Here is a 56,889-nt window from a genome sequence, read left to right as displayed (position 1 = left end):
CGGCCGTCAGGTCGGCGGCGCGGCCCTGATGGGCGTCGGGGGCACGATCGCTCTCGGCTGCTCGATCGGCCAGGGGGTGAGCGCGATGTCGGTGCTGGCCTTTTCCGCCCCGGTCACGCTCGCCTCGATCGTGGTCGGCGGGCTGATCGGCCTGCGCCAGCTCATCCACGGCTTCCAGCCCGAATAAGTTGCCTCAGAGCCGGTCCCACAGGGTCGGCTCATCCCCCATCACCTGCCCGAACCGGTTCTCCCGGTGCCAGCGCAGGTTTTCAGGGTGCGGGCGGTTACGCGGGTCTATCGGGTGCAATAATTTCCCATCTGGACGAATGAGCCTATCAACGACATCGGCAGGCACCTTATTGCGTGACACGAGAATGGTCTCGCAATCTTCCGCGATGGAAATAAGACCGCGGTCGAACATCCAGTGCAGCGTGCCCGACAATGCGAGCCCGTTTCGAACCGAGTCACTGCCCTTTTGATCGACTGGCCTTATATGCGCGGCCTGCACTTCGGGGCGCCCGCCGCCATTGCGCAGGCGCAAACCGGAAATGGCACAACGGTAATCATACGCTTCGCGAACCTTCCGCCGGAAGGCGACGTCCCGATAGGGCCTCCGCGTGAGCCTTTCCAGCACCGGACGTTCAAAGGTCATCGGCTCTTCGATCAGTCCGGGATTTGCCGTCTCGTAGCGCATCGCCTCCAGCCGCTCGAGATCCTGTGGCAGACCGAGATCGACAATCCGCGCAAACTCGTCCTCCGGGAGGCGCCGAACCGCCAACTGCACGGCACCACCCCTCTTCGCGCTGCCATCGCTTTCGCTTAACGCCCGTTCGAGCAGGCGCCCGCCTCCCATGCGCGGCACCTCGCTGTCGAAGGGAAGGTACGTGCCGGGAGAGATGAGCGCGAGGAACCTCCCCTCGACGCCCGGTTTGGGAATGACGCTGTCGATCTTGGCGACAGCGAAATATCCCCGTGGCCCGGCTTTGACAGGCTCGTAATAGACGATCCAGTCTCCGACAGCCTCCTGCATCGCACGCAGATAATTTCGCGGGAAGTCATAGACGACATCCGGCTCGTCCTCATAGATCGAGTCTGCCTTGTGCAAGAGAACGAGCTTCACCATGACGCCAGGAAATCGCGTCTCAGGCCAAATGCAATGAATTTGTTTGGGATATCGGCGATTGGTTTTCGCAATCGCACGCCTGGCGCGATCATGGCCACCCGACGGACGGTAAAGAGAAACCGCCCGCGCGAGGTCGTCGCGCGGGCGGTCATCAGGTCAGTTTTCCAGACCGTTCAGGTCTTGAAGATCCGGTAGATCGCCGGGATCACCAGCACCGTCAGCAGGGTCGAGCTGAGCAGGCCGAACAGGAGCGAGATCGCGAGACCCTGGAAGATCGGATCGGCGAGGATGACCACCGCCCCGATCATCGCCGCGATCGCGGTGAGCAGGATCGGCTTGAAGCGGATGGCGCCGGCCTCGATCAGCACCTCGATCTTGTCCTTGCCCTCATGCGCCCCGTGCCGGATGAAGTCCACCAGCAGGATCGAGTTGCGCACGATGATCCCCGCCAGGGCGATGAAACCGATCATCGAAGTGGCCGAGAACGGCGCGTGGAAGATCCAGTGCCCCAGCATGATGCCGAGGAAGGTCAGCGGCACCGGCGTCAGGATCACCAGCGGCAGCCGGAACGAGCCGAACTGCGCCACAACGAGGATGTAGATCCCCAGAAGCGCCACCCCGAAGGCCGCCCCCATGTCGCGGAAGGTGACCCAGGTCACTTCCCATTCGCCGTCCCACAGGAGCGTCACATGGCTCTCGTCCTGCGGCTGGCCATGCAGCGACACGACGGGCTTCTCGCCCTGCGGCCAGTCCATCTTGTTGATGATGTCGTCGACCGCGAGCATCCCGTAGAGCGGCGCCTCGAACTTGCCGGCGAGCTCTGCGGTCACCATCTCCGCCTCGCGCCCGTTATGACGGAAGATCGGATAGGACGCCTTCTCCTTGTTGACGCTCACCACGTCGCCGAGCTCGACGACGCCGCGCGCGCCCGGCAGGACATTGGCCGGGATCGGCGTCGAGAGCGTGCTCTCGTTCATCACCTTGTTGCTCTTCGAGCGCTCCATCACGATCGGGATCGGCGCACGCTCCTTGCCGCGATGGGAATACCCCACCGTGGTCGTGCCGTTGAGCATGCCGAGCGTATCCCAGACATCGCCCTCCTGCACCGAGTAGAATTCGAGATCGTCCGAATTCACCGTCACCCGCAGCTTGTCGGGCTGGATGCCGAAGGAATTGTCTACGTCGACAATATAGGGCACCTCCTTGAAGGCCTCCTCGATCTTGCGGGCCGCGTCGCGCTGCATCTCCGGCGTCGGGCCGTAGATCTCGGCCAGGAGCGTCGAGATCACCGGCGGGCCGGGGGGCGGCTCGACCGTCTTCAGGCTCGCGCCTTCGGGCAGCTTGATCTGCTTGATCTTGTCGCGGATCTCGAGCGCGATCTGGTGGCTCGTGCGGTCGCGCTCGCCCTTCGGCAGAAGCTGGAGCTCGACATCGCCCTGATTGGGCTGCGCGCGCAGGTAGTAGTGGCGCACCAGACCGTTGAAGTTGAAGGGCGCGGCCGTGCCCGCATGGGTCTGCGCCGAGATCACCTCGGGCATCTTGGTCACGATATCCGCGACCTGCTGGGCCACCGCATCCGTCCCCTCGACCGAGGTTCCGGCGGGCATGTCGATCACCACCGAGAGCTCCGACTTGTTGTCGAAGGGCAGCAGCTTCACGGTGACATGCTTGGTGTAGAGAAGCCCGAGCGAGCCGAAGGAAAGAATGGTCACGATGAGCAGGAAGAGCCCCGAGCGCCCCTTCGTCTTCAGGATCGGGCGGGCGACCCGGCTGTAGATCTTGCCGAGCCGGCCGCCGGAATGCTCGCCGCCATAGGCGTCGTCATCCGCATGGTGCCCGGTCATCGGCGCCTTGCCCGCGACCTTCACCATCAGCCAGGGCGTGATGATCACGGCCACGAAGAAGGAGAAGATCATCGCGGCCGAAGCCACCGCCGGGATCGGCGACATGTAGGGGCCCATGAGCCCCGAGACGAAGAGCATCGGCAGAAGCGCCGCCACCACCGTGAGGGTCGCGACGATGGTGGGGTTGCCTACCTCCGCCACGGCCTCGATCGCCTTGGTGATGCGTGACCCCGGGGTCTTCATCGCCCAGTGCCGCGCGATGTTCTCGATCACCACGATCGCGTCGTCGACCAGGATACCGATCGCGAAGATCAGCGCGAAGAGCGACACCCGGTTGAGCGTGTAACCCATGACATAGGCGGCAAAGAGCGTCAGCAGGATCGTCACCGGAATGACCACCGCCACCACGATCGATTCCCGCCAGCCGATCGCGACCAGAACGAGGCCGATGATCGACACGGTCGCAAGGCCGAGGTGGAAGAGCAGCTCGTTCGCCTTCTCGTTCGCCGTCTCGCCATAGTCGCGGGTGACCTTCACCTCGACATCCTCGGGGATGAGCGACCCGTGCAACTCGTGCACGCGGTGCAGGATCTGCTCGGCGACGACGACGGCGTTCGAGCCTGCGCGCTTGGCGATCGCAAGGGTCACGGCGGGCGTGCGCACGACCTTGCCATCCGCGTTGCGCTCGACATTCGAGACGATGTGGTCGGCGGCATCGGGCACATAGGAGACCTTCGCGACATCGGCCACATAGACGGGGCGGTTGTCGCGCGTGGTCAGCAAGAGCCCCGCGATCTGCGCGGGCGCCACCAGCGTCTCGCCGGCTGCGAGGCTGATCTGCTGACCCTCGTGACGGATATTTCCGGTATCGAAGGCGCGGTTGGCCTGGGTCACCTTGTTCGCGAGCTGTTGCAGCGTGACGCCGTAGAGCGCGAGCTTGTCCGGCTCTGGCTCGATGCGGATCTCGTTGCGCGCCTCGCCCACGACATAGGTCAGGCCCACATTCTCGATCTTCGTGACCTCGGTCTGCAATTCGCGCGCGACACGGGTCAGCTCGTCACTGTCGATCTGCGCGCCGTTCTTGCCGGTGAGCGTGAGAGACACGATTGCGACATCGTCGATCCCGCGGCCCACGATCACCGGATCGGGGATACCCTTGGGCATCTTGTCCATGTTCGCGCGCACCTTCTCGTGCACGCGCAGGATCGCGGCATCCGAGGAGGTGCCGACCTTGAAGCGCGCCATCACCAGCGCGTAATCGTCCTGGGTCCGGGAATAGACGTGCTCGACTTCGTTGATGCCCTGCACGATGGTTTCCATCGGCTCGGTCACCAGCTTCATCGCGTCCTGCGCCTTCAGCCCCGGCGCCTGGATATGGATATCCACCATCGGCACCGAGATCTGCGGCTCTTCCTCACGCGGCAGCGAGATCAGCGCGACGAGGCCCACCGCCACGGCGGCGAGGACCATCAGCGGCGTGAGCGCCGAACGGATGAAGGCGCGGGTCAGCCCCCCCGCGATGCCGAGCTTGCCGTGGATCTCGTCATCCTCCGGCGTCTCGGGCCTGTGCTCGGTCTTATTGCTCATTGGGCACCACCACATCGCCGGGGGTCAGCCCCGTGAGAATTTCGACCATGTCCTGTCCGTCGCGGCTGACATGCACGCCGGGAACGACGGTGCGCTCATAGACGCCGCCATCTTCCTTCACGCGGACGAAATCGAGCCCGCTCCGGGTCAGGATATAGCTCGCCGGCACGAGGATCGCCTTGCGCTCGCTCATCGGCAGTTTCACCAGCAGGCGCGCCGCCACGAAGCGCGAATCGAGATCGGGAACCTCGACATCGGCCTGTACCCGGCCGCCTTCGATGAGCGGGTAGATCTTGGCGAGCTTGCCTTCGATCTCCTGGCCCTCAGGGCCGGTGATCATGATCGTGTCGCCGGTCTTGAGCGTGTCGGCATGGCGCTCGGGGACCGAAAGACGCAGGAAGAACCCGCCGCCCCCGATCGAGGCGATCGTCTCGCCGCCCATCACCACGGCATCCTTGGTAACCGGGACCGACACGACCTTGCCGTCGATCGGCGCGGTGACGGTGCCGAAATCCTGCTGCTGCACATAGACCTTGCGCTGCGCCTTCTGCGCCGCGATCTGGCCTTCGTAGACGTTGACCTGGGTCTGGAGCTGATCGACGTTCTGCGTGGTCGAGACGCCGCGTGCCATCAGTTCCTGGCCGCGCTTCAGTTCGGTCTTGGCGTTTTCCAGCTGCGCTTCAAGCGCGGCGATCTGCGCATCGACCGCGCCGATCTGGTACTCGATCGTCTGGTCGACGATCTTGCCGATCTGCTCGCCCGCCTTCACCTCGTCGCCTTCGGTCACGTCCAGCTCGGTGATCGTGCCGGAGATGCGCGCGCGTGCGGCAATGGTGTTCTTCGCCTCGACCTGGCCATAGACCGATTTCCAATCGGTCACGGCCTGCGGCTCGATCGTGATCGCGCCCTCCTGAGCCAGGGCGGCTCCGGGCAGGATCAGCGCGGCGAATGCCAGCGTGAGGAGTTTGAGTCTCATCTCGGGTTCCCTTCCCTCGGGGACGCAATTCCGACCCCGGTTATATTCGTGTTCTTGAATATGTGCGCTTATCGCAAATTTCAACCACAGCGCAAGCAGCCTGACCTTGACCTGTGTCATGGCTGCATCGCCGAGGGGCTTTTCGCTCCCAGCTTCATACGCTAAAGCCGGTCCCGCAACAGTCTTGGAGAGGTGAGATGCACGATATCCGCGCAATCCGCGAAAACCCTGCCGAATTCGACGCGCAACTCGCGCGGCGCGGGCTCTCGCCCCTCTCGCCCGAGATCCTGCGGATCGACGAGGCGCGCCGGGCGGCGATCCATGCGGCCGAGACCGCGAAAGCCGACCAGAACGCGGCCTCCAAGCAGGTGGGCGCGGCGAAAGCCAAGGGAGACGAGGCCGAATTCGAACGTCTTCGCGCGCTGGTGGGCGAGAAGAAGACCGAAGTCGCGCAGATGCAGGCCGAGGCGGCCGAGCTCGACGCCCGGCTGCGCGATCTGCTGATGACGGTCCCGAACCTGCCGCTCGCCGAGGTGCCCGATGGCGCGGACGAGGATGACAATGTCGAGATCCACCGCCGCGGCACCCCGCGGGACTTCTCCTTCACGCCGAAGGAGCATTACGAACTGCCCGCGGTCGGGGCTCAGATGGATTTCGAGACCGCGGCCAAACTCTCGGGGTCGCGCTTCGTCGTGCTCAAGGGCGGTGTCGCACGGGTGCACCGCGCGCTGGCGCAGTTCATGCTCGATCTGCATGTCGACGAACACGGGCTGAGCGAGAATATCACCCCGGTTCTGGTACGCGACGAGGCGATGCTCGGCACCGGCCAGCTGCCGAAATTCGCCGAGGACAGCTATCAGACCACCAATGGCTGGTGGCTGATCCCGACCGCCGAGGTGACGCTCACCAACTATGCGGGCGGCGAGACGATGGACGCTTCGGCCCTGCCGATGCGGATGTGCGCCCATACCAACTGTTTCCGCTCCGAGGCGGGCTCGGCAGGCAAGGACACGGCCGGCATGCTGCGCCAGCACCAGTTCGAGAAGGTCGAGATGGTCACGCTCTGCACGCCCGAGACCGCGCTCGACGAACATGAGCGGATGACCAAATGCGCCGAGGCCGTGCTCGAGAAACTCGGCCTGCCCTATCGTCGCATCGTGCTGTGCACCGGCGACATGGGCTTCGGCGCGCAGAAGACCTACGATCTCGAGGTCTGGCTGCCGGGCCAGGACAGCTACCGCGAGATTTCCTCGGTCTCGACCTGCGGCACCTTCCAGGCGCGGCGGATGAACGGGCGCTACAAGCCCGCCGATGGCGGCAAGCCCGAATTCCTCGCGACGCTCAACGGCTCGGGCCTCGCGGTCGGCCGCTGCCTGATCGCCGTGCTCGAGAACGGCCAGGAAGAGGACGGCTCCGTCACCCTGCCCGAGGTCCTGCATCCCTATCTGGGCGGCAAGACCCGCCTGGTGGACGGCCAGCTCGTCTGACCACTTGCAAGAATGACAAAGGGCCCCGCATCGGGGCCCTTTTCTTTCGAGATCAGAAGGCCTTATTCGCCCTTCTTCGCGTCCCGCGCCTTCTTCGCGCCTTCCTTGCGCGCGGCGTGCTTCTTCGCATCCACATGCTTCTTCAGGCGCGACGGGATCGACTTCTTGCGATCCTTGTAGGGGTTCGTCTTGCCCTGATCGCGCATGTAGAGCCGGATCGGGGTGCCGGGCATGTCGAAGCTCTCGCGCAAACCGTTGACCAGGTAACGCTCGTAGCTCTCGGGGATCTTGTCGGTATGGGTCGATTTGACCACGAAGGCCGGCGGACGGGTCTTCGCCTGCGTGATGTAGCGCAGCTTGATGCGGCGGCCGCCCGGAGCGGGTGGCGGATGCGCCTCGGTCATCGCGATGAGCCAGCGGTTGAGCTTGGCGGTCGGCACACGGCGGTTCCAGACCTCATGCGCCTTGAGGATCGCGGCATGCAGACGGTCCAGCCCCTTTCCGGTCTTGGCGGAAACGGTCACGAGCGGGGCGCCCTTGAGCTGCGGCAGCAGGCGTTCGAACGCCTCGCGCAGCTCCTTCAGTTTCTCGGGCTTGCCCTCCTCGAGATCCCATTTGTTCGCCGCCACGACGACGGCACGGCCCTCGGTCTCTGCGAAATCCGCGATCCGCAGATCCTGCGTCTCGAAGGGGATGTTCACGTCGAGCAGGACGACGACCACCTCGGCGAAGCGCACCGCGCGCAGCCCGTCGGCGACGCTCAGCTTCTCGACCTTGTCGGTGACCTTCGCCTTCTTGCGCATCCCCGCGGTGTCCCAGATCCGCATCGGCGTTCCCATGAACTCCGTCGTGACCGAGATCGCATCGCGCGTGATCCCGGCCTCCGGCCCTGTAAGCAGACGGTCCTCGTTGAGGATCTTGTTGATCAGCGTCGACTTGCCCGCATTCGGGCGCCCGATCACCGCAAGCTGAAGCGGTTTGGCCGCGGTGGGCGGTTGGTAGGCGGGAATGTCGCCTTCCTCGAGCTCGTCCTCGATCGTGACATCGGTCTCGGGCAGCGCGGCGACGTTCTTCGCCTCGAATTCATCGGCCAGCGGCACGAGCGTGGTGTAGAGATCGTCGAGCCCCTCGCCATGTTCCGCGGAAATCCGCAGCGGCTCGCCCAGCCCCAGCGACCACGCTTCCAGCGCGCCGGCATCGCCCGCCGCCCCTTCCGCCTTGTTCGCGGCGAGGATCACATGCGCGTTCTTCTTGCGCAGGATATCGGCGAAGATCTCGTCGGCGGGGGTCACGCCGACCCGTGCGTCGATCAGGAAGAGGCAGATATCGGCCTCTTCCACCGCGCGTTCGGTCAGGCGGCGCATCCGGCCCTGCAGGCTGTCATCCTCGGCCAGTTCCAGGCCGGCCGAGTCGATCACGATGAAGCGCAGATCGCCCAGACGCGCGTCGCCCTCGCGCAAATCGCGCGTGACGCCGGGCATGTTGTCCACAAGCGCGAGGCGCTTGCCGACGAGCCGGTTGAACAGCGTTGACTTGCCGACATTCGGGCGGCCGACAATGGCCAGGGTAAAGCTCATCTTGCCCTCCTTGGGCGGATAGGAGCAGCCCCCTTACACCTTTCGGGCGTCACTGAAAAGCGTGCAGTTTCCCGTCTCCGCCCACGACATAGAGCGTCCGGCCGGCCACGACCGGGTCCGTCGACGCCCCGCCGGGGATCTGCGCCTGGCCGATCAGGCTGCCATCGACGGGGCTGAAGATCCGCAACACACCGTCGGAGGACGCGACGAAAAGCTTGCCGCCCGCGAGCACCGGACCGTAGCTGGCGACGATGTTGCGCTGCCGCTTGGGCTTGTCCTTGGTGTAATAGGGCAGATCCTTCGCCCAGATCTGCTGGCCGGTCCTGACGTCGAGCCGCACGATCTGGCCTGAATCGGAGGTCAGGAAGATCGAGCCGCCCGCGACCTGGACCGGGCTGTTGGCGCCCATGTCCGAGGTCCAGATCCGCTCGCCGGAATTGACGTCGAAGGCGGCGAGCTTGCCTGCCGAGGAGCCGGCATAGACCGTATCGCCCACCACCACGGGATCGCCGGTCAGATCGACGATCGAGGCATAGGCGACGCCCGGACGCGCGCCCGGCACCTTCGATTGCCACAGCTGCATCCCGCTCTGGCGCAGCACACCCGCAAGGAAGCCCGAGGGGAAGGGGAAGATCACCATGCGGTCGGTGACGACCGGGGCCGAGACGCCGGTCATGCCCGAATTCGAGGGCGCGCCCGGCACCTGCCAGATCACCTTGCCGTCCGAGGCGCGGATCGCCCAAGCCGAGCTGTCGCGCGCCACGACATAGACCGTGCCGTCGCGCACGGTCGGCGCGCCGCCGATCCCGGCGTCGAAATACTGCCGCCACTTGATCGCACCGGTGGCCGCGTCGATCGCGACGAGCTCGGCGAAATCGGAGGTGACGTAGACGGTGCCGTTGGCATAGGCCACGCCGCCGCCCGAGGCATCGGCCGCGCGGTCGCCCGGCGGGGTGATGTCGGTCTGCCAGACCCGGCCGCCATTCGTCGCGGTGGCGGTCACGCGCGCCTGGCTGTCGAGCGTGTAGACCCGGCCAGCGCCGACGATCGGATCGGCGGTGATCCGGTAGCGCCGCGCATTGCCTGCGCCGATATCTGCCGACCAGACGAGCCGGTTGCCCGACCCGATCGCCGCGTTGAAGAGACTATGCGTGGCCGAGCCCGCGCGCTGCGGCCATTCGGCATTGGCGACCACACCGGGCAAGCTGATCGGCAAGGCCTGATCGGCAGGCGCGGCTTCGGGTGCGAGCCCCTCTTCGGCGAGCATCGCCGCCCGGGGCGAAAGCCGCTCTCCGGGCAGGATCGTCTCCCTCTGGGAGCAGCCCGCAACGGCCGCCACCAGACCCAGCGCGCAGATAGCCTTGCTCAGTTTCACGCCACATCCCCCACGGTTCGCCGCCCCTGCCCTGCGCCTCGCGCGCATGGGAAAGGCGATCCGGTTCAAACTCTTACTGCTGCGGCGCCTGACCGGTCTGGCCCGGCACGCTCGGCAGTTCGCCACCAAGCGCCACAATCAACTCTGTCGCGCGCTGTTGCAAGCCCGGCGTGAGCCCCGCATCTTCGAGGATCTGCTTCGCCATGGCGAGCGCCCCGTCGCGGTCGCCTTTCGCGAGGCTCGCCACCGCCTGCTGCTCCATCGCGAGAAGGCGATAGGGAGCGCCGGGCTGGGCCAGCTCCTGAAGGGTCGCGTCACGCTTGGCCGCATCCATCTTGTCGCCCGCCGCGATCACCGCCTTGAGCTTCGCGAGATCGGAGATCGAGCGCGGCAGACCGGTCTGGGCGCCCACGGCCTCGAATTGCTTGAGCGCCTCTTCGTCCTTGCCCGCCTCGAGCTCGGCATCGCCGCGCATCAGGGCAAGAACCGCCGTGCGGCCGGGCCCTTCGGGCGTGATCTTGGCCAGCTCGGCGTCGGTATCCTTGGCGTCGATCGCCGCCATGACCTGATCGCCGAAGGCACGCGCGGTATTTTGCGCCTGCTCTTTCTGCCAGGCATTCCAGGCGGTCCCGCCGACGATCGCGAGGATGACCACGCCGCCGATCCAGCCCCACTTCTTGAAAGCGGCAAAGAGCTTGTCCTGACGGACGGCCTCGGTGACTTCTTCGATGAAACTGTCGGTCTCGCTCACGCGCGCCTCTTCTCTTCTGGTGTCGGCCTCTCTTACACGCCCCACCCGGCGCTGCCAAGGCCCGCGCAAGACCGGAGATCGCCGCTTCGTCGGCTTGAGATCACGCAGCACTCTCATTAAGTTGAACCCAGCGGTTCAGACCAGCGTATCGAGACGCGGACCGTCCCTCACGCCAAGGAGCCTGCCGATGCGCCCGATCCCGATCCTCAACGCGCTGCTCGTCCTCGTGGCGCTCTACCTGCTCGTCTTCGAGCGCGACAGGCTGATGGGATATCTCGGCGATGGCGCCCCCGCTGCGCCCGAAGCGCAGGCCGCGGCTCCCGAAGGCGTGCAGCCGGTTCCCGTACAGGCCATCGCATCGACGGCGCGCGCGGTCGATCAGGGCGTGCTCACCCGCGGCCAGACCGAAGCGGCGCGCCGTCTCGAGGTGCGCGCAGAGACCGGCGCGAAAGTGATCTCGGACCCGATCGCCAAGGGAACGCAGGTGGAGAAGGGGCAATTGCTGTGCCGCCTCGATCCGGGCACGCGCCCCGCAGCGCTGGCGGAGGCGCAGGCGCGTCTCGACGAGGCGAAGCTCAACGCGACCGCCGCGCGCAAGCTGCAGGAGGGCGGGTATCGCTCCGACACCTCCGCCGCAGCCGCTCAGTCGGTGCTCGAGGCCGCGACCGCGGCGGTGGAGGCCGCCCAGACCGAGCTTGCCCGGCTGGAGATCACCGCGCCCTTCGCGGGCCAGCTCGAGGAAGATACCGCCGAGAATGGCGCGCTGCTTTCGGCAGGCGGGCTTTGCGCGACGCTCATCCAGCTCGATCCGATCAAGCTCGTGGGCTTCGTCCCCGAGACCGAGATCGACCGCGTGCATCGCGGCGCGGCGGTGGGGGCACGGCTCGCCACCGGGCGCGAGGTGGTCGGCCGGATCACTTTCGTCTCGCAATCGGCCGACACGGCGACCCGCACCTTCCGCGTCGAGGCGGAGGTCGCAAATGGCGATCACGCGATCCGCGAAGGCCAGACCGTCGAGATGATCGTCTCCGCCGATGGTACGAAAGCCCATTTTCTGCCCGCCTCGGCCATGACGCTGAACGATGACGGGCAGCTCGGCGTGCGCCTCGCCGTCGATGACCGCGCCCATTTCGCGCCCGTCACCTTCCTGCGCGATGCCCCCGACGGCGTCTGGCTCGCAGGGCTTCCCGAACAGGCCACCGTGATCGTCGTCGGGCAGGATTACGTCACCGAGGGGTCTCCCCTCGCGGTCACGCTCGTCGATCACGCCCCCGGTGATGTGCAGGGTGGCGCCCCCGAGGCCACGCCCGCGCCGGAGCCGGGGCAATGACCGGGATCATCGACTGGGCCGCGGCCCGGGCGCGGATGGTGATTGCCTTCGTGGTGATCTCGATCGCCGCGGGGCTGACCGCCTATCTGAGCCTGCCCAAGGAGGGCGAGCCGGATATCGAGATCCCGATGCTCTTCATCTCGGTCCCCTTCCCCGGCATCTCGGCCGCCGATTCCGAGAAGCTGCTGGTCAAGCCGATGGAGACCGAGCTCGCCGGGCTCGACGGCATCAAGAAGATGACCGGCATCGCGCAGGAGAACTATGCCGGCGTGATGCTGGAGTTCGATTTCGGCTGGGACAAGACCAAGGTCATCGCCGATGTGCGCGACGCGATGAACACCGCCGAGGGCAAATTCCCCGATGGCTTCGAGAAATACTCGATCAACGAGATCAACTTCTCCGAATTTCCGATCGTCGTCGTGACCCTGTCGGGCAAGGCGCCCGAACGCACGCTGCAACGTCTCGCGCGCGAGTTGCAAGACGAGGTCGAGGGTCTCGAACCGGTGCTGGAGGCGCAGATCGCGGGCAGCCGCGACGAGATGCTGGAAGTGGTCATCGACCCTCTCAAGCTCGAGGCCTACAACGTCACCGCGCCCGAGTTGATCAATGTCGTGCAGGCCAACAACCAGCTGATCGCGGCGGGCGTGGTCGAGACCGCCGGCGGCGCCTTCTCGGTCAAGATCCCGGCGACCTTCGAGACCGCGCAGGATATCTACAACCTCCCCGTGAAGACCAATGGCGAGCGTGTCGTGACGCTCGGGGATCTGGCCGATATCCGCCTGACCTTCGAGGACCGCACCGGCACCGCACGCTTCAACGGGGAGCCCACGGTCGCGCTGCAGGTGGTCAAGCGCAAGGGCTACAACATCATCGACACGGTCGATCTGGTGCGCCGAACCGTCTCCGAGGCGCAGGCGAACTGGCCCGAGCCGCTGCAACGCGCGGTCGATGTGGGCATCTCGCTCGATCAGTCGAAAACCGTGGGGGCGATGGTCAGCCAGCTCGAGGGCTCGGTCCTGACCGCGATCGCGCTGGTGATGATCGTGGTGCTCGCGACGCTCGGCACCCGCTCGGCGCTGCTGGTGGGCTTCGCGATCCCGACCTCGTTCCTTCTGACCTTCCTGCTTCTGGGGATCATGGGGGTCGCGATCTCGAACATCGTGATGTTCGGCCTGATCCTCGCGGTGGGGATGCTCGTCGACGGTGCGATTGTCGTCGTCGAATATGCCGACAAGCGGATCTCGGAAGGCTCCGGCCCGATGGCCGCCTATACGGAAGCCGCCCGGCGCATGTTCTGGCCGGTGGTGAGCTCCACCGCGACGACGCTCTGCGCCTTCCTTCCGATGCTGTTCTGGCCGGGCGTGCCGGGCGAGTTCATGGGAATGCTGCCAATCACGATCATCTTCGTGCTCTCGGCCTCGCTGGTCGTCGCGCTGGTCTATCTACCCGTGGTGGGCGGCGTCGCGGGCCGGATGAGCCGGCGTCTCGACATGGGGGCGGCGGTGATCAAGGGCTGGCCCTACTGGCTGCGCCTGCTCCTGGCCGTCGCCTCCGCCGGCCTGGTGTTCCTCGGCGCGATCCTCACCCTCAATCCCGATTTCTTCTCGGGCACGCATACCGCTTCGGGCAATCTCGCGGCGTCGCTCCCGGGTATCGTGCTCTTCGTGCTGGCCACGATGCTCAGCTCGATCACCTTCACCGCCGCCAAGCCGAACCGCAAACCAAAGCCCATCGAGGCCGGCTATCGCCGCCGTCCCTTCGGCCATGTGATCGCCTTCATCGCCGGAAATCCGGTGATGCCGCTGATCACCGTGGCCGTGATCGTCGGCACCGTGTTTCTGACCTTCGGCTATTACGGCAAGAACAATAACGGCACCCAGTTCTTCACCGATAGCGAGGTCGAGCAGGCGATCGTCTATATCCGGGCGCGCGGCAACCTGTCGCTGGCCGAGAAGGACGCGCTGCTGCGGGAGGCGGAGGCGAAGGTGATCGGCACGCCCGGCGTCGGGGCGGTCTTCTCCTTCGCCGGCGAAGGCGGGCTGAACCAGAACACCGGAGGGGCGAGCGCTCCGCGCGACACGATCGGTCAGGTCCAAGTCGAGATGATCCCCTGGGACGAGCGCAAGGACAACCCCGCGCTCAAGGGCGACGCGGTAATGGAGGGGATCATGGCTCGGATCGCCACCATCCCCGGCATTCGCGCCGAATATCTCGCGCAGGATCGCGGCCCCTCCTCGGGCAAGCCGATCCAGCTGCGCCTGAAGGGAGACGATTTCGACGCGCTCGATCAGGCCGTGCGCCAGGTCGAGGCACATATGGCCTCGATGCAGGGCATCACCGCGATCGAGGATACCCGCCCCCTGCCCGGGATCGACTGGGTGATCGACGTCGATGTCACCCGCGCCGGACGCTTCGGCGCGGACGTGGCGACCGTGGGCGGCATGGTGCAACTGGTGACGCGCGGGATCCTGCTCGACACCATGCGCGTGCCCTCCTCCGACGAGGAGATCGAGATCCGCGTCCGGCTGCCGCAGGAGGACCGGGTCCTCTCCACCCTCGACACGCTGAAACTGCGCACCAGCGAGGGGCTCGTGCCGCTGGCGAATTTCGTCACCCGCACGCCGCAGCCGAAACTCGGCCAGATCGACCGGATCGACCAGACCCGCTATTACGACGTGAAGGCCGGCGTCGCGGAGGGGCTGACCAAGGGGGACGGCTCCCCGATCACCGCGAACGATCGGATCGCGGCGCTGGAGGACTGGCTCGACACCGAAGCCGCTCTGCCCCCCGGCGTCAGCTACGAATGGTCGGGCGACCAGGTCGAGCAATCGGAAAGCCAGGACTTCCTGATGAAGGCCTTCGCGGGCGCGCTCGCTCTGATGTTCGTGATCCTGCTCGCGCAGTTCAACAGCTTCTACAACGCGGTGCTGGTGTTGCTCGCGGTCGTGCTGTCCACGGCCGGGGTTCTGTTGGGGATGCTGGTGATGGGCCAGCAATTCTCGATCATCATGACCGGCGTGGGGATCGTCGCGCTCGCGGGCATCGTGGTGAACAACAACATCATCCTGATCGACACCTATCAGGAATTCTCGCGCTACATGCCCCGGATCGAGGCGATCATCCGCACCGCCGAGGCCCGCCTGCGCCCAGTCCTGCTGACCACGATCACCACGATGGCGGGTCTGACGCCGATGATGTTCGGCCTGTCGCTCGATTTCCTCAACGGCGGCTATTCGATCGACAGCCCCACCGCGCTCTGGTGGAAGCAGCTCGCGACGGCGGTGGTGTTCGGGCTCGGCACCGCGACCGTGCTGACTCTGGTGCTGACGCCCGCGCTGCTGTCGATCCGGGTCTGGTTCAATACCGGCGCCTATCGCGGCACGAGGGCGCTCTCGGCGCTCATGCAGGGAACGGACAGCCGCGCGGCGCGCGATCTGGCGCTCGAACGCGCGGTGCGCAAGATGCGCGGACGCGAGGTGATCTGGGAGGATGGCGAGCCGGAGGGCGGCGTGAAGCCGCATCTGGTGCGCAAGCCGGACGCGGCGGAATAGGCAGGCGCCCTGCCCTCGAGAGACGAGGACGGCGCCTGCCCCGCGAGCGGACCCGCCCTGTCATCTGTGGTCAGCGTTTCACCTCGGTTGCCCCTCGGCGAGAGGGACGGGTGCGGCCCGGGGCTGGTCGCCCCGCGGCGAGGCGCTCGAACGTGAGGGGTCGCGCCCCTCACGCCGCGCCCTGTTCCTCGGCCTCTTCCTCTTCGGCCGACTGGCGGGCCCACATCGAAGCATAGCGTCCACGCTGCATCAGCAGATCCTCGTGACGCCCCTCCTCGACGATCTCGCCCTTCTCGAGCACGATGATACGATCCGCATCGGCGATCGTGCTCAGGCGGTGCGCGATGGTGATCACGGTGCGCCCCTTGCCCATCGCCTTGAGGCTGGTCTGGATGTCGCGCTCGGTCTGGGTGTCGAGCGCCGATGTCGCCTCGTCGAGAAGCAGGATCGGCGGGTTCTTCAGGATCGTGCGCGCGATCCCCACCCTCTGCTTCTCGCCCCCCGAGAGCTTCAGCCCGCGTTCGCCCACGGCGGTGTCATAGCCCTCGGGCAGGCTGATCACGAAGTCATGGATCTTCGCGGCCTTTGCCGCGGCGATGATCTCTTCTTCCGAGGCATCCGCGCGCCCGTAGGCGATGTTGTAGCGGATCGTGTCGTTGAACAGCACCGTATCCTGCGGCACCACGCCGATCGCGTCATGCAGGCTCTCCTGCGTCACGTCGCGCAGATCCTGCCCGTCGATCCGGATCGCGCCGCCGGTGACGTCGTAGAAGCGGAACAGGAGCCGCCCGATCGTCGACTTGCCCGACCCCGAGGGCCCGACCAGCGCCACCGTCTGGCCCGGCGGGACACGCAGCGAGATCCCTTTCAGGATCGGCCGCGTCGGGTCGTAATGGAAGGTGACATCCTCGAAGGTGACCTCGCCGCCTTTCACATTCAGAACGGGCGCGTCGGCCTTGTCCTCGATTTCGGCCTGTTGCTGGAGCAGATCGAACATTTCGCCCATATCGACGAGCGACTGACGGATTTCGCGATAGACGGTGCCGAGGAACCCGAGCGGCATGGTGATCTGGATCATGTAGGCCTGCACCATGACGAAATCGCCCACCGTCAGCTTGCCCGCCTGCACTTCCATCGCCGCCATCACCATGACCGCCACGAGCCCGATCGAGATGATCAGCGTCTGGCCGGCATTGAGTGTGGCGAGCGACTGGCCGGTCTTGACCGCCATCGCCTCGTAGCCCTTCATCGACTCGTCGTAGCGCTCGGCCTCGCGCTTCTCGGCGCCGAAATACTTGACCGTCTCGAAGTTCAGCAGGCTGTCGATCGCCTTCTGGTTCGCCGCCGTGTCGGCCTGGTTCATCGCGCGCCGGATCGAGACCCGCCACTCGGTGACCTTGAAGGTGAACTTGATATAGGCCGCGATGGTGACCAGCACGACGGCCGCATAGCGCCAGTCGAAGACCACCGCGAAGATGATCGCGACCAGCGTGAGCTCGAGGATCAGCGGCCCCACCGAGAACAGCATGAAGCGCAGCAGGAACTCGACGCCCTTCACGCCGCGCTCGATGATCCGGCTCAACCCCCCGGTCTTGCGGGTGATGTGATAGCGCATCGAGAGCCGGTGCATATGGGTGAAGGTCTGCAGCGCGAGATGGCGCAGCGCCCGTTGCGCGACGCGCACGAAGATCGCGTCGCGCAGCTCGCCGAACGCCACGCTCATCAGCCGCGCCATGCCATAGGCCACGGTGATCCCGACCGCCCCCATGCCGAGCGCCCAGGCCGGGTTTGCAGCCGCATCGCCCGAAAGCGTGTTCACCGCGGCGCGATAGACGAAGGGGGTCGAGACCGAGATGACCTTCGCGAAGACCAGCATCACCATCGCCAGCACCACGCGGCGTTTCACCCAGGGCGCCTCATGCGACCAGAGATAGGGCAGCACGGAGCGGATCGTGCGCCACCCCCGCGCCCGCTCGTCGGAGTTCATCTTCCCCGCGGTGGTGATCTGGGAGGGAGGCATCGCGCGCCCTTTCTTCATCTAGCTTTAAAATTCGCCGGAGGTCCGGGGGCAGCGCCCCCGGCCGTCCGGAACCGTAGCGCAAGCTAGCGGCGAGTTCCGCGAAGTCCAGCCTTATTGCGGCGCCGGGATGGTGAAGACCTGCCCCGGATAGATCAGGTCGGGGTCGCGGATCTGGTCGCGGTTGGCATCGAAGACCCGGACATAGAGGATGCCCTCGCCATAGACCTCGCGCGCGATCGCCCAGAGCGTATTGCCCTTCACGATCTGCACGACCTTGACCGCGTTTCCGTCGCCGCCCGCGGCCTGAACCGCATCCGCCTCGGACTTCGCGGGATCGCCGGAACTCGCCACGACGATCTGGTCGGGCTGGTCGAAATCGGTCTCGGCGCGCGCGATCACCTTGCCCTCGCCGTCATGCGCGTCGATCCGCAGCTTGTGCGCGCCGGGCGTGAGGCCCGGAAGATCGAGCGCCCAACGCCCATCGGCTCCGGCCTTCGCCTCGGCCACCAGCGTATCGTCGAGATAGGCGGCGAGCTGGCTGCCATCGGGCGCTCCGCGCCCCTCGCTGCGCGCGATCTCGCCCGCCCCGAAAGCGATCGTGTCGATCACCAGCGACTGGCTCTTGGGAGCGAGCAGCCGCGCCCCGCTGGCATCCGCGACGATCGGCGCGGCGGGCGGGGCCGGGGTTGCCGGGGGCGTGGTCTGCGGCGTCTCGGCCATATCCGCGGCCGCGACGGTTTCGGCGCCGGGCTGGCCACGCAGCACGAGGCTCTCGGCGCTTTCCTTCGCGACGCCGTTGGCGCCGGTGACGCGCAGCGACAGCGCGCGTGGTCCCGCGCTCGGCGGCAGATCGAAGAGCGAGGCGAAATTACCCGCCCCGTCGGTCTCGGTATTGGCGACGACCTGCCCGTCCACGAGCACGTCGACCTTCGCCCCCGGATCGGTCCGTCCGGCCAGCGTGACCGAGCCGTCCGGCGAGGCCCGCAGCGCGTCGAACTGAACCTGTGCGAGATCGGTCGCACCGGTCGAAGCGTCGGCACCCTCGGTCGCTCGGCTCTCGCCGGTCGGCGCGGGGGCTGTCTGTCCCGGCCCCGTGGCTGCCTGCTCGGAGATCGCGGCTGCCGGCTCCTCCTGCGGCGCGGCGGCGCTTGTCGCGGGTTCGGCCCCCGTCTCCGCAATGCTCTCGGGCGGCGCGGTCTCGGTCTTCGTGGCGGCGGGGGCCGTATCCGGCGCGGCGTGCTGCGCCGCAGGTACCGGGGCCTCGGCCGAGCGCGTGGCCGGCGCGGGTTGCGCCTCCGTCGTCTCGGTGCCGGGTTTCGTCGCGGGCTCCTCGCCGGGGTGCATCAACGCCCAGCCGATCAGCGCCAGAACCACCAGCGCGATTGCCAGCGCTCCTCCCTTGAGCGTCGCGGCGGTTGCCCCGCCCTCCACTTCCTTCTTTTCTTCAACGGCCATCCCCGCCCTTTCTCAGATCCCTGCCCGGCCGGCCTGCGCTGTCCCTTTCGCATGCTTCTTCGCCCGGATTGCTTGAGCGAGATTAGCAACCCCGCTATCACCGCTCAAGAACACCGTCCAATCCGGAGCCGACCATGACCATTTCCCGTTCCGTCTGTGTCTATTGCGGCTCACGCCCGGGCACGCGTTCCGCCTATTCCGAAGCCGCGAGGGCGACCGGGGCGATGCTCGCCGCGCGCAACTGGCAGCTTGTCTATGGCGCGGGCGATGTCGGGCTGATGGGCGAGGTGGCGCGCGCCGCGCAGGAGGCGGACGGACGCACCTTCGGCGTGATCCCGGTGCATCTCTTCCCGCGCGAGGTCGGCAAGCGCGACCTGACCACCTTCGTCGTCACCGAGACGATGCATGAGCGCAAGAAGGTGATGTTCATGAATGCGGATGCGGTGGTCGTGCTGCCCGGCGGCGCGGGCTCGCTCGACGAGCTCTTCGAGGTCCTGACCTGGCGCCAGATCGGGCTGCACGAGAAGCCGATCTTCCTGCTCAACACCGAAGGCTACTGGGCCCCGCTCCTGGCGCTTGTCGACCAGATCGTCGCGGAAGGCTTTGCCGATCCCTCGCTGCGCGACCTTGTGGTCACCGTCGAGACGGTCGCCGAGCTGGAAGAGGCGCTCGTCTCGGCCTTCGCCTAGGCCGTGCCGGCGACGCGCCGGGCACGCGGGCGCAGGTTGGCGCTCGAATAGATCGCAAGCGCCGACCAGATCAGCCCGAGCGCGATCGCGTGCCAGAGGGTCACATGCTCCCCGAAGGCGAGCGTGGCGACGGCGAACTGCAGCGTCGGGTTGAGATATTGAACCAGGCCGACCGTCGCCATCCGCACCCGCTGCGCCGCATAGGCGAAGAGCAGAAGCGGGGTCCCCGTCAACGGGCCGGAAAAGGCGAGCAGCGCCGAGGTCTTCAGATCTTGGCCGAAATGGCCGGAGCCGGCCGCGCCCCACCATCCGTAATGGTACCCCACAAGCACCACCATCGCGATCGGCGAGAGCAACAGCACCTCGGCGCAAACCGAGACCATCGGTCCGGCCTTGATGCCCTTCTTGATGAGCCCGTAGGTGCCGAAACTGAAGGCGAGGATCAGCGACACCCAGGGCGCGACGCCGAGCCCGAGGGTCAGGACGACCACCGCCGTCGCGGCCAGAGCGACCGCCACCCATTGCCGCACCCCGAGCGCTTCGCGATAGACGATCAGCCCCAGCAGCACCGCCACCAGCGGGAAGATGTAATAGCCGAGCGACGCCTGCACCGCGTGGCCCGACTGGACCGACCAGATGAAGGTGAACCAGTTCGCCGAGATCATCAGCGCCGCGAAGCCGATGATGAGCGTTCCGCGCCCGTGGCGCTCGGAGAGCGCGGCGCGGATGAGATGCAGCCGCCCCTTCACCGCGAGGATCACCGCGAAGAACAGGAACGACCAGAGCGTGCGATGGGCCAGAACCTCGATCGGCGGGACCGCGTCGAGCATCTTGTAGTAAAGCCCGGACAGGCCCCAGATCACGCAGGCCGTCACCATCGCCCAGAAGCCCTTGGTCGCCTCGCTCATCCGTACTCTCCCATTCAGCCGCGCGACCCTGACCGATCGGCCAGGAAAAGGAAAGAGGCCGGGAACGGTGCGGCTGTGCGCGGATGCGTCAAGCCGCCCTGCGCAGGTTCACAGTATGCGAGGGAAGGCCGGACCGCTCCGTCTGCGCGGCGCGGTTCGGCTTCGGTCGGATCAGGCTTTCGCCAGTTCGTCCGAGACGATCTTCTCGATCTCGTCGCGCGGATGATTGGTGAGCGTCTTGTCGATCTCGCCCACGATCACCGCCGCAACCTCCTTGTGCAGCGCGTGTCGGATCTCGCCGAGGATGCGCGGAGCGGCGGCGATCACCAGCCGCTCGATCCGGCCCTTGTGCACCATCTTGTAGAGACGGTCGGCCAGGTCGTCGGCAAAGCGCATCTTCGCCAGCTCGTGCCAATCCGTCTCGTCGAGCGCCGAGCGCTGACCGGGCCCGGTATCGGCCATGCGGCCGGGGCTGTCTGTGCCCTGCTCGGAATCGGCCGGGTTCTCCTGCTCGTCGACCCGGCGCACGACCAGGTTCGGATCCTGATCATCCATCATGTTCTCGAGAAACAGCGCCTTTTCGCCATCGGCGATCACGACCCAGGTCCCCTTGGTCAGCTTGGTCATCACATCTTCTCCTTCTCACCCGAGTCCCGTTCGTCCCCGCCAAGCGGCCGGGTCGCCCCGGCGGAGGTCTCGTCGATCTGCTTCTTCTCGTCGCGCGTCCCGATCTTGCGCTGCAGCGTACCGCCCGAACTGCCCTGGGCGGAAGGGCTTTCGAGATTTTCGGGAGCCTCTCCGAGAATTTCTTCCGTCTCGCGTTTGCCGTCCTTGCTGCGAATACGCTCTGCCATTCGAGCCTCCTCTTCGTCATGCGTTGCTGTCAAGAAAAACGGCTGGGCCGGGGCGCCGGTTCCTGTCGCGGCGCGATGACGCGACGAAAAAGGGCGCCCCGAACGGGACGCCCTTTCCAAAGATCGTGCCGGTCGCGCGATCACATGCGCGAGGCGACGTTTTCCCAGTTCACCAGCTTGTCGAGGAAGTTCGACAGGTAGGCCGGGCGCTTGTTGCGGTAGTCGATGTAGTAGGAGTGCTCCCACACGTCGCAGCCCAGAAGCGCGGTCTGGCCGAAGCAGAGCGGGTTCACGCCGTTCTCGGTCTTGGTGACCTTGAGCGAGCCGTCCTTGTCCTTGACGAGCCAGGCCCAGCCCGAGCCGAACTGGCCCGCACCGGCGGCGGCGAATTCTTCCTTGAACTTGTCGATCGAGCCGAAGGCTTCGGTGAGCGCCTTTTCCAGCTCGCCCGGCATCTTCTTCTCGCCCGGGCCCATCATTTCCCAGAACTGGGCGTGGTTCCAGTGCTGCGAAGCGTTGTTGAAGATGCCGTTCTGCGCCACGGCGCCGGGCTGATAGGTGCCCTTGACGATCTCTTCGACCGACTTGCCTTCCCACTCGGTGCCGGCGATCAGCTTGTTGCCGTTGTCGACATAGGCCTTGTGGTGCAGGTCGTGGTGATATTCGAGGGTTTCCTTCGACATGCCCAGATCGGCCAGCGCGTCATGAGCATAGGGGAGATCGGGAAGTTCAAAAGCCATGTTGTCCTCACTTGGTTCGAAGGTCCTGTTTCCAACCCTAAAGAAGCGCTGGCTGTTCCGACGTCAAGCCCGTTTCCGCAGAGGAAGGCTCAAGGCGCGCGCCGAAGCGAGAGGGCGATCCCTCCGATCACCAGCGTTGCCGCCAGCCAGAACCGCGCCGAGGGGATCTCGGCGAGAAGCAGCGCACCGCCGAGCGCGGCGATCAGCGGCACCGAGAGTTGGGCGATCGCGGCGAGGCTGGCGGGGATCTGCGGCAGCACGCGATACCAGAGCGCATAGCCCATCCCCGAGGTCACCGCCCCCGACAGGAGCGCAGGCGCCCAGCCCCAGCTTGCCCCCTTCCCCCAATCGTCCGCCCCCAGCATCCAGATCAGCGCGAGCGCCGCGGCCAGCGCGAAATTGAGCGCGGTCGCGACGAGCGGAGCGCCCGCACGGCGCCCGTTGAGCGAATAGAGCCCCCAGCCGACCCCCGCGAGCGCCATCAGCGCAAAGCCCCGCGGGTCGATATGGGTCCCGCCCGAAGCGGGCAGCAGCAGAACCGCAAGCCCCGCGAAGGCCAGCCCCGCCCCGATCCAGCGCCACAGCGAGATCGCCTCGCGCGTCCAGAGCGCGCCTGCGAACATGGTGATCTGCACCATCGCGAACAGCGTCAGCGCACCTACGCCCGCGTCGATCAGCCCGCTCGCGATGGAAAAGCCGAAGATATAGAGCGAGAGCGTCGCCACCCCCGCGCCGAGAATGGCGGGCGGCAGCCGCAGCCCCGCCGTTCCCTTCGCGCGGATCGCGAGCGCCAGAAGCACCAGCGCCCCCGAGGCGAGCCGCACGAAGCCCGTCGCCGCCGGCCCCCAGCCCGCATCATGCACCGCCATCCGGTTGAGCACCGAATTCGCGGCGAAGGCGATCATCACGAGGGCGGTGAGGGCGAAGAGGCGCATGGGCACAAGGAAGCGCCTGAAGACGCGGTTGTCCATCGGCTTTTCGACGGTCGCGGATGCGAAAGGCCCGGAGCTGCTCTGCTCCGGGCCTTCGAAAATCGCGAAACGCGCGGCGCGCTCAGTCGCGCGAATACATGCCCTCGTAGATCGGGACCAGCGTGTCGGTCTCGAAAAGCGAGGAGACCGAGGTGCCCGACCAGGTATTGAGGATCGCCTGGGCGAACATCGGGGCGGTCGGCACGATGCGGATGTTGCGGGCGGTTTTCACCGCCTCCGTCGGCTCGATCGAGTCGGTGATCACGAGCGATTTCATCACCGAATTGGTGATCCGCTCCACCGCGGGGCCCGACAGAACGCCGTGGCTGATATAGGCGTGCACCTCGGTCGCGCCCGCTTCCATCAGCACTTCGGCGGCCTTGCACAGCGTTCCCGCCGTGTCGCAGATATCGTCGACGATGATGCATTTCTTGCCCGAGACGTCACCGATCACGGTCATGCCGGCCACTTCGCCCGCCTTCTCGCGACGCTTGTCCACGATCGAGAGCGGCGCGCCGATGCGCTTGGCAAGCTCGCGCGCGCGGGCCACGCCGCCGACATCGGGCGAGACCACCATCACATCGTCGAGCTGGCCACGGAAGTGGTGCAGGATGTCGAGCGCGAAGACCGGCGAGGCATAGAGATTGTCCACCGGAATGTCGAAGAAGCCCTGGATCTGGGCGGCGTGCAAATCGAGCGTCAGGATGCGGTCCACGCCCGCCTCGGTGAGCAGGTTCGCGACCAGCTTCGCCGAGATCGGGGTGCGCGCCTTGGTGCGCCGGTCCTGACGGGCATAGCCGAAATAGGGGATGACGGCGGTGATCCGGTCGGCCGAGGAGCGCTTGAGTGCGTCGGTGATGATCAGGAGCTCCATCAGGTTGTCATTGGCCGGGTTCGAGGTCGGCTGGATGATGAACATGTCCTCGCCGCGGACGTTCTCGTAGACTTCGACGAAGATTTCCTGATCGTTGAAGCGTTCGACGCGGGCATCGACCAGCCCCACCGACATGCCACGATGCATCGACATGCGACGCGCGATGGATTGCGCGAGCGGCTTGTTCGCATTGCCGGAGATGAGTTTGGGTTCGGTGACGACGGACATGGGGCCAATTCCTCGAGGTCTCGTGCCGGTTGGGTCCCGGCGGGATTCGCTTGATTGCGCCTGCCTTATCACCGGGGTAGCGTGGCGGCAATTTGGACCGTCAAGAAAGTGTTAACAATGGCACGGATCGACTACTTTTTCGGCACGTTCAGCCCCTGGGTCTACCTTGCGGGACTGCGTCTCGAGGAAATCGCGAAGCGTCACGAGGCGGAAATCGTCTACAAGCCGATCGACCTTCTGGGCCTGTTCGACCGCACCGGGGGCGTGCGTCCCGCGCAGCGTCCGAAATGCCGGATGGACTACCGGATGCAGGAACTCAAGCGCTGGTCGGCAAAGCTCGGCATGCCGATGAACTTCACCCCGCCCGGCTATCCGCCGAACCCCGCGCCCGCCTCCTACGCGATCATCGCGGCGCAGAAGGCCGGCACCGGAGACGTGGGCGGGCTGGTCCATTCGATCCTGCGCGCGGTCTGGGCCGAGGACAAGGATATCGGCAGCGACGAGGTGATCCGCGAGGCGCTCGAGGCGAACGGCTTCGACGGCAATCTGGTGACCACCGGGCTCTTCGAAGGCGCGACCACCTACGAGAGAAACCTCGAGGAAGCGGTCGAGCGCGGCGTCTTCGGCTCGCCCTTCTATATCGTGGCCGAGACCGACGAACGGTTCTGGGGGCAGGATCGCCTCGCCCTTCTCGACGAACATCTGGGAACGCTCTGAGCATGCCCCGCGACCTCCGGCAAGGCGCCGAGATCTTCTGGCAGAGCTTCGGTCATGGCGCGCGCCCCGCGATCGCCATCCATTGCACGCTTGGCAGTTCCAACCTCTGGGCGGGCGCGCTCGAGCCTTTCGCGGGCGAGCTCTCCACCATCGCCTTCGATCAGCCGAGCCACGGCCAGTCCGCGCCCTGGCGCGGCGACCCCGCCGAGCCCGGCGCGTTCCAGACCCAGGTCACCCGGATCGCCGCGAGCTTCATCGAGCGTCCTGTGGACCTGATCGGGCACAGCTTCGGCGCGAGCGTGGCGCTGCGCATCGCGGTGGGCGCGCCCGAGGCGGTGCGCTCGCTCACCCTGATCGAGCCCGTGCTCTTCGCGGCGCTGCCCGAGAGCGATCCCGACTGGCAGGCCCTGCGCGCCAAGCAGGACCATTTCGAGGCGCTGATGGCGGAAGGCGATTGCGAGCCCGCCGCGCACGGCTTCATGCGCGACTGGGGCACCGGCCAGCCCTGGGAGAGCTATTCCGAAGCCCATCGCGAGCGCTTCATCGCCTCGATGCCGATGGTCGAGAACATCTCGCGCGCCAATTTCGAGGACCCGGCCGGCATCGCCCGGGCCGGCGGGATCGAGGGGATCGACGCGCCCGCGATGATCATCCATGGCGACCGCTCGCCGCCGACCATGCCGAAAGTGGCCGAGGCGATCGCGGCGCGGCTGCCCGATGTGGGAGTTGCCTGCATCCAGGGCGCGGGCCATATGCTGCCCGTGACCCATCCCGCGCAATGCGCCGATCTGATCGCCGCCAATCTCGAACGCAGCTGACGCGCGCCGCGCGCGCGGCACTCAATTGAACCAAGGGACCCGATGGCCAAATCCTCCCCCATCTTTCGCTGCTCCGAATGCGGGGCGAGCCATGCCAAGTGGTCGGGCCGCTGCGATGCCTGCGGGGCGTGGAACTCGATCCACGAGGAAAGCCCGCTCTCGGCGACGCCCGGCTCGGGGCTCGGTGCGGCCAAGGGCAAGGTGATCGCGCTCTCGGCGCTCGACACGCGCGAGACCCCGCCCCCGCGGGCGCGGTCCGGGATGGCCGAACTCGACCGTGTCCTGGGCGGCGGGCTCGTCCCCGCGAGCGCCGTGCTCGTGGGCGGCGATCCGGGGATCGGGAAATCCACCCTTCTGCTGCAGGCCACGGCGAGTTTCGCGCGGGCGGGCCTCAAGGCGTTCTACATCTCGGGTGAGGAGGCGGCCAGCCAGGTGCGGATGCGGGCCCAGAGGCTCGGCCTCGCGGATGCGCCGGTCAAGCTGGGTGCGGAAACCAACCTGCGCGACATCCTCACCACGCTCGAGACCGAGCGCCCCGATCTCGTGATCATCGATTCGATCCAGACCATGTGGTCGGACAGCGTCGACAGCGCGCCGGGCTCGGTCAGCCAGTTGCGCGCGGCCGCTCACGAGCTTGTCACCTTCGCCAAGCGGCGCGGCACGGCGGTGGTCCTGGTGGGCCACGTCACCAAGGAAGGCCAGATCGCGGGGCCCCGCGTGATCGAGCACATGGTCGACACGGTCCTTTACTTCGAGGGCGAGCGCGGCCACCAGTTCCGGATCCTGCGGGCGGTGAAGAACCGCTTCGGCCCGGCCTCGGAAATCGGCGTCTTCGAGATGACCGGATCGGGGCTTGCCGAGGTAGCGAACCCCTCGGCGCTGTTTCTCTCCGAACGCGGCCAGCCCGCGCCCGGATCGGCCGTTTTCGCAGGCATCGAAGGCACGCGCCCCGTGCTCACCGAGATCCAGGCGCTGGTCGCCCCCTCCTCTCTCGCCTCGCCGCGGCGCACCGTCGTCGGCCTCGATGCGGGGCGGATCTCGACCATCCTCGCGGTACTCGAAAGCCGCTGCGGCATCCCCTTCGCGGGGCTCGACGTGTTTCTCAACGTGGCGGGCGGCATGAAGGTGGTGGAACCCGCCGCCGACCTCGCCGCCGCGGCCGCGCTCCTGAGTGCGCGCGAAGACGCCGCCCTGCCCGCCGATATGGTGGTTTTCGGCGAAATCAGTCTCTCCGGAGCGCTGCGTCCGGTGGGTCAGGCCGAAAACAGGTTGAAAGAAGCGGCGAAACTTGGTTTTTCACAAGCGGTCGCGCCGTCGGGAACGAAGATTGATGGCGAGAGCGGGATGGCGTTGCGCAGGCTGGGCGATCTCGTGACCTTCACAGGAGAGATGTTCGGCGCGGGCTAGCGCGAACGACACAGGGAGCGCAAATGGACGGGTTCACCATCGTCGATGCCATCGTGGCGGTTGTCATCATACTCTCGGCGATCCTCGCCTATGCGCGCGGGTTCGTCCGCGAGGCGCTGGCGATCGTCGGCTGGATCGCCGCCGCCATCGTCGCCTACATGTTCGCCAACGAGGCGCGCCCTCTGGTGCAGCAACTGCCCTTCCTCGACAGGTTCATCGGCAATAGCTGCGAAATGGGGATGATCGGCGGCTTCGCCGTGGTCTTTGCCCTCGCGCTGGTCGTGTTCTCGATCCTCACGCCGCTCTTCGCCTCCGCGGTGCAGCGCTCGGCGCTTGGCGGGATCGACCAGGGTCTGGGCTTCCTGTTCGGGGTGCTGCGCGGCGTGATCCTCGTGGCCGTGGCCTTCGTCGTCTATGATCGCGTCATGAGCAACGATCCGATCCCGGTGGTCGACGACTCGCGCTCGGCCAAGGTCTTCGCGAATGTCTCGGCCCAGCTCGACGAATCGATGCCGGCCGATGCGCCCGGCTGGATCGTGGGCCGCTACGAGCAACTCGTCTCCGCCTGCCCTGCGCCGGAAGGCGCGACGGATGCGCCCGCGCGCACCGATCAATTGCCTCCCGCTGCCGGCAATTGATGACATCGAGATGACGGATTTCCAGCGCGAGGGGTTAACAGCCCTCGCGTTTGGCTTTATGAGGGCGCGCAGTGCCCGCCCTCGCACCATTCGGAGCTGCTGCCATGTCCTGCCCCGCCGACAAACATCATTTCGCCCATCCGTTCGACGACGACCACCTCAAGGAGGAATGCGGCGTCTTCGGCGTGGTCGGGGTCTCGGACGCCGCGAATTTCGTGGCGCTCGGGCTTCACGCACTCCAGCATCGCGGCCAGGAAGCGGGCGGCATCGTCGCCCATGACCCGGAGAAAGGGTTCAACTCCGCCCACCGTTTCGGCTATGTGCGCGACAATTTCACCAAGTCGAGCCTGATGGAGACGCTGCCCGGCGACGTCGCGATCGGCCATGTGCGCTACTCCACCGCCGGCTCCAAGGCCGCGGTGATCCGCGACATCCAGCCCTTCTTCGGCGAGTTCTCGATGGGCGGCTGCGCGGTCGCGCATAACGGCAACCTGACCAATGCCGAAGCGCTCCGCCGCGAGCTGATCGAGCGCGGCGCGATCTTCCAGTCCAGCTCGGACAGCGAATGCATCATCCACCTGATGGCGCGTTCGATCCAGCGCAAGCACGCCGACCGGATCGCCGACGCGCTGCGCCGCGTCGAAGGGGCCTTCTCGGTGGTGGCGATGACCCGCACCAAACTGATCGGCGTGCGCGACCCGCTGGGCGTGCGCCCGCTCGTGCTCGGCCGGATCGGCGACAAGGGCTACGTGCTCAGCTCGGAAACCTGCGCGCTCGACATCATCGGCGCGGAATTCGTGCGCGAGATCGATCCCGGCGAGATGGTCGTCATTCAGGACGGCCATATCGAAAGCTCGCGCCCCTTCGGCCCCTCGACGGGCCGCTTCTGCATCTTCGAACATGTCTATTTCTCGCGCCCCGACAGCATCATCGGCGGCCGCTCGGTCTATGAGACCCGCCGCGCAATCGGCGTGGAACTGGCCCGCGAAGCCCCGGTCGACGCGGATCTCGTCTGCCCCGTGCCCGACAGCGGCACCCCTGCCGCGATCGGCTATAGCCAGGAAAGCGGCATCCCCTTCGCGCTCGGCATCACGCGCAACCAGTATATGGGCCGCACCTTCATCGAGCCGACCGAGCAGATCCGCAACATGGGCGTGCGCCTCAAGCTCAACGTCAACAAGTCGCTGATCCGCGGCAAGCGGGTGATCCTGGTGGACGACTCGGTCGTGCGGGGCACGACCTCGCGGAAGATCAAGGACATGATCCTCGACGCGGGCGCCAAGGAGGTGCATTTCCGGATCGCCTCCCCGCCCACCGCCTGGCCGTGCTTCTACGGTGTGGACACGCCCAACCGCGACAAGCTGCTCGCGGCACAGATGACCGAAGAAGAGATGCGTCAATGGGTTGGCGTCGACAGCCTGAAATTCATCTCGCTCGACGGGCTCTACCGTGCGGTGGGCGAGGCCGAGGGCCGCAACAACGCCTGCCCGCAATATTGCGATGCCTGCTTCTCGGGCGAATATCCGATCACCCCCTCGGACCAGCTTGAGAAGGGTTTCGAGATGAAGGCCGCCGAGTAAAGCTCTTCATCTGACCGAGATATCCCCGCCGGCGGCATCCGCCCGGCGGGGATCTTCTCTCCCCGGCGCACTCAGTCGCCAAGAGGCGCCGCTCCCTACCGGCGCAGGACGGGATCAGGAACGCGGGCTCATTCTTCCTGGCAGCCGCTCAGCAGAGCCTGGGCCTCGCCATCCTCGGCGATCCAGTCGAGCATCGCGCCGGCCCCCTTGGTCCACCAGACATAGCCCGCCGCGCCCTCGCCATCCTCGGCATATTTCGCGCCATCGGCCGAGCGGATATGGTCCATCGCCACAAGCCGTCCCTCGATCATGAGAACGACGCGCTGCGGATCGCTGTCATTGAGATAGACGACCGGCACCCGCGCGCTGCGCTCGCAAACATAGACGCGGGTGACGACGGCGGGAATATCGGGGGCGGCATCGACCGGCGTGAGCCTCTCGGCCTGTCCGGCTTCCTGCGCCAGCGCCGGGCCCGCGAGGCCAAGGGAGAGGGCGACCAGAAGGCGCCCTGCCCTCATACGTCTTCCTCCACCCGATCGGCCAGGGCTTCGGCCCGCGCGGCGATCTCGGCCAGCGTATCGGTCACCTCGGTCGGCACCACGGGCACTTCGACCTGCGCGGGATTGGCCTGAAGCTGGTCGATCCGGGCCTGCAATTCTCCGAGCCGGTTCTGAGTCTCGCGCAGCTGATCCTCGATCCCGGCCGCCTTGTCGGCGAGCATCAGCCCCGCCATCAGCAGCATCCGGGTCTCGGGAATGCGGCCGATCTGGCCCAGAAGTGTCTGCGCCTCGGCATCGAGCATCGCGGCGGCGGAGCGCAGGAAATGCTCTTCGCCCTGCTGGCAGGCGACTTCGAAATCGCGCCCGCCCACCGAAATCGTCAGTTCAGGCATCTTCGCTCTCCCCCGTTGCGCTTTCGATGATCGGATCGAGCTCGGCGATGATCTGCTCGAGCTCGGCGCGTTCGCTCTCGCGCGCGGTGCGCAGGGCCTGCAACTCGGCCATCAGAGCCTCGTCGGAGAAGGCGACGCCTTCATCCATCAGCTTGCGATTGGCCGCCATCAGACCGGCATTGGCCTGCTTGAGCGCGGCGACCTCCTTGAAGGCGGCTTCCTGCGCCCGCACCGCCGCGCCGTATTTGCGTTCCATCGCATTCAGGGTCGTGTCCTGCTTTTCGCGGATTGCGCGGACGCGTTCGGAGAGCTGCGCATTCGCGAGCCGCTCGGCCTCGAGCGCGGCCTTGAGTTCGGCCACCTCGGCGGGATCGGCCGCAACTTCGGGGGCCTGCTCCGGCACCGGCGCAAGCGCGGCCTCCGGCGCCTCCGCCTCGAGTTCGGGCGCATCCGTCGCGGCAGCCGCAGCCGCAGCCTGCGCGGCCCCTCTGTGCTTGAGCGTCTCGACCCCGCGCCCGATCCGTTCGAGCGCGTAGGCGATCCGGCGTTCGTATTCGGCTATGTCGCTCATACTCGCCTCCTCGTCCTCTTCGTCCGCTTCCTCCCCGAATCGCAGCCGGGGGGCAGGGTTTCGCGCAGTTTAACCCTGTTGGCGAAGCCAAGCCCACCCTTTTGCCCCAAGCACTTGTGGGCCGCGCTTGATCTCGCTCCGAACCCTGTTATCAGGGTCGCAAACCGTAGAGCTGCCCCGCGAAAGGAACCGTCATGGAGATCGAAGAGCTGCGCAAAGCCCATCCCGAGCACTGGAAACTCGCCTCGGCGATCCGTGCGCTGGCGATGGATGCAGTGCAAAAGGCCAATTCCGGCCATCCCGGCATGCCGATGGGCATGGCCGATGTGGCGACCGTTCTGTTCAAGAACCACCTGAAATTCGACGCGAAAGCCCCGAAATGGGCCGATCGCGACCGCTTCGTGCTCTCGGCCGGCCACGGCTCGATGCTGATCTACGCCCTGCTCTACCTGTGCGGCGACGAGCAGGTGACACTCGACCAGATCAAGAATTTCCGCCAGTCGGGCGCACTGACTGCGGGCCATCCCGAGAACTTCCTGCTCGACGCCGTCGAGACCACCACCGGCCCGCTGGGTCAGGGGGTCGCGACCGCGGTGGGCATGGCGATCGCCGAAGAGGCCCTGCGCGCGCAATGGGGCAAGAAGCTGGTCGATCACCGCACCTGGGTGATCGCGGGCGACGGCTGCCTGATGGAAGGCATCAGCCAGGAGGCGATCGGCCTCGCGGGCATGCAGGAACTGTCGAACCTGATCGTTCTGTGGGACAATAACGACATCACGATCGACGGCCGCGTGTCGCTGTCGGACAAGACCGATCAGCGCAAGCGCTTCGAGGCTTCGGGCTGGACGGTCTTCGCCTGCGACGGCCACGATCCGGTCTCGATCGACGAGGCGCTGACCAAGGCGAAGAAAGCCAAGGGCCCGGTTCTGGTCGACTGCAAGACGATCATCGGCTTCGGCGCGCCGACCAAGTCGGACAGCTATGCCGCCCATGGCTCGCCGCTGGGCGACGAGGAAATCTCGCGCACCAAGGAGATCTACGGCTGGGAGCATGGCCCGTTCGAAATCCCGGCCGAGATCAAGGCCGAGTGGGAGACGATCGGGACCCGCGGCGCCGAGGAGCGCGGCGCCTGGGAAGAGCGTTTCGCCAAGCTTTCGGCGGGCAAGCAGGCCGAATTCACCCGCATCATGGAAGGCGGCGTCAGCAAGAAGCTGACCAACGCGATCCGCAAGTTCAAGAAGGAAGAGGCCGAGGCCGCGCCGAAGGTCGCGACCCGCAAGGCCTCGGAAATGGTTCTGGGCGTGGTCAACGAGGCCTGCCCCGAGACGCTGGGCGGCTCGGCCGACCTGACCGGCTCGAACCTGACCAAGTCGAAGGGGATGGAGATCTTCAACCCCGACAACCGCAAGGGTCGCTACATCCATTTCGGCATCCGTGAGCACGGCATGGCCGCGGCGATGAACGGGATGATCCTGCATGGCGGCGTGCGCGCCTATGGCGGGACCTTCTTCTGCTTCACCGATTACGCCCGCGGCGCGATGCGTCTGAGCGCGCTGATGAAGGTTCCGGCCGTCTATGTCATGACCCATGACAGCATCGGTCTGGGCGAAGACGGCCCGACCCACCAGCCGGTCGAGCATCTCGCGATCTGCCGCGCGACGCCCAACACGCTGACCTTCCGCCCCGCCGACGTGATCGAGACCGCCGAGGCGTGGGAGATCGCGATGACCCAGGAGGGCACGCCCTCGGTGCTCGCGCTCTCGCGTCAGGGCCTGCCGACGCTGCGTAGCGAATACAAGCCGCAGAACCTCACCGCGAAGGGCGCCTATGTCATCGCCGAGGCCGAGGGCAAGCGTCAGGCGATCCTGATGGCGTCGGGTTCGGAAGTGGAGATCGCACTCAAGGCGCGCGACATCCTGCAAGGCCAGGCGATCGGCACCCGCGTCGTCTCGATGCCCTGCATGGAACTCTTCGCGCAGCAGGACGAGAACTACCGCAAGAAGATCCTGCCCCCGGGTGCGGTGCGTGTGGCGGTCGAGGCCGCGGTGCGTCAGCCCTGGGACCGCTGGCTTCTGGGCGAGCGCGGCCGCGAGGCGAAGGCCGATTTCGTGGGCATGGACCGCTTCGGCGCCTCCGCGCCCGCGGGCGAGCTCTACGAGAAGTTCGGGATCACCGCGGAGGCCGTGGCCGAGAAGGTCAAAGCCCTGCTCTGATGGCCCTGCCTGCGATCAAAGGCACTGCGAGGGGGCCCGCCGTGGCCCCCTCTGCACATCCGGGTTCCGACCGGCCCGGGCTCGGCGTCGCCCTGATGCTCGCCGCCTTTTCCATGCTCACGCTGATGGACGCTTTCGCCAAGCTCCTCGGCGAGGGCTATCACCCGCTTCAGATCGTCTGGGCGCGGTTCGCCGTGAACGCCGCCGTTCTGGCGCTGATCTTCCGCACCAGCCTGACCGCGCGCCTGCGCAGCGCACAGCCCGGGATGCAGCTGGGCCGCGCGCTGTTCCAGATCGGTGCCATCGTCGCCTTCTTCTTCTCGCTGCGCCATGTTCCGCTGGCCACCGCCACCGCGCTTGGCGATCTGAACCCGGTGCTCGTCACGCTGGGCGCGGCGCTGTTTCTCGGCGAGCGGCTCGGCGCGCATCGTCTGTTCGGGATCGGCGCGGCCTTCGCGGGCGCGATGATCATCCTGCGCCCGGGGCTGGGCGGGGTGCATCCGGCGGCCTTTCTCGCCCTGCTCGCCGCCTTCAGCTTCGCGGGAGCGGTGCTGCTGACGCGCCATCTGCGCGGCGACGCGGCGGCCACATCCCAGCTCTGGTCGGCCTTCGTGGGGCTGGCGCTCTCCTCGCTCGCCCTGCCCTTCGTCTGGCAACCGGTCGCGCCTGCGGATCTCTGGATCTTTCTCGCCCTCGGCCTCGCGGGGAGCCTCAGCCAGTTCCTGCTGATCCGCGCCTTCGCGCTCGCCGAGGCGGGCACGCTGGCGCCCTTCGGCTATTCGGGGCTTCTCTTCGCCTCTCTCTGGGGGTGGCTGATGTTCGGCCAGCTGCCCGATGCCTATACGATCATCGGGGCGGTTGTGATCGTGGGCGCCGGGCTCTATGTCTGGTCACGCGAGCGCCGTGCCGCGCGCCTCAGCCAAGCCTGATCTTCTTCTCACGATGATGAACCGAACCGCCTCTCTGTCCGACCGGATCTCGAACGCACTCTTCGTGGCGGTGATGTGGGTCGTCCAGCGCCTGCCCTACGAGACGCGCGTGCCGCTCGCCGGCCGGATGGTGGCGCGGATCGCGCCGCTGATCGGTTTCACCCGCAAGATCCGTGCGAACCTCGCCCTCGCCTGCCCGGAGCTCCCGCCCGAAGAGGTGAAACGGCTCGAGCGTGCGGTGCCCGACAGCCTGGGACGGATGCTGGCCGAGATCTATTCGGGCGAGGAATTCGTGGCGCGGGTGCGCGATCTGCCGATCGAGGGCCCCGGCGCAGAGGCGCTCGAGCGGGCGCATCGCGACGGCCGCCCGGTCGTTCTCGCCGCCGGGCATTTCGGCAACTACGATGCGTGGCGCGCAGCATTGGCCGCGCGCGGCTACCGGGTGGGCGCGATCTACCGCCCGATGAACAACCCCGCCTTCAACGAGCAATACGTCACCACGATCTCCGCCATCGCGCAGCCGCTTTTCGCGCGCTCGCGCCGGGGCCTGGGCGACATGATGCGGTTCTTGCGCGATGGCGGGATGGTCGCGTTCGGCTTCGACCAGTTCTTTCGCCAGGGGGCGGAGCTGAACTTCTTCGGCCTGCCCGCGCGCACCCCCCTTTCGGCGGCCGAGATGGCGCTGAAGATGAAGGCCGACCTGATCCCGATCTACGCGATCCGCCAGCCCGACGGGCTGAGCTTTCGCATCCTCGCCGAGGCGCCGGTCGCGCATAGCGATCCCGAGGCGATGACGCAGGTCCTCAACGACCGGCTCGAAGAGCAGATCCGGGCGCATATGGAGCAATGGCTCTGGACCCATCGCCGCTGGAAACCCTGAAGCGGCCATGAGAAAGGCGCGCGAGGTGCTCCCCGCGCGCCCGTTTTGCAGCCCCTAGGCGTGGCTCAGTTTCCGTGCTGGATCCGCTCCATCAGCGCGCCGGTTTCCTCGGCCGGAAGTGCCCCGCGCAGCGCGAACCAGATCACCACCAGCGACCAGAGCGCCACCAGCGCCATCCCGGTCCAGAAGCCGACGAGATTGAAGCCATGCCCGGTGCCCCCAAGCGCCGAGAGCACCCACATCCCGCCGAACCACAGCGCCAGCCAACCGATATGGTGCCAGCCGAATTCGGTCGCGGGGCGCTTCTTCACGTAATGGAACACGGCGGCGTAGATCGCGAAGCCCACCGCGAGCATCCCGAACAGGATCGAGTTCGTGTAGAACCCGGTCCAGTAGATCACCAGGTTCGACGCGATGAAGGCCAACGGCGCGAGGAGGTTCGCCCCCGCGAGCTTGAAAGCCCGCTCGGCATCGGGTTGCGAGCGGCGCAGCACCATCAGCACGATCGGCCCGAGCCCGTAGGTCAGCACGGTGACCGAGCTGATATAGCCCACCAGCAATTGCCAGGCCGGGAAGGGCAGCAGGAAGAACACGCCCACCGCCCACATCACCGCGACCGCAAGCCACGGCACGCCCGCACGCGAGGTGCGGGTCAGAGACTGCGGCCCGCTATCGGTATCTCCCACCGCATAGAGGATGCGCGAGCCGCCGGTGACGTAGATCAGCCCCGTCCCGCCCGGCGAGACATAGGCATCTACATAGAGCAGCAAAGCCAGCCACCCCATGCCCAGCGTCGCCGCGAGCCCGGCGAAAGGACCGGCCGATCCCTCGAAATTGAGCGCCGCCCAGCCGTTCTTCAGGTCTTCGGGCCGCAGCGCCATGACGAACGCCACCTGCAGCAGGATATAGACGATCGCGGCCAGCACGACCGATCCGATCACCGCCATCGGGATGTTGCGGCCCGGATTGGCGCTCTCGCCGCCCAGGTCGATCGCGGTCCGGAACCCGAGGAAGGAGAAGACGATGCCCGCCGCCGGGATCGCGGTGAACATGCCCTGCGCCTTGTAGGTGCCCGGCGCGGCATGCCACACGCCCCAATGCGTCGAGGCCGCGATCAGCCCCAACACGGTCACCAGCGGCACCGCGATCTTCCACCAGGTGACGGTATTGTTGACCCGCAGGAGCGCCCTCACCGCGAGCAGGTTGAGAAGCGAGAGCACGCTCAGCAGGAGCGCGGAGACGATGAACCCGGTCAGGTTCAGCGTGCCGGTGCCGTCACCCTTGAGGAAATGCGGCAGGTAGTTGTTGGCGTAGGTCACGATCGCCTCGGCCTCGACCGCAGGGACCGGCGCGTAGGAGAGAAACAGCATCCAGCCCCAGAGCCGGCCCAGCGTCTCGCCATGGCTCGCATGGCTCATATGGACCAGCGCGCCGGATTTCGAGAACATCGTCGAGAGCTCTGCGAAACACAGCGCGATCAGCATGATGATCCCCGCGCCGATCACCCAGGACCAGACGCTCAGCGGACCCGCGATCTTCGAGGCGTGATAGGCGCCGAAGAGCCAGCCGGATCCGATCATCGAGGTGGTGGACGCGAAAAGCAGCCCGATCACCCCGGCCTCGCGTCGCAACTTGCCGGGGGGTGCCGCGGTATCGATAGAAGCCATCTTGGAATACCCCTGTTGTTGAAATCGTCATGGAACTTCAACTAGCGCGGAGCGGACGCGCGCGGAGGCATCACACGGGCTTGTAATCGCCCGCGAGTGGGCGTGACGGGGGCGTGAACGGGCCCTAGCGCAGCAGCCGCTGCGCGAGCTTCACCAGCCGGGCGCCGCGATAGGGCGGCATGAAAAGCCCGAGCGGGGTGAACCGGTTCTCGAGCACCGGCTTGTCATGGGAGAAGGCGGCGAACCCCCAATAGCCATGCGCCGCGCCCACGCCGGAATTGCCGATCCCGCCGAAGGGCAGGTTCTGATGGAAATAGTGGACCAGCGCGACATTGACCCCGACCGCGCCCGAGCTGCTCGCGCGGCGCAACCGCTCGACCAGGCTGCGATCGCGCTCGAAGATATAGAGCGCGAGGGGCCTGGGGCCGGCCTCGATCCGGGCGAGCACATCCTCCGCGTCACCGAAGGGGATGACGGGAAGAACCGGCCCGAAGATCTCCTCGCGCTCGACCCCCATCGAGGGATCGGTGCCCATCAGGACGGTCGGCGCGATATAGCGTTTCTCTGCCTGCCCCTTGCCCCCCGTGAGGGTCCGCGCGCCGCCCGCCTCGGCCTCCGCGACAAGCGCCATGAGGCGTGCGAAATGGTCGGGGCTGACGATCCGGGCGAGGTCGCGCGAGGCTTCCTGCGCTTCCTCGGTGCGGCCATACATCTTCGCGATCGCCGCCTTCAGCTCGGCAAGGAACGGCGCCTCGACCGATTTCGAGACGAAGACATGATCGGGCGCGATGCAGGTCTGGCCCGCATTGGAGAATTTGGCCCAGGCGATCATCCGCGCGGCCTTCTTCAGATCGGCGCCGGGGCCGACGATGACAGGGGACTTGCCGCCCAGTTCGAGCGTGACCGAGGCGAGATGGCGTGCCGCCTTCTCCATCACGATCCGGCCCACCCGCGGCGAGCCGGTGAAGAAGACATGGTCGAAGGGCAGATCGAGAAGCGCCTGGCTCATCTCCACCCCGCCCTGGCAGACCACGGCCAGGTCTTCGGGCAGGGCCTCGGCGACGATCCGCGTGATCACCTCGGTGCTGGCCGGCGTGAGCTCGGACGGTTTAAGCACCACCGCGCAGCCCGCCGCGAGCGCCGAGGCCAGCGGACCGAGCGAGAGCGCCACGGGATAGTTCCAGGGCGCGATGATCAGCGCGGTGCCCTTCGGCTCGGAGATGATGCGCGCGCGCATCCCCAGCGTCGCGCGGGTCGGCCGGGCGCGGCGCGGCCGCATCCAGCGCTTGAGGTTGCGCAGGGCATGGGCGATCTCGGCTTGGACCGGCAGGATCTCGGTCAGGCGGATCTCGGCTTCGGGCTTGGCGAAATCGGCGCTCAGCGCGGCGAGGATCTCGTCCTCGTTGTTCCGGATCGCTTCCGACAGCGCGCGCAGCGCCTCGCGCCGGGCGGGCAGACCGAAGCGCAGACGCCGACGGGCATTGCCCGCGGCGAGGCGGGCGAAGACATGCTCGGGCGTGGCGATGGTGCTCTGATCCATGCGGGTCTCCTCGGCGCGCATTCCATCCGCTCGGACAGCGAAAGGCAATGGGCCACGCGCCGCTCAGCCCCGGCGACGCAGCGGCAGGCTGAGCACGAAGAGCACCGTCGCCGCGGCCACGACCGAGGGTCCGGCGGGCGTGTCGAAGCGGAACGACCCCCAGAGCCCGAGCAGCACCGCCAGGATCCCGACCCCGGTCGCCCCCGCCGCCATGCCCTCGGGGCTGCGAGAGAATTGCCGCGCGGCCGCGGCGGGCACGATCAGGAGCGCGGCGATCAGGAGCGCGCCGACGATCTTGATCGCGACCGCCACGGTCAGCGCGAGCGCGATGGTCAGGGCGAGCTGCTCGCGCCGCGGATCGTGCCCCGAGGCCATCGCCAGCTCGTCATTGATCGTCGCGGTCAGAAGCCCCTGCCAGCGCCAGGCGAGCAGCGCCACGACCGCCGCGGCCCCGGCCCAGACGACGACCAGATCGGCCTGCGAGACCGCGAGGATGTCTCCGAAGAGCCAGGCGCTCAGCCCGACCCTCAACCCGCTCTGGAACGAGGCCGCCACGAGGCCGAAGGCCAGCGCCGAATGGGCCAGCACGCCCAGAACCGTGTCCATCGCATGGCCCCGACCCGAAAGACGCGCGACCGTCAGCGCCATCGCGAGCGCGACGCCGAGCGTGCCCAGATAGACCGAGGTTCCGAAGGCAAAGCTCAACGCCACGCCGAGGATCGCGGCATGCGCCGTGGCATCGCCGAAATAGGCCATGCGGCGCCAGACGACGAAGGAGCCGAGCGGCCCGGTGGCGAAGGTCAGGCCGATGCCGGCGAGAGCGGCGCGAATGAGAAAATCGTCAAACATGGCTGTGGCTGTGCTCGTGGCTGCAGGTGGCGTGATCGGAGGGTTCGGTGCCGTGAACGTGGTCGTGATCGTGCTGATAGAGCGCGAAGGCCCCTTGCGTCCCCATCCCGAAGAGGGCGCGATATTCGGGGGCCTCGGCGACCACTTTCGGCGTGCCCTGACAGCAGACATGGCCATTGAGGCAGATCACCCGATCGGAGGCCGACATCACCACATGCAGATCGTGGCTGACCATCAGGACCGAGGCGCCCGTTTCGGCGCGCACCTCCTCGATCAGCTTGTAGAAGGCCGCGGTGCCGGGCTGGTCGAGCCCCTGCGTCGCCTCGTCGAGAATCAGGATATCGGGCTCGGACAGAAGCGCGCGCGCCAGAAGCACCCGCTGGAACTGCCCGCCCGAGAGCCGCGCGATCTGACGCGCGCCAAGACCCGACACGCCCGTGCGCTCGAGCGCGGCCTGCGCCTGCGCGTCGGAAACCCGTCTGGGCAGCGACAGGAAGCGGCGCACGCTGAGCGGCAGGCTCGCATCCACATGGAGCTTTTGCGGCACATAACCGATGCGCAGCTTCGGCTTGCGATGGACCTTGCCCCGCGCGGCGGGCTCGAGCCCGATCAGCGCGCGCACGAGCGTCGATTTCCCCGAGCCGTTCGGCCCGACCACGGTGACGATCTCGCCCGTTGAAATCGCGAAATCGATGTCGTGCAGCACCTCGGTATCGCCGTGGCGCACGCTCAACCCTTGTGCCGAGATCAGATCGCTCATTGCACCGCCCCGGCCGCGCAGTTGGGGCACAGCCCGGTCGCCTCGAGGGTCGCGCGTTCGATGGTGAAGCCCAGCCGCTCGGCCGCGGCCCGCAGCGCCGTGCGCACCTCTTCCGCCTCCGCCTCGGCGACCTCGCCGCATTCGCGGCAGATCAGGAAGACCGGCGCGTGATCCTCGCCCGGATGCATGCAGGCCGCGAAGGCGTTGAGCCGGCGCACGCGATGCGCGAGACCGTTCTCGACGAGGAATTCGAGCGCCCGATAGGCCACGGGCGGCTGGTTGCCGAACCCGTCCGCCGCGAGCCGTTCGAGCACGTCATAGGCGCCCATCGCACGATGCTCCTCGAGCAGGATCTCGAGCGCGCGCCGCCGCACCGGGGTGAGGCGGATGCCCCGCTCGAAGGCGAGGGTCTCGGCGCGGGAGAGAGCCGTATCGGCGCAGCGCGCATGATCGTGCTCGGTGAAAGCCGTGGCGGTCGGACTTGGCTTGGGCATGAAATTTGTTACCTTATTACAATTCCGCTTGACTGGTTATTTTATAACATACATATTCCGCAACCGTGTTCAAGATATCAGGAGCCCCCGATGCGCCTCTCCCTCGCGTTAATCCTATCCGCGCTTGCCCTTCCCAACCTCGCACAGGCCGAGGTGCCGAAGGTGCTGACCGACATTCCCCCCGTGCAGTCGCTCGCAGCCCAGGTGATGGGCGATCTCGGCACACCGGAAATCCTTCTCGACCAGGGAGCCGACCCCCACGAGTTCCAGTTGCGCCCCAGCAAGGCGCGCGCTCTTCAGGACGCCTCGGTCACCTTCTGGGTGGGGCCCGAACTCGAACCCTGGCTGGCCCGCGCGCTCGAGGGGATCGGCACCAAGGGGCAAGCGGTCGAACTGCTCGAGGCGCCGGGCACCCATCCGCGCCAGTTCGGCGCCGCCGATGCCCATGACGAGGCCGCGGGCGGACATGCGGACGGGCATGGGGACGAGCATGACCACGCGGGGACCGATCCCCATGCCTGGCTCGACCCGTCCAATGCCCAAGCTTGGCTCGGAGCGATCGCGGAAACGCTCGCCAAGGCCGATCCCGAGCATGCCGCGACCTACCGCGCCAATGCTGAGGCCGCGAAAGCGCGGATCGCGGCGATGGACGGGGAACTGCGCGCCAAGCTCGCTCCCGTCGTCGACAAGCCGATCCTCGTCTTCCACGATGCTTATGGCTATTTCGCGGACCATTACGGGCTCCATGTCGCCGGCACGCTCTCGCTGGGCGATGCGGCGACGCCCGGGGCCGCGCATGTGTCCGAGTTGCGCAAGCTGGCGGAGCAGTCCGGTGCGGTCTGCGCCTTCCCCGAGGCCCAGCATGACCCGAAGATGATTTCACTGCTGGTGCAGGGCACCCCGGTCAAGCTGGGCGCGCCGCTCGACCCGTCGGGAAGCGGGCTCGACTATGGGCGCGATCTCTACGAGACCCTGATGCGCTCGAATGTCGAGAAGATCACCGCCTGCCTGTCGGGGAGTTGATCCTGCCCCCGGGACGTGCAAATTCAGACCGATGACGGATTGGATTGCACTGACCGAAGAAACCGGGCGCTGGCGCGCGCTCCATCTGGACGCTGACGGCACGGTGCGCGACCGGCGCTCCGGGCCCGCGCCGCGCCCGCTCCTGCCCGAAGACCTTCCGGCGGTGGTCGCGGCCTCGGGGACCGGGCTCGACCTGCGCCCCCTGCCCTGCACGCCTGTGCCCGAAGGCGCGCTGCCCCATGTCGAGATCGGCGGCCGCGCGCTCCCCGCCCTGCCGGGGCTCGTCCAGAGCAGCGACGCCACGATGATCACGCCCCCCGAGGCCGCGAGAATTGCGGGCATCCTCGCCGGTGTGCCCCGCTTCGACGGGGTGATCTGGATCTGCGGGGCGAGCACGCTCTGGGCCCATATCTCGGCGGGCGAAGTGGTCAGCGTGATGCGCGCGGCCTCGGCCGCGATCCTCGCCGCGATGGGCGCGCCGCTTGCCGAAGGCGACGCGTTCGACGCCGCCCTCGCCGACACGCTCTCGCGCCCCGAACGGATCAGCCGCGAGCTCGCCCCCCTCAGCCTTGGCCAAAGCTCGCAACGTGCCGCCGGTGCGGTACTGGGGGCGGAACTTGCGGCCGCCCGGCCCTGGTGGCTCGGCCAGAGCGTGCTCGCGCTCTCCTCTCCAACCGCTCCGGGCTGGTCGAATATTTGCGTGCGCGCCTTGCAAGCGCAGGGCGCGCAGGTCACCTTGGGCGACGGGGAGGCGGCTCTGATCGCGGGGCTTTCCGCCGCCCTCAGAGCCGCGCCCGCGACGCCCTGACGCGCAATGGCGAAAGAAGGATAGATGATCGACACCGACCTGCCCGAAGCTTTCGCCGAACTCGCCCCCCGTTTCGGATTTTCCCGTCCCGCCGGGCGCTGCCTCGGCGCGATCTGGCGCGCCGCCCAGGCCCCGTCCGCCGATGATCTGGTCGAGCAGCTGTCGCTGTCGCGCTCCAATGTCTCGACCGCGCTCAAGGAACTGCGCGAGGCCGGGCTCGTTCAGGCCGCGCGTTCGCCGGGCTCGCGCAAGGATTTCTTCGTGGCCCCCACCGATGCTTGGGAACTCGCGCGGCTGATGATCGCCGAACGCGAGCGTCGGGTGATCGGCCCCGCGCGCGATCAGCTTTCCGCGCTCGAGGCCCGCAGCGCGGATCCGCGCGCCGCGGCGCTGTGCGAGGTTCTCGACGCGGTCTCGGGCTTTTTGCAGACGCTGACCCGGCTCGACCCGACCGAGCTTGCCCGCCAGATCGACCCGGCGCGCGGCAGCGCGAAAGCGGCGAAATCCGGCAGCGGCGGCGGCAAGAAGAAAAAGAAAAAAGCCGCGCAAAGCTGAGGCGCGGCTTCCTTCGATCTCTTTGGGCCACCTGGCTTACACGAGCCGGCTCTGATCCAGCGCGGCCTTGATGAAGCCCGCAAAGAGCGGATGCGGCGCGAAGGGTTTCGACTTCAGTTCGGGATGGAACTGGACCCCGATGAACCACGGATGGCCTTCATGCTCGACGATCTCGGGCAAGCGGCCATCGGGCGACATGCCCGAGAAGGTCAGGCCGCATTTCTCCAGCGGCTCGCGATACTTGTTGTCGACCTCGTAGCGGTGCCGGTGGCGCTCCTCGATATCGCACGAGCCGTAGACGCTGGCCACTTTCGAGCCCTCCTTGAGCGAGGCCGAATAGGCGCCCAGCCGCATCGTCCCGCCCTTGTCGTCATCGAGCTTGCGCTCGACACGGTGGTTGCCCTGCACCCATTCCTTGAGGTGATAGACGACCGGGGTGAAGCGCTTCCGGCCCGCCTCGTGGTCGAACTCCTCGGAGCCTGCATCCTCCACGCCGGCAAGGTTGCGCGCCGCCTCGATCACCGCCATCTGCATCCCGAGGCAGATCCCGAGATAGGGCACGCCCTTCTCGCGGGCGAATTGCGCGGCGCGGATCTTGCCCTCGGTGCCGCGTTCGCCGAAGCCGCCCGGCACAAGGATCGCGTGATAATTCTCCAGATGCGGCGCCGGATCTTCCTTTTCGAAGATCTCCGCATCGATCCATTCGGCCTTCACCCGGACCCGGTTCGCCATCCCGCCATGGGTCAGCGCCTCGGCGATCGACTTGTAGGCATCCTCGAGCTGGACATATTTGCCCACGATCGCGACACGCACCTCGCCCTCGGCATTGTTCAGACGGTCCATCACGTCTTCCCAACGGCTCAGTTCGGGCTTGGGCGCGGGCGAGATGCCGAACGCGTCGAGCACCGCCTGATCGAGCCCCGCCCGGTGATAGGCCAGCGGCGCCTCGTAGATCGATTTCAGATCATAGGCCGGGATCACCGACTCGGGGCGCACGTTGCAGAAGAGCGCGATCTTGCCGCGTTCCTTCTCCGGGATCGGCTGCTCCGAGCGGCAGACCAGAACGTCGGGCTGCAACCCGATCGAGCGCAATTCCTTGACCGAGTGCTGCGTGGGCTTGGTCTTCAGCTCCCCGCTCGCCGCCAGATAGGGCAGCAGCGTCAGATGCATGAAAATGCACTCGCCGCGCGGCCGGTCCTGCGCGAATTGCCGGATCGCCTCGAAGAAGGGGAGCCCCTCGATATCGCCGACCGTGCCGCCGATCTCACACAGCATGAAATCGACCTCGTCATCGCCGATCGAGATCCAGTCCTTGATCTCGTTGGTGACATGCGGGATCACCTGGATCGTCTTGCCCAGATATTCCCCGCGCCGCTCCTTCTCGAGCACATTGGTGTAGATCCGCCCCGAGGAGATCGAGTCGGTCTTGCGCGCCGACACGCCGGTGAAGCGTTCGTAATGGCCCAGGTCGAGATCGGTCTCGGCCCCGTCATCGGTCACGAAGACCTCGCCATGTTCGAACGGCGACATCGTGCCCGGGTCGACGTTCAGATAGGGGTCGAGCTTCCTGAGCCGCACCGAGAAGCCGCGCGCCTGCAACAAAGCCCCCAGCGCCGCCGATGCCAGCCCCTTGCCGAGCGAGGAGACCACACCGCCGGTGATGAAGACATATCGTGCCATTGAAGACTCCCGTGATCTGCGAAATTCAAAATCAATTCCTGACCGCAACGGGTGCAGGATCACGGGATTTAATGCTTACACGATTCGCAGCCTGCCCGCAACCAGACCGCAAGTTATTGAGTGAGGATCCGGCCACCCCCCCAAGGGATGGTGGCCATTTTGTCGAGATTAGTTGGCAGCCGGGGGCGTCACCGGGCCGGCGGGCGCAGCCTGACCCTCGGTCGTGCTCTCACCGGCCGCATTGCCCGAGCCCTGCGCGTCCGACCCGCTCGGGGCCGGCGGCATCACCACGTCGAGCGACGGCGGCTGGCTGCCCTGATCGGCGGGCGCGGCCGGGGCCGTCTGCGCCGGGGCGCTCTGCTGGGTCGTCGTGCGATCGACCACCGACTCGTCGCGCGCCTTCTGGGCGGCGAGAACGGTCAGCGTCACCGAGGTCGCGAGAAAGCCCACCGCGAGGATCCAGGTGAGCCGGGTCAGCGCATTGGCCGCCTGGCGCCCCGTCATCAGCCCGCCCACGCCGCTCGACGCATTGGACGACCCCATGCCGAGCCCGCCCCCTTCGGAGCGTTGCAGCAGCACCACGCCGATCAGAAGCAGCGCGAGGATCAGATGGATCGAGAGAACGACGTTTTCCATGGAACGGGTCCGAGCCTTCTTTCATTCGACGCGCCTATCTAGGCGGATGAGTCTTGAGGCGCAAGGCCGCTCTGCCGGATTTTCCCCTTTCGCGGGGTCAAATCGACACGGCGCGCCGGATCGGCGGGCTCCCCTCTCCTTCCAAATGCCCCAAATATCCCCGCCGGAGGCATCCCGGCTCTCCAGCCATGCGCCCGTGCGCGACTTCCGCACGCCCTTCCCCACATGCATTTGCGGGGTTTCGTCGCGCGCGCGCAGCCGCTATATCTCGCGCGGTTTCATACCTGCCAAGGAGAATGCAATGGCCAATGTCGTCGTCGTCGGCGCCCAGTGGGGTGACGAGGGGAAAGGCAAGATCGTGGACTGGCTCAGCGAACGCGCCGACGTGATCGCGCGCTTCCAGGGCGGCCACAATGCGGGCCATACGCTGGTGATCGACGGCAAGGTCTACAAGCTCAACGCGCTGCCTTCGGGCGTGGTGCGCGGCGGCAAGCTCTCGGTGATCGGCAATGGCGTCGTGCTCGACCCGTTCCACCTGATCGCCGAGATCGAGAAGATCCGCGACCAGGGCGTCGAGATCACCCCCGAGACGCTGATGATCGCCGAGAACACGCCCTTGATCCTGCCGATCCATGGCGAACTCGACCGCGCGCGCGAAGAAGCGGCCTCGAAGGGCACCAAGATCGGCACCACGGGCCGCGGCATCGGACCGGCCTATGAGGACAAGGTGGGCCGCCGTTCGGTACGCGTCGCCGATCTCGCCGACGAGGAGACCCTGATCGCCCGCGTCGATCGCGCGCTCCAGCATCACGACCCGCTGCGCCGCGGCCTCGGCATCGAGCCGATCGACCGCGACGCGCTGATCGCGCAGCTCCGCGAGATCGCCCCCGAGATCCTGAAATACGCAGCCCCCGTCTGGAAGGTGCTGAGCGAGAAGCGCAAGCAGGGTAAACGCATCCTGTTCGAAGGCGCGCAGGGCTCGCTCCTCGATATCGACTTCGGCACCTATCCCTTCGTGACCTCCTCGAACGTGGTCGCGGGCCAGGCGGCGGCGGGCACCGGCATGGGGCCGGGTGCGATCGATTTCGTGCTCGGCATCGTGAAGGCCTACACCACCCGCGTCGGCGAGGGCCCCTTCCCGACCGAGCTCAATGACGAGGACGGCAACCGGCTGGGCACGCGCGGGCATGAATTCGGCACCGTCACCGGGCGCAAGCGCCGCTGCGGCTGGTTCGACGCCGCATTGGTGCGCCAGACCTGCGCGATCTCGGGCGTCAACGGCATCGCGCTGACCAAGCTCGACGTGCTTGACGGGTTCGAGACGATCAAGATCTGCGTGGGCTACGAGCTCGACGGAGAGCGCCTCGACTTTCTGCCGACCGCGGCCGAGGAGCAGAAGCGCTGCGTGCCGGTCTACGAGGAGATCGAGGGCTGGTCGGAATCGACCGAAGGGGCGCGCAGCTGGGCCGACCTTCCCGCCGCCGCGATCAAATATGTCCGCCGAATCGAGGAGCTGATCGATTGCCCCGTGGCGATGCTCTCCACGAGTCCCGAGCGCGACGACACGATCCTCGTGACCGATCCCTTCGCGGATTGATCCGATGGCGCTGAGCTACAAGGCCCGCCGCCGCCTCTCGCTTCTGGCCCTCGTGGTGGGGCTGCCTGCCTATATCGTCGTCGCGGTGAGCGTGGTGAACTGGGCGGGCGCGCGGTGGGGGCGGCTGCCGATCTGGGCCGAGCTCGGCGTCTATGTCGGATTGGGGCTGCTGTGGATCGTGCCGCTGAAGCCGATCTTCACCGGGGTCGGCAAGGCGGCGCCGGACGAAGACCGGCAGGACTGATCTCGCAGACGGAACGAAAACGGGCGGCCCCTCGGGGCCGCCCGTTCTCTTTGGGTCCTCGGTCTTACTGACCCGATGCCATCTTCGCCTCGTCCCAATAGCGCGAGGCTTCGGTGATCGCGTACTGGCCGCGCTTGACCTTGGTGATCTTGCCCTGACGCAGCAGCCGGCCGAAGACGCGCATCCGCTCTTCGCGCGGCACTTCCGCGGTTTCCTCGAAGGAGGAGAGCTTGCGCATGATCTGCGGCGGCGAGAAATGCGGACGCCCCTCGATGACCGAGGTATAGGCGGCGGCGGCCTCGAGAATATCGGAGAGCCCCTGCGGGCCGAGGCTTTCGGCGAATTCCGCGAAGCTCTTGGCCTGCTGCGGATCGAGCGGCGAAAGCCCGTCATCGCCACCCACGCTGGTCGCGAATTGCGCGGTCGAGATGCGGCGCGGACGCACCATCTGGGTTTCAGCCGCCTCGGTCTCCGGCTCGTCCTCGTCGGGCGCGGAATGGATCCGCTGCTCGGAGACGAGCACCAGCGGCGACGGGCGCATCGGTTCGGGGCGGCGCGCCGAGGGCTCACCGGCCGAAACCGGACGACGCGGGCGCACCGCCTGGGTTAGATCCTCGCGATAGGGCTCGCTCGCATCCGATTCGGGCGCGCCGCCTTTCGCGGTGTCCTGCCCCTTGGCGATGCGGTCCGCGACGGTCGCGGCCACTGCGGCCTTGAGATGCGCGATCGCGGAGAAGCGGCGGCGAGTATCCTCACCCTTCGCTTGCTTGTCGGCCTCCTCGAGAAGGCGCGACATCTCGGCCTCGCGATCGAGTTCCTGCTCTTCCACGACCGATCCGCCAGCTTCCTCTTCATCCGCCTTCGCGGTCTCGCCGAGGATCAGCACATCGGCCTTCGGGTGTTCCTCCCCAAGGGCTTCCTCCGCGCGCTCGTCCTCGTCGGCCTGCCGGGCGACAGGCGCCTCGAACTCTTCCGCCGCCTCTTCAGGTTCTTCCGCAATCGCGGCCGAAGCCGGCTCTTCCATCTCGAGCGCCGCAAGCTCGCGCATCAATTCGGCTTCCGCCTCGGCGCTCAGGCTGCCCGTGACGGGCTCCTGTTCTTCGGCTTCCTCGGCGGCGGTCTCGGCCGCCAACTCGCTGGCGAGGCGCGCGGCGAGATCGTCCTCTTCCGCCGGTTCGACAGGGGTTTCCGCGGGAGCCTGAGCCATTTTCTGCTCCGGACGGCGCACCTTGATCACGCGCGCACGGATCGGGGTGACGGGTTCTTCCTCTGCCTCCGCGGTTTCCTCGGCCACAGCTTCGTCCGTCTCTTCGGCGGCCTCCTCGGCACTCGCGTCCTCGGCCAGCTCGATCTCGAGCGAAATCTCCTCGATCTCCTCGATCTCTTCGACGGGCTCTTCCGAGACGGCTTCTTCCGCGGTGCGCTCTTCGGGCGCCTCTTCGGCCTCGGCCACGACCTCCTGCAGGCGCTCTTCCGCCTCGGCGGCTTTGTCCTGCGCCTCGGTCGCGTCTTCGGTGGCGGTCACGTCGACAGTCGCTTCGACCGTCTCCGCCTCCTCGGCGACTTCGGTCTCTTCGACTTCTTCCGCGAGCTCCTCGATGATCTCGTCGCTGCTCAGCGGCCCCGAGATGTCAAGCTCGTAGCCGAAATCCTCGGATTCGGCGGAGGGTTCGGGGGCGAAGCGTGCGGCCATGCCCTCGGCGACCGAGCTCGGCTCGTCCTCTTCCACGACGGTTTCGGATTGCGCGGCACGGGCCCGCGCCACGGCTTCGCGGATGCGCTGCAGCTTGGCGGCCACCGATTCCGGAACCGCCTCTGCCTCGGGGGCGGTTGCGGGCGCTTCGGAGCGCGCGGTGACCGTAACGGTATCAACCGTCACTTCGGGTTCGACCGCCACTTCGGGCTCGGCGACTGCGGTTTCGGCCACCGGCGCGCTCGGAAGCGCCTCTCCCTGCGGGGCCGCGGGGGCTTCCGCTTCGGCGGCCTCTTCGTCTTCGACGCTTTCGGGCTGACGCAGCACGATGCCGTTTTCGCTGACCTTCGCCTCGACACGGCGCTGGATCTCGCGCTCGGCGATGCGGTGAAGCATTTCCGTGTCGGGCTGCGGGGGTTCGGCCCCGAAGAAACGGTCTTCGGCCGCCAGATCCCGGAAGTATTCCGCAATCGCCTTCATCGTCTTGAACGGCTCGTCGAAGCCCTCAAGGGTGCACGAGAACGTGCCGTAGGAAACGGTCAGGATCTTGCTTGCACCAACCATGGGCCACCCGCTTTCTCTGATACTCTAATACTTCGTTTCAGCCACCTTCAGGGGCAACTGGTTCTTTCCCATGAACGAAAAAAGGCAAATGAAAGGAAATTTATCGGGCCGGATTGTCATTCCCCGCCATAATCGCCATCAATCATGACATGTTCAAACGCATTGTCCATTGCTCGTCCGGTGTAACCCTGCTTGGGGCCGGGGAGGTCCGAGCGGCCGATATCGACGAAGCTTTGGCCCTTGCGCCCTGCCTTGTCGCGGCCGATGGCGGGGGCGATCACGCGCTCGCGCTCGGCCATGATCCGCACGCCGTCATCGGCGATCTCGACTCTCTCTCGGCGCAGGCGCGCGAGCAGCTGGGATCCAGGGTCCATCACATCGCCGAACAGGACAGCACCGATTTCGCCAAATGCCTGCAGCGGATCGAGGCGCCGTTCGTCCTCGCGCTCGGCTTCACCGGCTTGCGGCTCGATCACACATTGGCCGCGATGACCGACCTGGTGCGGAGCGACGCGCGGGTGGTGATGTTCGCCGATCAGGAAGTCATTTTCCGCTGCCCCCCCGAGATCGCCCTCGATCTTGCCCCGGAGACGCGGGTCTCGCTCTATCCCTTCGGCCCGGTCACCGCACGTTCCGAGGGGCTGCACTGGCCGCTCGACGGAATAGCCTTCACCCCGGCCGAGCGGGTGGGCACCTCGAACCGCGCCACCGGTCCGGTGCGGATCGCGCTCGAGGGGCCGGCGCTCCTGATGTTGCCGCGCTCGGAGCTTCACGCGGCGCTGCTCGGGCTCGGGCTGCCCGGCTGAGGCGCGCTCAGGCTTTCTCGACCCGCAACGCCCCTTCGAGCCAGGGCGCTTCCGCCAGCGCCGGAGCGACCACCCTCTCCGAGAGCAGATCGCGCAGGCGCTCCGCAACCCGGCCCGGCCACACCCCCATCAGCCCGGCGCGCGCCGCGAGCACGATGCGCCGGCTGAAGGGCGCCCCCGCAAGAGGGGACAGTTCCAGACCATCGGTCGAGGCGTGATGCACCGCCGAGGGGGTGAGGATCGTCCAGCCCTGCCCCGCCGCGACAAGCGCCAGGATCGCGGGATAGCTGTCGAGTTCGAGGCGGTGACCCGGCGCCTTGCCGCCCCGCGCGAGATGCGCGGCGATCTGGCGCCCCATCAGCGTGCGCTGCGAGTAATGGATGAGCGGCAGATCGCGTTTCCCACCGCCCGCGGGATGGATCGCGATGAAGGGCTCCGACAGGAGCGGATGGATCTCGATCCCCTCCAGCGCCGCACCTTCCGGTTCGGCGGCGACCGCGACATCGAGGCCCCGCGCCTCGAGCTTGCTCAGGAGTCGGTGGCTCGGGCCGGTCTCGAGCTCGAACCGGCACGAAGTCAGTTCCTCGGCCATTCCGGCGAGCAGAAGCGGTGTCACCTCGGCCTCGAAATCCTCGACCATGCCGAGCCGGAAGCTGGTGAGCCCGGACGGATCTGCCTGCCCGACACCGGCGCGCCCCCGCGCGAGTTCGTCGAGCATCCCCTCGGCATGGGGCAGGAAGGCGCGGCCCGCCGCCGTGAGCGCGAAGGGCCGGGCCGAGCGATCGACCAGTTCGGCCCCAAGAGCCACTTCGAGCGTCGCGAGCTGCTGGCTCACCGCCGGGGCGGAGACCCCCAACCGGCGCGCGGCCGCGGTGATCGCGCCTTCCTCGGCCGTCGCCACGAAGACCTCGACCGCCCAGAGGCTGATGCGGGGATGGGGGCCGGCCATGGGGAGGGGCTCCGTTGGGAAGGGTTCGCGCGCAGACTGCCCTGCCGGACGCGCGCGCGCAACCCGCACCTGTCCCGGGATCTCACTTCCCATTGACGCGGCCTTTCCCGCGGATAGCCTCATGGGCGAGCGCATATGAGGAGTCGCGAGATGAAAGACCAGAGCTGGCAGGCCCGCGCGGATGCCCATTCCTTCTACGGCTTCACCGATCTGCCCACGATCCACGACCGCGGCACGGTGGTCGTGACCCATGGCGAGGGCCCTTACATCTTCGACACCGAGGGTCGGAAATATCTCGATGCGAATTCGGGCCTGTGGAACATGGTCGCCGGGTTCGACCATCCCGGTCTGATCGCGGCCGCGCAGGCGCAATATGCGCGCTTTCCCGGCTATCATGCCTTCTTCGGGCGGATGTCGGACCAGACGGTGATGCTGTCGGAAAAGCTGATCGAGGTCTCGCCCTTCGCCGACGGGAAGGTGTTCTACACCAACTCGGGCTCCGAGGCGAATGACACGATGGTCAAGATGCTGTGGTTCCTGCATGCCTCGGAAGGCAAGCCGCAGAAGCGCAAGATCCTGACCCGCAAGAACGCCTATCACGGGGTGACGGCGGTCTCGGCCTCGATGACGGGCAAGCCCTATAACTCGGTCTTCGGCCTGCCGCTGCCGGGCTTTTTACACCTGACCTGCCCGCATTACTGGCGCGAGGGCCAGCCGGGCGAGACCGAGGAACAGTTCACCCAGCGTCTGGCGAATGAGCTGGAAGCGACGATCATCAAGGAAGGCGCCGACACGATCGCGGGCTTCTTCGCCGAGCCCGTGATGGGCGCGGGCGGGGTGATCCCGCCCTCGAAAGGGTATTTCCCGGCCGTGGCGAAGATCCTCAAGAAATACGACATCCCGCTGATCTCGGACGAGGTGATCTGCGGCTTCGGGCGCACCGGCAACACCTGGGGCTGCGAGACCTACGCGTTCATGCCCGATGCGATCATCTCGTCGAAGAACCTCACCGCTGGCTTCTTCCCGATGGGCGCGGTGATCCTGGGCCCCGAGCTGTCGGACCGGATGCAGGCGGCCTCGGAGGCGATCGAGGAATTCCCGCACGGCTTCACCGCCTCGGGCCACCCGGTCGGCTGCGCGATCGCGCTCAAGGCCATCGACGTGGTGATGAACGAGGGTCTGGCGGATAACGTCAAACGCCTGAGCCCGCGCCTCGAAGCGGGGCTCGCGCAGATCGCGCAGAACCCCAATATCGGCGAGCTGCGGGGCATCGGCTACATGTGGGCGCTGGAGGCGGTGAAGGATCGCGAGACCAAGACACCCTTCGACGGGTCGCTCTCGGTCTCCGAGCGCATCGCGAATGCCTGCACCGATCAGGGGCTGATCTGCCGCCCGCTCGGGCAGTCGGTCGTGCTCTGCCCGCCGTTTATCCTCACCGAGCCGCAGATGGACCAGATGCTGGAGAAGCTGGAGGCGGCACTGAAGAAGGTATTTGCGGAGGTGGGGTGAGACACCGGGGCGCCGACCGGGACCGCCCGACTCAAGGAACGCGCTTGGACGTTCAATAAACAAAAAAGGCCGCGTCCTTCGACGCGGCCCTTCTTCATCCTCACGAAGCAGCGACGCTGCGCCGCTTCGGACGGCGACGCCGGGGAGCGGCGTTTCCGCCGGCATCGGCCCGTGCGCCCTGCCCTTGCGGTTTGGCCTGCCCCTGCGGCTTGGCTTTTGCGGCGGGTTTCGCGCCACGGCTGTTGCCGCCCTGACGCGGGCCGCCTCGGCCACGGCCACGTGCGGGGCGCGCCGAGGGGCGCACCGCTTCGGTCGGACGTTCGCCGCTCGCGGTCGGGATCTCGATCTTCATCAGCTTTTCGATCTGCAGCAGCAGGCCCGATTCCTCGGGGCCGCAGAAGGCGATCGCCTCGCCCTCGCGCCCGGCGCGCGCGGTGCGGCCGATCCTGTGGACATAGGCGTCGGGTACCTCGGGAAGATCGAAGTTGATGACATAGGCCACGCCCGGGATGTCGATCCCGCGGGCGGCCACATCGGTCGCGACCAGCACATTCACCTTGCCCTCACGGAACCCCTTGATCGCGCGGTCGCGCTGGCCTTGCGATTTGTTGCCGTGGATCGACTCGGCGTTGTAGCCATCGGCCCGCAGCCCCTTCATCAGCTTTTCGGCACCATGCTTGGTGCGTGCGAAGACGAGCGTCAGCGCCCCCATGTCCGCGGAAAGGATCTCGCGCAGCTTGCTCGCCTTCTCGCCCTTGCTGTCGAAGAAGTGCACCGACTGGGTGACCTTGTCGGCCGCCTTGCCGGGAGGGCTCACCTGCACCCGCTTGGGATCGGTCAGGTAGGCCTGCGCGAGTTCTTCCATCTGTTTGGGCATGGTGGCCGAGAACAGCATGGTCTGGCGCGGCGTGCCCAGGCGCGGCGCGATCTTGCGCAGCGCGTGGATGAAGCCGAGATCGAGCATCTGGTCGGCTTCGTCGAGCACCAGGTGACGGGTATAGCGCAGATCAACCGCGCCGCGATCCATCAGGTCGATCAGCCGGCCGGGCGTGGCCACGAGAATGTCGTTGCCGCGATGCATCAGCCCGATCTGGCGGTTGATCGACTGGCCGCCGACGACGGTCGCGACCTTGAGCTTGCTGCCCTGAACGAGCGTGCTGAGATTGTCGGCGATCTGGTTCACCAGTTCGCGGGTCGGCGCCAGCACCAGCGCCTTCACGGTCTTGGGCGAGGGTTTGCCCTGCTCGGCGAGCAGCTTGTCGACCAGCGGCAGGCCGAAGGCCAGCGTCTTGCCGGTGCCGGTCTGGGCGAGGCCCAGAACGTCATGCCCCGCCAGCGCCAGCGGGATCGCCTGCGCCTGGATCGGGGTCGGTTGGGTCAGTTTGGCGCGCGACAGCGCCTTGAGAACGGCCGGGGCAAGCCCCAGCGTGGAGAAATCGGACAAAGCCTATCCTTTATAGCCGCCGCCCCGGTCTGGAACGTACGGACATGGGCCCGGCCGCAAATCGCGGCACGGAGCGAGGGTTCGCGAAAGCCTCTGGATCGACCCGGGCGCGTCCCGTGTCATCCGGCCTTGCGTGTCAGAACCCTGCGTGAATGGGAACTCGGGGAGGTGTCGCCGGTGCGCCCGAAAGGGGCGCGGCTTGCTCACGCGGCAGCACGGCGATGTGTTCGATATGAGACCGCGGCGGCGATAAGTCAAGGGAAACCGCAGGAGGGGGCGGAGGCAAAGCACTGCTTGGCGCGCGTTTTTCTTGTCTCCGGCAGAACGGCGCATGCCTGCATTCAACAAGGCGCGCCCCACGAAAGCGGAAGTGAACCCCGCCGAGCTGCTGACCCGCAAGCCGACCGGGCGATGTCCTCATGTCATGCTCGGGGCTGCGCGCCTCGCAAGGGCAGGACTTCGTGGAACTTGCCGCTCGCGGTGAATTCGGGCGGTGCCTGACTTGCTCGCACCGAGACCTCCTCCAGCCCGTTATCGCGAAACACCCGTTTCACCGCCTCGATGACCTCTGCAAAAACCTCCCCCGCGACCGCGTCGTCGGCCAGCTGTATCCGCAGCTCGAAATCCCTCTCGCCGGTCTGGACCAGCTGAACACGCTGGGCATGGTCGTGCTCCAGATCGAAGACGAGCGGAGACAGCGTCACGTCGCCCACACGAACGAGCGTCGCCTGACGTCCTTCGACCTGAAAACTTCGGAAGGGCGAGCCACAGGGGCAGGCGTCCACGTCAAACCGGACGCAATCGCCCAGATCATACCGGATGAAGGGTTGGACCTCGTTGGCAAGCACCGTCAGGAGCACGGTTTCCGACAAGGTGCCGTCGGGAACCGGGCGCATCTCGTCGTCGACCGCTTCGAGAATGACCCAGTCCTCGTTCACATGCTTCCGCCCGTGGCTGCATGTGAACGAAAGCGCCAGGCACTCGGTGGAGCCGTAGAAATCGGCGATGCCATATGTGAGCGAGGGGAAGGCCCGCCCGACCCGCATACGAAGCTCGTCGGTAAGTGTCTCGCCTCCCGTACTGAAAAGCGCGGGCGCGATCCGCAGCCGTCCGGCCTCCTTTTCCCTGACGAGGATGCTGAGCATGCTGGGGTAGGTCACGATCCAGGCGACATTCGGGATCGCATTGAGCTTCTCGACGAGCCGGTCGATCGGTTGCTCGGCCTCGATGAAGGTCAATCCCAGACCCTTCGCCAAAGCCGGGTTGAGCCGTCGCACCAGCTTGTGGAACCCGTTGCCCGCGAAGTGGCCGTTCCCGCCGGTGATCGTCACCCGCACGCCAAGCTTGCGGACGTCCCGGATGAGCCTCCAATGATACCGCTCGAAGCGCGCCATCATGATCCCGTAGTAATACTCGACGAAAGATGAAGGCAGGACGATGATCGCGGGTTCTCCCGATGTTCCGGAAGTCTGGAAAACGGCGACATCGCTGATCGGCACGCCAACGTTGCTGATATCCCGAAGGTGCTCACGGACCTTCTCGAGGGGGAGAGAGCGGATCGTCAGCCAGTCGTCGAATTCCCGCATGAGATCGAGCTTGCGGGTCACGGGCAGGTCTTGCAGTTCGATCTCGTCTGAGGGTCGCAGATCCGCATAGAGCCTGCGGAACAAGGGAGAGTCGCGGCGCGCCTTTTCGACGAGATGCCGCAGGTTGCGGATCTGCTTGGCTTCAATGCGCTTGCGTCCGCCCCAGGCCGTCCAGCGCGCGCCGGCCAAATATCCCAATGCTCTGAGGAGGCTTAAACGCATAGGTCCGGCAATGCCCGTTGATATTTCCAGCGTGAAGGATTTCAGCGTAACCCATGCTCGTCGCTCACACAATTCGTGAACGCGAGCGAAGAGCTGCCGCTGAAGGGCCCTGCCCTGTTCAAACGGGTGGTCTCGTCTTGCGGCGAGGGTTTCGCGGACTTGTTTCGCCCCCCTGAACTGGCATGGCTCGCGGCACTTCCAACCCGCCCCCTCAGCAATTGGGCACGTTCACCGCCAGCCCGCCGAGGCTCGTTTCCTTGTAGTGTTCGTGCATGTCGCGGCCCGTTTGCCGCATCGTCTCGATCGCCGCATCGAGGGGCACGAAATGTGTGCCGTCGCCGCGCAGCGCGAGGCTCGCCGCCGACACCGCCTTGATCGCGCCCAGACCGTTGCGCTCGATACAAGGGACCTGCACCAACCCCTTCACCGGATCGCAGGTCATGCCAAGGTGGTGTTCGAGCGCGATTTCGGCGGCGTTCTCGATCTGCTCGGGGCTGCCCCCCAGCACCGCCGCGAGCCCCGCCGCAGCCATCGCCGCGGCCGACCCGACCTCCGCCTGGCAGCCGCATTCCGCGCCCGAGATCGAGGCATTCGTCTTGATCAGCCCGCCCACGGCCGCCGCCGTCAGCAGGAAGTCCGGGATCTGCTCGGAGCGCGCCTGCGGCACGTGATCGAGCCAGTAGCGGATCACCGCCGGCACCACGCCCGCCGCGCCATTGGTCGGCGCGGTCACCACCTGCCCGCCGGCCGCGTTTTCCTCGTTGACCGCCATCGCATAGGCCGAGATCCAGTCATTGATCTGATGCGGCGGAGCGAGGTTGCGGCCCCAATCCTCGCGCAGCGAGTCATGGATCGCCTTCGCGCGGCGCTTGACCCGCAGCCCCCCGGGCAATTCGCCCTCGGTGCTCAGACCGCGCTCCATGCAATCGCGCATCGTGGCCCAGATCCGGGCCAGCCCCGCGTCGATATCCTCATGGCTGCGAAAGCGCGCCTCGTTGCGCCGCTTCATCTGCGCGATGCTCAGCCCCGAGCCATGCGCCATCGTCAGCATCTCGTCGGCGCTCTTGAACGGATAGGGCACGGGGCTGGGCGCGTCGCGCGCCGCGTCATCGACCGCGGCGAGCTCGGCCTCGGTGCGCACGAAACCACCGCCGATCGAGTAATAGACCTCGTGCATCAGCACGTCGCGCTGCGCGTCGAGCGCTTCGATCACCATTCCGTTCGCATGGCCGGGCAGCGCGGGTCCGTAATCGAAGATCAGATCGCTTTCGGGCGCGA

49 protein-coding genes (2 of these 49 running past the window's edge) are annotated in these 56,889 nt (G+C 66.9%); 20 read left to right on the top strand and 29 right to left on the bottom strand.

Annotation, left to right across the window (positions count from 1 at the left end):
• Positions 1-187 carry the end of a YeeE/YedE family protein gene (locus DW2_RS02405; RefSeq protein WP_038143195.1) on the top strand. 860 nt of this gene lie to the left of the window's left edge, so 187 of the gene's 1,047 nt are visible here — the last part of the coding sequence; its start codon lies off the left edge, out of view; its stop codon occupies positions 185-187.
• A 6-nt stretch (positions 188-193) separates the two neighbouring features.
• On the opposite strand, the gene DW2_RS02400 is transcribed toward DW2_RS02405, so the two are convergent.
• From DW2_RS02400 to DW2_RS02390, 3 genes are all read right to left on the bottom strand, one after another.
• Entirely contained in the window at positions 194-1,123 is a 930-nt protein-coding gene (locus DW2_RS02400; RefSeq protein WP_038143192.1) for an HNH endonuclease, read from the bottom strand.
• 173 nt (positions 1,124-1,296) lie between these two features.
• Positions 1,297-4,554, bottom strand: a complete 3,258-nt coding sequence (locus DW2_RS02395; protein ID WP_051855173.1) for an efflux RND transporter permease subunit — start codon at positions 4,552-4,554, stop codon at positions 1,297-1,299.
• Positions 4,544-5,530 carry an efflux RND transporter periplasmic adaptor subunit gene (locus DW2_RS02390; protein WP_051855171.1) on the bottom strand — a complete coding sequence of 329 codons (987 nt, stop codon included), beginning with the start codon at positions 5,528-5,530 and terminating at the stop codon, positions 4,544-4,546. Before DW2_RS02390 ends, DW2_RS02395 begins: the two co-directional genes overlap by 11 nt.
• Before the next feature lie 197 nt (positions 5,531-5,727).
• Between DW2_RS02390 and serS the strand changes: the two genes are divergently transcribed.
• Positions 5,728-7,017 carry a serine--tRNA ligase gene (serS, locus tag DW2_RS02385; RefSeq protein WP_038143189.1) on the top strand — a complete coding sequence of 430 codons (1,290 nt, stop codon included), beginning with the start codon at positions 5,728-5,730 and terminating at the stop codon, positions 7,015-7,017.
• A 62-nt stretch (positions 7,018-7,079) separates the two neighbouring features.
• Here serS and der read toward each other — a convergent pair whose 3' ends face one another.
• From der to DW2_RS02370, 3 genes are all read right to left on the bottom strand, one after another.
• Positions 7,080-8,594, bottom strand: coding sequence for a ribosome biogenesis GTPase Der (gene der / locus DW2_RS02380; RefSeq protein ID WP_051855169.1), 1,515 nt, complete (start codon positions 8,592-8,594; stop codon positions 7,080-7,082).
• 49 nt (positions 8,595-8,643) lie between these two features.
• Positions 8,644-9,969 (bottom strand): outer membrane protein assembly factor BamB family protein, encoded by a 1,326-nt coding sequence (locus tag DW2_RS02375; RefSeq protein ID WP_038143186.1) that lies wholly within the window; start codon positions 9,967-9,969, stop codon positions 8,644-8,646.
• Positions 9,970-10,042: 73 nt separating this feature from the next.
• Complete coding sequence (locus DW2_RS02370) at positions 10,043-10,720, bottom strand: tetratricopeptide repeat protein (RefSeq protein ID WP_038143183.1); 678 nt, start codon at positions 10,718-10,720, stop codon at positions 10,043-10,045.
• A gap of 187 nt (positions 10,721-10,907) precedes the next feature.
• Between DW2_RS02370 and DW2_RS02365 the strand changes: the two genes are divergently transcribed.
• Together DW2_RS02365 and DW2_RS02360 are read left to right on the top strand one after the other, a co-directional pair.
• A complete protein-coding gene (locus tag DW2_RS02365; RefSeq protein ID WP_051855167.1) occupies positions 10,908-12,050 on the top strand; it encodes an efflux RND transporter periplasmic adaptor subunit in 1,143 nt (380 codons plus the stop codon).
• Entirely contained in the window at positions 12,047-15,601 is a 3,555-nt protein-coding gene (locus tag DW2_RS02360; protein ID WP_038143182.1) for an efflux RND transporter permease subunit, read from the top strand. The genes DW2_RS02365 and DW2_RS02360 overlap by 4 nt, the downstream gene beginning before the upstream one ends.
• Positions 15,602-15,770: 169 nt before the next feature.
• Here DW2_RS02360 and DW2_RS02355 read toward each other — a convergent pair whose 3' ends face one another.
• Both DW2_RS02355 and DW2_RS18935 read right to left on the bottom strand, forming a co-directional pair.
• Positions 15,771-17,621 (bottom strand): ABCB family ABC transporter ATP-binding protein/permease, encoded by a 1,851-nt coding sequence (locus tag DW2_RS02355; RefSeq protein ID WP_038143490.1) that lies wholly within the window; start codon positions 17,619-17,621, stop codon positions 15,771-15,773.
• Positions 17,622-17,732: 111 nt separating this feature from the next.
• Positions 17,733-19,076: a LysM peptidoglycan-binding domain-containing protein gene (locus DW2_RS18935; protein ID WP_051855165.1), complete on the bottom strand. Its 1,344-nt coding sequence runs from the start codon at positions 19,074-19,076 to the stop codon at positions 17,733-17,735.
• Positions 19,077-19,210: 134 nt separating this feature from the next.
• Here DW2_RS18935 and DW2_RS02345 point away from each other — a divergent pair, with 134 nt between their 5' ends.
• A complete protein-coding gene (locus DW2_RS02345) occupies positions 19,211-19,765 on the top strand; it encodes an LOG family protein (protein WP_038143180.1) in 555 nt (184 codons plus the stop codon).
• Here DW2_RS02345 and rarD read toward each other — a convergent pair.
• The 6 genes from rarD to DW2_RS02315 form a co-directional block, all read right to left on the bottom strand.
• On the bottom strand, positions 19,762-20,673 hold the full coding sequence (gene rarD / locus DW2_RS02340; RefSeq protein WP_038143178.1) for an EamA family transporter RarD: 912 nt from the start codon (positions 20,671-20,673) through the stop codon (positions 19,762-19,764). The genes DW2_RS02345 and rarD overlap by 4 nt on opposite strands.
• Positions 20,674-20,844: 171 nt before the next feature.
• Positions 20,845-21,300, bottom strand: coding sequence for a baeRF12 domain-containing protein (locus DW2_RS02335; RefSeq protein ID WP_038143176.1), 456 nt, complete (start codon positions 21,298-21,300; stop codon positions 20,845-20,847).
• Positions 21,300-21,527 (bottom strand): hypothetical protein, encoded by a 228-nt coding sequence (locus tag DW2_RS02330; RefSeq protein WP_038143173.1) that lies wholly within the window; start codon positions 21,525-21,527, stop codon positions 21,300-21,302. Before DW2_RS02330 ends, DW2_RS02335 begins: the two co-directional genes overlap by 1 nt.
• Positions 21,528-21,667: 140 nt before the next feature.
• Positions 21,668-22,267 carry a superoxide dismutase gene (locus tag DW2_RS02325; RefSeq protein WP_038143169.1) on the bottom strand — a complete coding sequence of 200 codons (600 nt, stop codon included), beginning with the start codon at positions 22,265-22,267 and terminating at the stop codon, positions 21,668-21,670.
• An 89-nt stretch (positions 22,268-22,356) separates the two neighbouring features.
• Entirely contained in the window at positions 22,357-23,238 is an 882-nt protein-coding gene (locus tag DW2_RS02320) for a DMT family transporter (protein WP_238321231.1), read from the bottom strand.
• A gap of 82 nt (positions 23,239-23,320) precedes the next feature.
• On the bottom strand, positions 23,321-24,340 hold the full coding sequence (locus tag DW2_RS02315; RefSeq protein WP_038143167.1) for a ribose-phosphate pyrophosphokinase: 1,020 nt from the start codon (positions 24,338-24,340) through the stop codon (positions 23,321-23,323).
• Between the two features lie 117 nt (positions 24,341-24,457).
• Between DW2_RS02315 and DW2_RS02310 the strand changes: the two genes are divergently transcribed.
• The 5 genes from DW2_RS02310 (at position 24,458) to purF (ending at position 29,500) form a co-directional block, all read left to right on the top strand.
• Positions 24,458-25,057: a 2-hydroxychromene-2-carboxylate isomerase gene (locus DW2_RS02310; RefSeq protein ID WP_038143165.1), complete on the top strand. Its 600-nt coding sequence runs from the start codon at positions 24,458-24,460 to the stop codon at positions 25,055-25,057.
• A 2-nt stretch (positions 25,058-25,059) separates the two neighbouring features.
• Positions 25,060-25,875 (top strand): alpha/beta fold hydrolase, encoded by an 816-nt coding sequence (locus DW2_RS02305; RefSeq protein ID WP_051855164.1) that lies wholly within the window; start codon positions 25,060-25,062, stop codon positions 25,873-25,875.
• Positions 25,876-25,917: 42 nt separating this feature from the next.
• Positions 25,918-27,282 carry a DNA repair protein RadA gene (gene radA, locus DW2_RS02300; RefSeq protein WP_038143163.1) on the top strand — a complete coding sequence of 455 codons (1,365 nt, stop codon included), beginning with the start codon at positions 25,918-25,920 and terminating at the stop codon, positions 27,280-27,282.
• 23 nt (positions 27,283-27,305) lie between these two features.
• Positions 27,306-27,920 carry a CvpA family protein gene (locus DW2_RS02295; RefSeq protein WP_038143161.1) on the top strand — a complete coding sequence of 205 codons (615 nt, stop codon included), beginning with the start codon at positions 27,306-27,308 and terminating at the stop codon, positions 27,918-27,920.
• A 104-nt stretch (positions 27,921-28,024) separates the two neighbouring features.
• A complete protein-coding gene (purF, locus tag DW2_RS02290) occupies positions 28,025-29,500 on the top strand; it encodes an amidophosphoribosyltransferase (RefSeq protein WP_038143159.1) in 1,476 nt (491 codons plus the stop codon).
• Between the two features lie 128 nt (positions 29,501-29,628).
• Here purF and DW2_RS02285 read toward each other — a convergent pair whose 3' ends face one another.
• Genes DW2_RS02285 through DW2_RS02275 form a run of 3 tightly spaced genes read right to left on the bottom strand, consistent with a single transcriptional unit; the run spans position 29,629 to position 30,963 of the window.
• Positions 29,629-30,018 (bottom strand): MliC family protein, encoded by a 390-nt coding sequence (locus DW2_RS02285; protein ID WP_051855161.1) that lies wholly within the window; start codon positions 30,016-30,018, stop codon positions 29,629-29,631.
• Positions 30,015-30,392 (bottom strand): cell division protein ZapA, encoded by a 378-nt coding sequence (locus DW2_RS02280; RefSeq protein ID WP_038143156.1) that lies wholly within the window; start codon positions 30,390-30,392, stop codon positions 30,015-30,017. Before DW2_RS02280 ends, DW2_RS02285 begins: the two co-directional genes overlap by 4 nt.
• On the bottom strand, positions 30,385-30,963 hold the full coding sequence (locus DW2_RS02275; protein WP_038143153.1) for a hypothetical protein: 579 nt from the start codon (positions 30,961-30,963) through the stop codon (positions 30,385-30,387). Before DW2_RS02275 ends, DW2_RS02280 begins: the two co-directional genes overlap by 8 nt.
• A gap of 194 nt (positions 30,964-31,157) precedes the next feature.
• Between DW2_RS02275 and tkt the strand changes: the two genes are divergently transcribed.
• The 3 genes from tkt to DW2_RS02260 are packed head-to-tail and all read left to right on the top strand — an operon-like array spanning position 31,158 to position 34,985.
• Positions 31,158-33,176, top strand: a complete 2,019-nt coding sequence (tkt, locus tag DW2_RS02270; protein WP_038143150.1) for a transketolase — start codon at positions 31,158-31,160, stop codon at positions 33,174-33,176.
• A gap of 41 nt (positions 33,177-33,217) precedes the next feature.
• A complete protein-coding gene (locus DW2_RS02265) occupies positions 33,218-34,105 on the top strand; it encodes a DMT family transporter (protein WP_038143478.1) in 888 nt (295 codons plus the stop codon).
• A gap of 13 nt (positions 34,106-34,118) precedes the next feature.
• Positions 34,119-34,985: a lysophospholipid acyltransferase family protein gene (locus tag DW2_RS02260; protein WP_038143475.1), complete on the top strand. Its 867-nt coding sequence runs from the start codon at positions 34,119-34,121 to the stop codon at positions 34,983-34,985.
• A gap of 65 nt (positions 34,986-35,050) precedes the next feature.
• On the opposite strand, the gene DW2_RS02255 is transcribed toward DW2_RS02260, so the two are convergent.
• The 5 genes from DW2_RS02255 to DW2_RS02235 form a co-directional block, all read right to left on the bottom strand.
• On the bottom strand, positions 35,051-36,652 hold the full coding sequence (locus tag DW2_RS02255; protein ID WP_038143146.1) for an APC family permease: 1,602 nt from the start codon (positions 36,650-36,652) through the stop codon (positions 35,051-35,053).
• Positions 36,653-36,776: 124 nt separating this feature from the next.
• A complete protein-coding gene (locus tag DW2_RS02250; RefSeq protein WP_051855160.1) occupies positions 36,777-38,192 on the bottom strand; it encodes an aldehyde dehydrogenase family protein in 1,416 nt (471 codons plus the stop codon).
• 63 nt (positions 38,193-38,255) lie between these two features.
• Entirely contained in the window at positions 38,256-39,041 is a 786-nt protein-coding gene (locus tag DW2_RS02245) for a metal ABC transporter permease (protein ID WP_038143140.1), read from the bottom strand.
• Positions 39,034-39,801, bottom strand: coding sequence for a metal ABC transporter ATP-binding protein (locus DW2_RS02240; RefSeq protein WP_038143138.1), 768 nt, complete (start codon positions 39,799-39,801; stop codon positions 39,034-39,036). Before DW2_RS02240 ends, DW2_RS02245 begins: the two co-directional genes overlap by 8 nt.
• Entirely contained in the window at positions 39,798-40,295 is a 498-nt protein-coding gene (locus tag DW2_RS02235; RefSeq protein WP_038143135.1) for a Fur family transcriptional regulator, read from the bottom strand. The genes DW2_RS02240 and DW2_RS02235 overlap by 4 nt, the downstream gene beginning before the upstream one ends.
• Before the next feature lie 90 nt (positions 40,296-40,385).
• On the opposite strand from DW2_RS02235, the gene DW2_RS02230 reads away from it, so the two are divergent.
• Genes DW2_RS02230 through DW2_RS18930 form a run of 3 tightly spaced genes read left to right on the top strand, consistent with a single transcriptional unit; the run spans position 40,386 to position 42,681 of the window.
• Complete coding sequence (locus tag DW2_RS02230; RefSeq protein WP_038143132.1) at positions 40,386-41,318, top strand: zinc ABC transporter substrate-binding protein; 933 nt, start codon at positions 40,386-40,388, stop codon at positions 41,316-41,318.
• 31 nt (positions 41,319-41,349) lie between these two features.
• Entirely contained in the window at positions 41,350-42,126 is a 777-nt protein-coding gene (locus DW2_RS02225; RefSeq protein ID WP_051855158.1) for a 2-dehydro-3-deoxygalactonokinase, read from the top strand.
• Positions 42,127-42,150: 24 nt separating this feature from the next.
• Positions 42,151-42,681 (top strand): GbsR/MarR family transcriptional regulator, encoded by a 531-nt coding sequence (locus DW2_RS18930; RefSeq protein ID WP_051855156.1) that lies wholly within the window; start codon positions 42,151-42,153, stop codon positions 42,679-42,681.
• 36 nt (positions 42,682-42,717) lie between these two features.
• On the opposite strand, the gene DW2_RS02215 is transcribed toward DW2_RS18930, so the two are convergent.
• Together DW2_RS02215 and secG are read right to left on the bottom strand one after the other, a co-directional pair.
• Entirely contained in the window at positions 42,718-44,361 is a 1,644-nt protein-coding gene (locus DW2_RS02215; protein ID WP_038143129.1) for a CTP synthase, read from the bottom strand.
• 168 nt (positions 44,362-44,529) lie between these two features.
• Positions 44,530-44,997, bottom strand: coding sequence for a preprotein translocase subunit SecG (gene secG / locus DW2_RS02210; RefSeq protein WP_038143126.1), 468 nt, complete (start codon positions 44,995-44,997; stop codon positions 44,530-44,532).
• 301 nt (positions 44,998-45,298) lie between these two features.
• On the opposite strand from secG, the gene DW2_RS02205 reads away from it, so the two are divergent.
• Both DW2_RS02205 and DW2_RS02200 read left to right on the top strand, forming a co-directional pair.
• Positions 45,299-46,594, top strand: a complete 1,296-nt coding sequence (locus tag DW2_RS02205; protein ID WP_038143123.1) for an adenylosuccinate synthase — start codon at positions 45,299-45,301, stop codon at positions 46,592-46,594.
• 4 nt (positions 46,595-46,598) lie between these two features.
• Positions 46,599-46,838 (top strand): DUF2842 domain-containing protein, encoded by a 240-nt coding sequence (locus DW2_RS02200; protein WP_038143120.1) that lies wholly within the window; start codon positions 46,599-46,601, stop codon positions 46,836-46,838.
• 64 nt (positions 46,839-46,902) lie between these two features.
• Here DW2_RS02200 and DW2_RS02195 read toward each other — a convergent pair whose 3' ends face one another.
• Positions 46,903-49,095, bottom strand: coding sequence for a hypothetical protein (locus DW2_RS02195; RefSeq protein WP_038143117.1), 2,193 nt, complete (start codon positions 49,093-49,095; stop codon positions 46,903-46,905).
• Between the two features lie 149 nt (positions 49,096-49,244).
• Here DW2_RS02195 and DW2_RS02190 point away from each other — a divergent pair, with 149 nt between their 5' ends.
• Positions 49,245-49,901 carry a thiamine diphosphokinase gene (locus DW2_RS02190; protein WP_038143468.1) on the top strand — a complete coding sequence of 219 codons (657 nt, stop codon included), beginning with the start codon at positions 49,245-49,247 and terminating at the stop codon, positions 49,899-49,901.
• A 7-nt stretch (positions 49,902-49,908) separates the two neighbouring features.
• Here DW2_RS02190 and DW2_RS02185 read toward each other — a convergent pair whose 3' ends face one another.
• The gene (locus DW2_RS02185; RefSeq protein ID WP_038143114.1) at positions 49,909-50,850 is read right to left on the bottom strand and encodes a LysR family transcriptional regulator; all 942 of its coding nucleotides are present in this window, start codon (positions 50,848-50,850) and stop codon (positions 49,909-49,911) included.
• Between the two features lie 150 nt (positions 50,851-51,000).
• Here DW2_RS02185 and DW2_RS02180 point away from each other — a divergent pair, with 150 nt between their 5' ends.
• Complete coding sequence (locus tag DW2_RS02180; protein ID WP_038143111.1) at positions 51,001-52,359, top strand: aminotransferase; 1,359 nt, start codon at positions 51,001-51,003, stop codon at positions 52,357-52,359.
• A 100-nt stretch (positions 52,360-52,459) separates the two neighbouring features.
• On the opposite strand, the gene DW2_RS02175 is transcribed toward DW2_RS02180, so the two are convergent.
• The 3 genes from DW2_RS02175 to DW2_RS02165 all read right to left on the bottom strand — a co-directional run.
• Complete coding sequence (locus tag DW2_RS02175) at positions 52,460-53,803, bottom strand: DEAD/DEAH box helicase (protein WP_038143108.1); 1,344 nt, start codon at positions 53,801-53,803, stop codon at positions 52,460-52,462.
• A gap of 422 nt (positions 53,804-54,225) precedes the next feature.
• A complete protein-coding gene (locus DW2_RS02170) occupies positions 54,226-55,587 on the bottom strand; it encodes a phenylacetate--CoA ligase family protein (RefSeq protein WP_238321230.1) in 1,362 nt (453 codons plus the stop codon).
• A gap of 235 nt (positions 55,588-55,822) precedes the next feature.
• Positions 55,823-56,889: the 3' portion of an L-serine ammonia-lyase gene (locus tag DW2_RS02165; RefSeq protein WP_038143101.1), read on the bottom strand. Its footprint extends 313 nt past the window's final position; the window shows 1,067 of its 1,380 coding nt (coding positions 314-1,380); its start codon lies beyond the right edge, outside the window; the stop codon is at positions 55,823-55,825.

The organism is Thioclava atlantica (genome assembly GCF_000737065.1).
In the GTDB taxonomy this organism is placed as follows: Bacteria; Pseudomonadota; Alphaproteobacteria; order Rhodobacterales; family Rhodobacteraceae; genus Thioclava; species Thioclava atlantica.
Note: the sequence above shows the minus strand (reverse complement) of the source record. Positions and strands in the feature narration are given on the sequence as shown.

What these genes read in the sequence shown, in the direction of transcription:
- DW2_RS02400 (WP_038143192.1), bottom strand. Translation starts at nt 1,123, where the DNA reads ATGGTGAAGCTCGTTCTCTTGCACAAGGCAGACTCGATCTATGAGGAC.
- DW2_RS02395 (WP_051855173.1), bottom strand. Translation starts at nt 4,554, where the DNA reads ATGAGCAATAAGACCGAGCACAGGCCCGAGACGCCGGAGGATGACGAG.
- DW2_RS02390 (WP_051855171.1), bottom strand. Translation starts at nt 5,530, where the DNA reads ATGAGACTCAAACTCCTCACGCTGGCATTCGCCGCGCTGATCCTGCCC.
- serS (WP_038143189.1), top strand. Translation starts at nt 5,728, where the DNA reads ATGCACGATATCCGCGCAATCCGCGAAAACCCTGCCGAATTCGACGCG.
- der (WP_051855169.1), bottom strand. Translation starts at nt 8,594, where the DNA reads ATGAGCTTTACCCTGGCCATTGTCGGCCGCCCGAATGTCGGCAAGTCA.
- DW2_RS02365 (WP_051855167.1), top strand. Translation starts at nt 10,908, where the DNA reads ATGCGCCCGATCCCGATCCTCAACGCGCTGCTCGTCCTCGTGGCGCTC.
- DW2_RS02360 (WP_038143182.1), top strand. Translation starts at nt 12,047, where the DNA reads ATGACCGGGATCATCGACTGGGCCGCGGCCCGGGCGCGGATGGTGATT.
- DW2_RS02355 (WP_038143490.1), bottom strand. Translation starts at nt 17,621, where the DNA reads ATGCCTCCCTCCCAGATCACCACCGCGGGGAAGATGAACTCCGACGAG.
- DW2_RS18935 (WP_051855165.1), bottom strand. Translation starts at nt 19,076, where the DNA reads ATGGCCGTTGAAGAAAAGAAGGAAGTGGAGGGCGGGGCAACCGCCGCG.
- DW2_RS02345 (WP_038143180.1), top strand. Translation starts at nt 19,211, where the DNA reads ATGACCATTTCCCGTTCCGTCTGTGTCTATTGCGGCTCACGCCCGGGC.
- rarD (WP_038143178.1), bottom strand. Translation starts at nt 20,673, where the DNA reads ATGAGCGAGGCGACCAAGGGCTTCTGGGCGATGGTGACGGCCTGCGTG.
- DW2_RS02335 (WP_038143176.1), bottom strand. Translation starts at nt 21,300, where the DNA reads ATGACCAAGCTGACCAAGGGGACCTGGGTCGTGATCGCCGATGGCGAA.
- DW2_RS02330 (WP_038143173.1), bottom strand. Translation starts at nt 21,527, where the DNA reads ATGGCAGAGCGTATTCGCAGCAAGGACGGCAAACGCGAGACGGAAGAA.
- DW2_RS02325 (WP_038143169.1), bottom strand. Translation starts at nt 22,267, where the DNA reads ATGGCTTTTGAACTTCCCGATCTCCCCTATGCTCATGACGCGCTGGCC.
- DW2_RS02320 (WP_238321231.1), bottom strand. Translation starts at nt 23,238, where the DNA reads ATGGACAACCGCGTCTTCAGGCGCTTCCTTGTGCCCATGCGCCTCTTC.
- DW2_RS02315 (WP_038143167.1), bottom strand. Translation starts at nt 24,340, where the DNA reads ATGTCCGTCGTCACCGAACCCAAACTCATCTCCGGCAATGCGAACAAG.
- DW2_RS02310 (WP_038143165.1), top strand. Translation starts at nt 24,458, where the DNA reads ATGGCACGGATCGACTACTTTTTCGGCACGTTCAGCCCCTGGGTCTAC.
- DW2_RS02305 (WP_051855164.1), top strand. Translation starts at nt 25,060, where the DNA reads ATGCCCCGCGACCTCCGGCAAGGCGCCGAGATCTTCTGGCAGAGCTTC.
- radA (WP_038143163.1), top strand. Translation starts at nt 25,918, where the DNA reads ATGGCCAAATCCTCCCCCATCTTTCGCTGCTCCGAATGCGGGGCGAGC.
- DW2_RS02295 (WP_038143161.1), top strand. Translation starts at nt 27,306, where the DNA reads ATGGACGGGTTCACCATCGTCGATGCCATCGTGGCGGTTGTCATCATA.
- purF (WP_038143159.1), top strand. Translation starts at nt 28,025, where the DNA reads ATGTCCTGCCCCGCCGACAAACATCATTTCGCCCATCCGTTCGACGAC.
- DW2_RS02285 (WP_051855161.1), bottom strand. Translation starts at nt 30,018, where the DNA reads ATGAGGGCAGGGCGCCTTCTGGTCGCCCTCTCCCTTGGCCTCGCGGGC.
- DW2_RS02280 (WP_038143156.1), bottom strand. Translation starts at nt 30,392, where the DNA reads ATGCCTGAACTGACGATTTCGGTGGGCGGGCGCGATTTCGAAGTCGCC.
- DW2_RS02275 (WP_038143153.1), bottom strand. Translation starts at nt 30,963, where the DNA reads ATGAGCGACATAGCCGAATACGAACGCCGGATCGCCTACGCGCTCGAA.
- tkt (WP_038143150.1), top strand. Translation starts at nt 31,158, where the DNA reads ATGGAGATCGAAGAGCTGCGCAAAGCCCATCCCGAGCACTGGAAACTC.
- DW2_RS02260 (WP_038143475.1), top strand. Translation starts at nt 34,119, where the DNA reads ATGATGAACCGAACCGCCTCTCTGTCCGACCGGATCTCGAACGCACTC.
- DW2_RS02255 (WP_038143146.1), bottom strand. Translation starts at nt 36,652, where the DNA reads ATGGCTTCTATCGATACCGCGGCACCCCCCGGCAAGTTGCGACGCGAG.
- DW2_RS02250 (WP_051855160.1), bottom strand. Translation starts at nt 38,192, where the DNA reads ATGGATCAGAGCACCATCGCCACGCCCGAGCATGTCTTCGCCCGCCTC.
- DW2_RS02245 (WP_038143140.1), bottom strand. Translation starts at nt 39,041, where the DNA reads ATGTTTGACGATTTTCTCATTCGCGCCGCTCTCGCCGGCATCGGCCTG.
- DW2_RS02240 (WP_038143138.1), bottom strand. Translation starts at nt 39,801, where the DNA reads ATGAGCGATCTGATCTCGGCACAAGGGTTGAGCGTGCGCCACGGCGAT.
- DW2_RS02235 (WP_038143135.1), bottom strand. Translation starts at nt 40,295, where the DNA reads ATGCCCAAGCCAAGTCCGACCGCCACGGCTTTCACCGAGCACGATCAT.
- DW2_RS02230 (WP_038143132.1), top strand. Translation starts at nt 40,386, where the DNA reads ATGCGCCTCTCCCTCGCGTTAATCCTATCCGCGCTTGCCCTTCCCAAC.
- DW2_RS02225 (WP_051855158.1), top strand. Translation starts at nt 41,350, where the DNA reads ATGACGGATTGGATTGCACTGACCGAAGAAACCGGGCGCTGGCGCGCG.
- DW2_RS18930 (WP_051855156.1), top strand. Translation starts at nt 42,151, where the DNA reads ATGATCGACACCGACCTGCCCGAAGCTTTCGCCGAACTCGCCCCCCGT.
- DW2_RS02215 (WP_038143129.1), bottom strand. Translation starts at nt 44,361, where the DNA reads ATGGCACGATATGTCTTCATCACCGGCGGTGTGGTCTCCTCGCTCGGC.
- secG (WP_038143126.1), bottom strand. Translation starts at nt 44,997, where the DNA reads ATGGAAAACGTCGTTCTCTCGATCCATCTGATCCTCGCGCTGCTTCTG.
- DW2_RS02205 (WP_038143123.1), top strand. Translation starts at nt 45,299, where the DNA reads ATGGCCAATGTCGTCGTCGTCGGCGCCCAGTGGGGTGACGAGGGGAAA.
- DW2_RS02200 (WP_038143120.1), top strand. Translation starts at nt 46,599, where the DNA reads ATGGCGCTGAGCTACAAGGCCCGCCGCCGCCTCTCGCTTCTGGCCCTC.
- DW2_RS02195 (WP_038143117.1), bottom strand. Translation starts at nt 49,095, where the DNA reads ATGGTTGGTGCAAGCAAGATCCTGACCGTTTCCTACGGCACGTTCTCG.
- DW2_RS02190 (WP_038143468.1), top strand. Translation starts at nt 49,245, where the DNA reads ATGTTCAAACGCATTGTCCATTGCTCGTCCGGTGTAACCCTGCTTGGG.
- DW2_RS02185 (WP_038143114.1), bottom strand. Translation starts at nt 50,850, where the DNA reads ATGGCCGGCCCCCATCCCCGCATCAGCCTCTGGGCGGTCGAGGTCTTC.
- DW2_RS02180 (WP_038143111.1), top strand. Translation starts at nt 51,001, where the DNA reads ATGAAAGACCAGAGCTGGCAGGCCCGCGCGGATGCCCATTCCTTCTAC.